This window comes from Lysobacterales bacterium, assembly GCA_014946745.1.
Taxonomy (GTDB): domain Bacteria; phylum Pseudomonadota; class Gammaproteobacteria; order Xanthomonadales; family Xanthomonadaceae; genus Aquimonas.
Map to the genome: position 1 here is coordinate 1,088,284 of JADCRD010000001.1, position 57,671 is coordinate 1,145,954.

43 protein-coding genes (1 of these 43 running past the window's edge) are annotated in these 57,671 nt (G+C 70.5%); 17 read left to right on the plus strand and 26 right to left on the minus strand.

Going from position 1 to position 57,671, the window contains the following annotated elements; translation table 11 throughout:
- The 9 genes from pstC to H4O13_04510 all read right to left on the minus strand — a co-directional run.
- Positions 1-484: the 5' end (the start) of a phosphate ABC transporter permease subunit PstC gene (gene pstC / locus H4O13_04470; protein ID MBE5314639.1), read on the minus strand. It extends 494 nt beyond the left edge of the window; the window shows 484 of its 978 coding nt (coding positions 1-484); it begins with the start codon at positions 482-484; its stop codon lies off the left edge, out of view.
- Between the two features lie 23 nt (positions 485-507).
- Positions 508-1,617: a phosphate ABC transporter substrate-binding protein PstS gene (gene pstS / locus H4O13_04475; protein MBE5314640.1), complete on the minus strand. Its 1,110-nt coding sequence runs from the start codon at positions 1,615-1,617 to the stop codon at positions 508-510.
- 161 nt (positions 1,618-1,778) lie between these two features.
- Positions 1,779-2,426 (minus strand): endonuclease III, encoded by a 648-nt coding sequence (gene nth, locus H4O13_04480; protein ID MBE5314641.1) that lies wholly within the window; start codon positions 2,424-2,426, stop codon positions 1,779-1,781.
- Positions 2,427-2,624: 198 nt separating this feature from the next.
- Positions 2,625-3,326, minus strand: a complete 702-nt coding sequence (rsxE, locus tag H4O13_04485; protein MBE5314642.1) for an electron transport complex subunit RsxE — start codon at positions 3,324-3,326, stop codon at positions 2,625-2,627.
- 103 nt (positions 3,327-3,429) lie between these two features.
- Positions 3,430-4,092, minus strand: coding sequence for an electron transport complex subunit RsxG (rsxG, locus tag H4O13_04490; GenBank protein ID MBE5314643.1), 663 nt, complete (start codon positions 4,090-4,092; stop codon positions 3,430-3,432).
- A complete protein-coding gene (locus tag H4O13_04495; protein MBE5314644.1) occupies positions 4,089-5,120 on the minus strand; it encodes an RnfABCDGE type electron transport complex subunit D in 1,032 nt (343 codons plus the stop codon). The genes rsxG and H4O13_04495 overlap by 4 nt, the downstream gene beginning before the upstream one ends.
- A complete protein-coding gene (rsxC, locus tag H4O13_04500; protein ID MBE5314645.1) occupies positions 5,117-6,646 on the minus strand; it encodes an electron transport complex subunit RsxC in 1,530 nt (509 codons plus the stop codon). Before rsxC ends, H4O13_04495 begins: the two co-directional genes overlap by 4 nt.
- Before the next feature lie 3 nt (positions 6,647-6,649).
- Positions 6,650-7,498 (minus strand): phosphatidylserine decarboxylase, encoded by an 849-nt coding sequence (psd, locus tag H4O13_04505; protein ID MBE5314646.1) that lies wholly within the window; start codon positions 7,496-7,498, stop codon positions 6,650-6,652.
- A gap of 4 nt (positions 7,499-7,502) precedes the next feature.
- Complete coding sequence (locus H4O13_04510) at positions 7,503-8,033, minus strand: SCO family protein (GenBank protein ID MBE5314647.1); 531 nt, start codon at positions 8,031-8,033, stop codon at positions 7,503-7,505.
- Positions 8,034-8,350: 317 nt separating this feature from the next.
- Between H4O13_04510 and H4O13_04515 the strand changes: the two genes are divergently transcribed.
- Both H4O13_04515 and H4O13_04520 read left to right on the plus strand, forming a co-directional pair.
- A complete protein-coding gene (locus tag H4O13_04515) occupies positions 8,351-11,038 on the plus strand; it encodes a hypothetical protein (protein ID MBE5314648.1) in 2,688 nt (895 codons plus the stop codon).
- 86 nt (positions 11,039-11,124) lie between these two features.
- Positions 11,125-11,763, plus strand: a complete 639-nt coding sequence (locus tag H4O13_04520) for a hypothetical protein (protein MBE5314649.1) — start codon at positions 11,125-11,127, stop codon at positions 11,761-11,763.
- 214 nt (positions 11,764-11,977) lie between these two features.
- On the opposite strand, the gene H4O13_04525 is transcribed toward H4O13_04520, so the two are convergent.
- The 3 genes from H4O13_04525 to H4O13_04535 are packed head-to-tail and all read right to left on the minus strand — an operon-like array spanning position 11,978 to position 16,240.
- A complete protein-coding gene (locus H4O13_04525) occupies positions 11,978-15,055 on the minus strand; it encodes a CHAT domain-containing protein (protein MBE5314650.1) in 3,078 nt (1,025 codons plus the stop codon).
- Complete coding sequence (locus H4O13_04530) at positions 15,052-15,699, minus strand: hypothetical protein (protein MBE5314651.1); 648 nt, start codon at positions 15,697-15,699, stop codon at positions 15,052-15,054. The genes H4O13_04525 and H4O13_04530 overlap by 4 nt, the downstream gene beginning before the upstream one ends.
- A gap of 4 nt (positions 15,700-15,703) precedes the next feature.
- Positions 15,704-16,240 (minus strand): RNA polymerase sigma factor, encoded by a 537-nt coding sequence (locus tag H4O13_04535; protein ID MBE5314652.1) that lies wholly within the window; start codon positions 16,238-16,240, stop codon positions 15,704-15,706.
- Between the two features lie 182 nt (positions 16,241-16,422).
- Here H4O13_04535 and H4O13_04540 point away from each other — a divergent pair, with 182 nt between their 5' ends.
- The 13 genes from H4O13_04540 (at position 16,423) to H4O13_04600 (ending at position 35,156) form a co-directional block, all read left to right on the plus strand.
- Positions 16,423-19,353 carry a hypothetical protein gene (locus H4O13_04540; GenBank protein MBE5314653.1) on the plus strand — a complete coding sequence of 977 codons (2,931 nt, stop codon included), beginning with the start codon at positions 16,423-16,425 and terminating at the stop codon, positions 19,351-19,353.
- 95 nt (positions 19,354-19,448) lie between these two features.
- A complete protein-coding gene (locus H4O13_04545) occupies positions 19,449-20,462 on the plus strand; it encodes an alpha/beta hydrolase (protein MBE5314654.1) in 1,014 nt (337 codons plus the stop codon).
- A 51-nt stretch (positions 20,463-20,513) separates the two neighbouring features.
- Complete coding sequence (gene prmB / locus H4O13_04550) at positions 20,514-21,431, plus strand: 50S ribosomal protein L3 N(5)-glutamine methyltransferase (GenBank protein ID MBE5314655.1); 918 nt, start codon at positions 20,514-20,516, stop codon at positions 21,429-21,431.
- Positions 21,432-21,746: 315 nt separating this feature from the next.
- Positions 21,747-22,847 (plus strand): chorismate synthase, encoded by a 1,101-nt coding sequence (gene aroC / locus H4O13_04555; protein ID MBE5314656.1) that lies wholly within the window; start codon positions 21,747-21,749, stop codon positions 22,845-22,847.
- A 147-nt stretch (positions 22,848-22,994) separates the two neighbouring features.
- Positions 22,995-24,023, plus strand: coding sequence for an aspartate-semialdehyde dehydrogenase (locus H4O13_04560; protein MBE5314657.1), 1,029 nt, complete (start codon positions 22,995-22,997; stop codon positions 24,021-24,023).
- Between the two features lie 295 nt (positions 24,024-24,318).
- Positions 24,319-26,676, plus strand: coding sequence for a hypothetical protein (locus H4O13_04565; protein MBE5314658.1), 2,358 nt, complete (start codon positions 24,319-24,321; stop codon positions 26,674-26,676).
- A gap of 145 nt (positions 26,677-26,821) precedes the next feature.
- A complete protein-coding gene (gene truA, locus H4O13_04570) occupies positions 26,822-27,628 on the plus strand; it encodes a tRNA pseudouridine(38-40) synthase TruA (GenBank protein ID MBE5314659.1) in 807 nt (268 codons plus the stop codon).
- A 63-nt stretch (positions 27,629-27,691) separates the two neighbouring features.
- Positions 27,692-28,345, plus strand: a complete 654-nt coding sequence (locus H4O13_04575; protein ID MBE5314660.1) for a phosphoribosylanthranilate isomerase — start codon at positions 27,692-27,694, stop codon at positions 28,343-28,345.
- Positions 28,242-29,558, plus strand: a complete 1,317-nt coding sequence (gene trpB / locus H4O13_04580) for a tryptophan synthase subunit beta (protein ID MBE5314661.1) — start codon at positions 28,242-28,244, stop codon at positions 29,556-29,558. The genes H4O13_04575 and trpB overlap by 104 nt, the downstream gene beginning before the upstream one ends.
- Before the next feature lie 334 nt (positions 29,559-29,892).
- The gene (locus tag H4O13_04585; protein ID MBE5314662.1) at positions 29,893-30,693 is read left to right on the plus strand and encodes a tryptophan synthase subunit alpha; all 801 of its coding nucleotides are present in this window, start codon (positions 29,893-29,895) and stop codon (positions 30,691-30,693) included.
- Between the two features lie 215 nt (positions 30,694-30,908).
- A complete protein-coding gene (locus tag H4O13_04590; GenBank protein ID MBE5314663.1) occupies positions 30,909-31,640 on the plus strand; it encodes an ABC transporter ATP-binding protein in 732 nt (243 codons plus the stop codon).
- Positions 31,640-34,006, plus strand: a complete 2,367-nt coding sequence (locus H4O13_04595) for an ABC transporter permease (GenBank protein ID MBE5314664.1) — start codon at positions 31,640-31,642, stop codon at positions 34,004-34,006. The genes H4O13_04590 and H4O13_04595 overlap by 1 nt, the downstream gene beginning before the upstream one ends.
- Positions 34,007-34,010: 4 nt before the next feature.
- Positions 34,011-35,156 (plus strand): efflux RND transporter periplasmic adaptor subunit, encoded by a 1,146-nt coding sequence (locus H4O13_04600; protein MBE5314665.1) that lies wholly within the window; start codon positions 34,011-34,013, stop codon positions 35,154-35,156.
- A 15-nt stretch (positions 35,157-35,171) separates the two neighbouring features.
- On the opposite strand, the gene mgtE is transcribed toward H4O13_04600, so the two are convergent.
- The 7 genes from mgtE to H4O13_04635 form a co-directional block, all read right to left on the minus strand.
- Positions 35,172-36,533, minus strand: coding sequence for a magnesium transporter (mgtE, locus tag H4O13_04605; GenBank protein ID MBE5314666.1), 1,362 nt, complete (start codon positions 36,531-36,533; stop codon positions 35,172-35,174).
- Positions 36,534-36,809: 276 nt separating this feature from the next.
- On the minus strand, positions 36,810-37,295 hold the full coding sequence (locus H4O13_04610) for an asparaginase (protein MBE5314667.1): 486 nt from the start codon (positions 37,293-37,295) through the stop codon (positions 36,810-36,812).
- A 239-nt stretch (positions 37,296-37,534) separates the two neighbouring features.
- Positions 37,535-37,981, minus strand: a complete 447-nt coding sequence (locus H4O13_04615; protein MBE5314668.1) for a DUF2069 domain-containing protein — start codon at positions 37,979-37,981, stop codon at positions 37,535-37,537.
- The gene (gene wrbA / locus H4O13_04620) at positions 37,978-38,577 is read right to left on the minus strand and encodes an NAD(P)H:quinone oxidoreductase (GenBank protein MBE5314669.1); all 600 of its coding nucleotides are present in this window, start codon (positions 38,575-38,577) and stop codon (positions 37,978-37,980) included. The genes H4O13_04615 and wrbA overlap by 4 nt, the downstream gene beginning before the upstream one ends.
- A 555-nt stretch (positions 38,578-39,132) precedes the next feature.
- A complete protein-coding gene (locus tag H4O13_04625) occupies positions 39,133-39,555 on the minus strand; it encodes a hypothetical protein (protein MBE5314670.1) in 423 nt (140 codons plus the stop codon).
- Positions 39,552-43,067, minus strand: a complete 3,516-nt coding sequence (locus H4O13_04630; GenBank protein ID MBE5314671.1) for a M36 family metallopeptidase — start codon at positions 43,065-43,067, stop codon at positions 39,552-39,554. Before H4O13_04630 ends, H4O13_04625 begins: the two co-directional genes overlap by 4 nt.
- A gap of 467 nt (positions 43,068-43,534) precedes the next feature.
- Positions 43,535-45,988, minus strand: coding sequence for a TonB-dependent receptor (locus H4O13_04635; GenBank protein ID MBE5314672.1), 2,454 nt, complete (start codon positions 45,986-45,988; stop codon positions 43,535-43,537).
- A gap of 324 nt (positions 45,989-46,312) precedes the next feature.
- On the opposite strand from H4O13_04635, the gene H4O13_04640 reads away from it, so the two are divergent.
- On the plus strand, positions 46,313-47,644 hold the full coding sequence (locus H4O13_04640) for an APC family permease (GenBank protein MBE5314673.1): 1,332 nt from the start codon (positions 46,313-46,315) through the stop codon (positions 47,642-47,644).
- Positions 47,641-48,033, plus strand: a complete 393-nt coding sequence (locus tag H4O13_04645) for a DUF3574 domain-containing protein (GenBank protein MBE5314674.1) — start codon at positions 47,641-47,643, stop codon at positions 48,031-48,033. Before H4O13_04640 ends, H4O13_04645 begins: the two co-directional genes overlap by 4 nt.
- Before the next feature lie 42 nt (positions 48,034-48,075).
- Here H4O13_04645 and H4O13_04650 read toward each other — a convergent pair whose 3' ends face one another.
- The 7 genes from H4O13_04650 to H4O13_04680 all read right to left on the minus strand — a co-directional run bounded on the left by H4O13_04650 (position 48,076) and on the right by H4O13_04680 (position 57,274).
- Positions 48,076-50,580: a TonB-dependent receptor gene (locus H4O13_04650; GenBank protein MBE5314675.1), complete on the minus strand. Its 2,505-nt coding sequence runs from the start codon at positions 50,578-50,580 to the stop codon at positions 48,076-48,078.
- A gap of 713 nt (positions 50,581-51,293) precedes the next feature.
- On the minus strand, positions 51,294-52,682 hold the full coding sequence (locus H4O13_04655) for an FAD/NAD(P)-binding protein (protein ID MBE5314676.1): 1,389 nt from the start codon (positions 52,680-52,682) through the stop codon (positions 51,294-51,296).
- 257 nt (positions 52,683-52,939) lie between these two features.
- Entirely contained in the window at positions 52,940-53,377 is a 438-nt protein-coding gene (locus tag H4O13_04660; protein ID MBE5314677.1) for an Rrf2 family transcriptional regulator, read from the minus strand.
- A gap of 92 nt (positions 53,378-53,469) precedes the next feature.
- Positions 53,470-54,528, minus strand: coding sequence for a sulfate ABC transporter ATP-binding protein (cysA, locus tag H4O13_04665; protein MBE5314678.1), 1,059 nt, complete (start codon positions 54,526-54,528; stop codon positions 53,470-53,472).
- A 23-nt stretch (positions 54,529-54,551) separates the two neighbouring features.
- The gene (gene cysW / locus H4O13_04670; GenBank protein MBE5314679.1) at positions 54,552-55,436 is read right to left on the minus strand and encodes a sulfate ABC transporter permease subunit CysW; all 885 of its coding nucleotides are present in this window, start codon (positions 55,434-55,436) and stop codon (positions 54,552-54,554) included.
- 10 nt (positions 55,437-55,446) lie between these two features.
- Positions 55,447-56,295, minus strand: coding sequence for a sulfate ABC transporter permease subunit CysT (gene cysT, locus H4O13_04675; protein MBE5314680.1), 849 nt, complete (start codon positions 56,293-56,295; stop codon positions 55,447-55,449).
- The gene (locus H4O13_04680) at positions 56,285-57,274 is read right to left on the minus strand and encodes a sulfate ABC transporter substrate-binding protein (GenBank protein ID MBE5314681.1); all 990 of its coding nucleotides are present in this window, start codon (positions 57,272-57,274) and stop codon (positions 56,285-56,287) included. The genes cysT and H4O13_04680 overlap by 11 nt, the downstream gene beginning before the upstream one ends.
- Positions 57,275-57,671: the final 397 nt, after the last annotated feature.

Consider the following 57,671-nt stretch of genomic DNA (forward strand, 5'->3'; position numbering starts at 1 on the left):
CTTCACCCAGCGTGGCATCCAGCCAGGGGTTGACGTACTTGGCCATGACCGGCACCAGCACGAACAGGCCCCACATGCCGTAGATGATCGAGGGAATGCCGGCCAGCAGTTCGATCGCGGACGACACCGGCGCGCGCAGCCAGGCCGGCGCCACCTCGGTCAGGAAGAGGGCGATGCCAAAGCTGACGGGCACCGCGATCAGGATCGCGATGCCCGAGGTCACCAGCGTGCCGTAGATCGCCACGCCAGCGCCGAACTGGCGCTCGACGGGGTTCCACTCGGTCGAGGTGAAGAAGCCCGGACCGAAGGCCTGCAGGGCGCTCATGCCGCCCCAGAGCATCGAGGCGGCGATGCCGACGAGCGCCAGCAGCACGAAGCCGCCGGCGGCCGCCACGGTCCAGCGGAACAGGCGGTCGTAGCGCGCGTCCGCTCGGGCACGGCGCTCGGCAACGTGCCCGGCGGAGGAAGCCAGTGGGGTTTGCATTGGGTGGGCTCAGGCCGCGTGTATCAGCCTTGGTTGGCCGGGGCTTCGCTGGCCGGGAACTGTGCCTTCCAGTAGGCCTTGACCTGCTCGGCCAGCGGCTGCGGCAGCGGCACGTAGTCCAGCTCGGTCGCCATCGGCTGGCCGTTGTCCAGCACCCAGCCGAAGAAGTCGAGTACGCCCTTGCGCGCTTCCGGCTTGGCGTTCTTCGGCATCAGCACGAACACCGAGGCGGCGATCGGCCACGCGGCCTCGCCCGGAGCATTGGTGATCACCAGGTTGAAGTCCTGGGCATTGGCCCAGTCGGCGCTGGCGGCGGCGGCCTGGAAGCTCTCGGCGTTGGGCTTCACGAACTGGCCGGCGGCGTTCTGCACGCTGCCGTACACGCCGCCCGTCTGCAGGGCGTAGCTCAGCTCGACGTAGCCGATCGAGTTCGGCAGCTGCTGGATGAAGGCGGCGACGCCCTCGTTGCCGCGGCCGCCCACGCCCTTCGGCCAGGACAGCGCGGTGCCCTCACCGACCTTGGCCGCCCAGTCCGGGCTGACCTTGTTGAGGAAGCTGCTGAAGTTGTAGGTGGTGCCCGAGCCGTCGCTGCGGTAGACGACCTGGATCTCGGCCTCCGGCAGGCTCAGCTCGGGGTTGATCTCGGCGATGCGCGGGTCGTTCCAATGGGTGACCGTGCCCAGGTAGATGTCGGCCAGCAGGGCGCCGGTGAACTTGATCTGGCCCGGCTGCACGCCTTCGAGGTTGACCACCGGCACCACGCCGCCGATCACCACCGGGAACTGCACCAGGTTCGACTCGGTGAGTTCGGCGGTGGCCAGGGGCTTGTCGCTGGCGCCGAAGTCGACCGTGCCGGCCTTGACCTGGGCGATGCCGCCGCCCGAGCCGATCGACTGGTAGTTGACTTGCGCGCCGGTCAGGCGGTTGTGCTCGGCCGACCAGCGCGACAGCACGGGGAATACGAAGGTCGAGCCGGCGCCGGTGATCTGCTGCGCCTGGGCTGCCGGCGCTGCCGGGGCTTCGCTGGCGGTCGGTGCGGCTGCGCTGGAGGCGGGCTGCTCGGAGCCACCGCAGGCAGTGAGCAGGGCGGCGGCGAGGGACAGGCTGAGCAGGCGGGGCAGGGCGTGGCGCATGGGCGGGGCTCGTTCAAGGGGTGGGGGAAAAATGCTGCATTTTCGTGACAGCTGTATGACAAGCGACCATCCGGGAAGGCGTGAGGCCGGTCAACCTGCCGCCGGCCGCGCAGTGTGCGCCCAGCCGGCAAGGATCGCGACCGGTCGACCCCGAGCGGGAATCACTCGCCGCCTGACAGCGCCTCCTTGTGGCGGAAACGACACAGATCCCGGACCACGCAGCGCCCGCAGTCGGGCTTCTGCGCTCTGCACACGTAGCGGCCGTGAAGGATAAGCCAGTGATGGGCATCCATGAGGAATTCCGTGGGCACCCGCTTCAACAGCGCGTCCTCGACCGCTCGCACATCCTTGCCCGGAGCGAGGCCGGTACGGTTGGCGACGCGGAAGATGTGGGTGTCGACGGCCATCGCCGGCTGCCGGAACCAGGTGTTCAACACCACGTTGGCGGTCTTGCGGCCCACGCCCGGGAGCTGTTCCAGAGCCTCGCGTTCGCCGGGCACCTCGCCGCCGTGGCGTTCCAGCAGAAGACGGCAGGTGGCGATCGTATTGGCGGCCTTGGCTTGGTACAGGCCAATCGTCGAGATCTGCTGGCGCAGGCCCTCTTCGCCCAGATCCAGCATGGCTTGGGGCGTGTTGGCGATTGCGAAGAGTTTGCGGGTGGCTTTGTTGACGCTGACGTCGGTGGCCTGGGCCGAGAGCAGCACCGCGATCAGCAGTTCGAACGCGGTGCTGTATTCAAGCTCGGTCTTCGGCTCGGGGTTCAGTTCGCGCAGGCGGCGGAAGAACTCGAAGCGTGCAGCGGGCGCCATCGGGCGGCTGGGCGGGGTCTCGGCGGTCTTGGGAAGGGCGGGCTTCTTTGCTGGCATCTTCGCCACTCGGGTCCTGCTGGGGCCGGTCGTGATTTTCTTCGCGGCTGTTGCGCGGCGCTTCGTGCTCTTGGGGCGCAGAGTCATGGGCGGTCGAGGAGTGGGGCGAGTGTGGGAGCTCAGGGTGGGCCAGGGCCCACCCTATGTGCGGTGGACTGGCGGTGAGAGCGGCCGCGTTCGTCGCTTGAGCCAGGCCTGGCGGGCAGCGATCAGCAGGCCGAGCAGGACGAAGGCGCCGGGTGGGAGTGCGGCGATCAGGAAGCGGTGTGCGCTGAACTCGAACTCCAGCCAAGACAGGCCGAGCAGGCGGCCGGCGTCGGCGAACAGGCTGCCCTGTCCGATCCCTTCGCGCAGCAGGCCGAGCAGCAGCAGCACGCCCAGAAACCCGAGCCCCATGGCGAAGCCGTCGAGGGCGGCGCGGGCGGGATCGGTGCGGCTGGCGAACGCCTCGGCGCGGCCGAGGATGGCGCAGTTGGTGACGATCAGCGGCAGGAAGATGCCCAGCACCGCATGCAGGGCCGGCAGGAAGGCATGCATGGCCAGCTCGATCGAGGTCACCACCGCGGCGATGACCATGACGAAGGCCGGGATGCGCACTTCGGCGCTCGTGAGCCGACGGATCATCGCGATCGCCGTATTGGTCGCGGTCAGCGCCAGCAGCGTGGCGAGGCCGAGGCCCAGCGCGTTGACCGCCGTACTGCTGACCGCCAGCAGCGGGCACAGGCCGAGTAACTGCACGAGGCCGACGTTCTGGCTCCACAGACCCGCTTCGAGCGTGGCGGAGACCTCGGCGCGATCGGGCAGGGTGAAGCCGGAAGGAGCAGCAGGCTCGGCGCCTGCCATCGCAGACGGCGCAGTGGCGGCTGCGGCCTGTGCGGAAGCGCCGGCCGCGGACGCCGCGCCCGCCGCTGCGATCGATGTGGCGGCGGCTGCGGCCTGTCCGGCTTCAGTCGGGCGCATCGGGGGCGTCCTCGAAGTGGAGGCGTGCGCCTGGCTCGGCCGCCCAGATCGCCTCGCCGTGGCGCTGCAGAAAGGCGAGCGTGCGGCCAAGGCCGCGGGCGACCGCGCGCGGCGTGATGGTGGCGCCGCTGAAGCTGTCGAAGTCGCCGCCCTCGCGGCGCACGGTCCAGCGCTGCTGCGGCGTGTCGGCGAGGCCGCGGCCGTTGAAGCCCTCGATCCAGTCGCTGCGCTCGCGTTCGATCGGGTCGCCCAGGCCCGGCGTCTCGGCGTGGCGGGTGACGCGCGCGGCAATCACCGTACCCGCGGTGTCCACGCCCAGCAGCAGTTCGATGGCACCGCTATAGCCTTCGGGGGCGGTGGTTTCCATCGCCAGCGCGCTGGGCGCCTCGCCAAGGCGGCCGCGCCAGATCCGCACCGGCGTGTCGCGACCCAGCCACTGCGGAGCACGCACCAGCACCGAATCCTGGAGCGGATCGTTGTTGTAGCGGGCGGGCGGCAGCACCGCCGCCAGCGCAGCACGCTCGGCGGCGGCGCGGGCTTCTTCGATGCGCTCGCGGGTCAGGCGCTCGACCACGGTGAGCGCGCCAATCGCGATCAGCGCGCAGGCGCCCAGCAGCAGGGCCGCGCGGCGCAGGCCGGCCGGGTTCATCGAGGTGCTCCGTACACCCGCGGCCGGGTGTAGCGGTCGATGAAGGGCGCGGCGCAGTTCATCAGCAGCACGGCGAATGCGATCGCATCCGGATAGCTGCCCCAGCGGCGGATGGCAAGCGTCAGCACGCCCACGCCGGCGCCGAAGATCAGCCGCCCGCGCGGGGTGCTGCAGCCCGAGACCGGGTCGGTGACGACGAAAAAGGCCGCCAGCACCAGCGCGCCCGAGAACACGTGCTGCAGCGGAAACGGATGCACGTCGGGCTCCATCGCCCAGAACGGCAGGCTGAGCAGGATCACGCTGCCCAGCGTCGCCACTGGCGTCTGCCAGGGGATCTTGCGGCGGATCAGCAGCCACAGGCCGCCGAGTGCGAAGAAGTTGGCGACCCACTCCCAGCCGCGGCCACCGAAGTCGCCGAAGCGCGGATCGCTGCGGATCTCGACGAGCGTCTGGCCCTGGGCGGTGAGCTGGCGCACGGTGTCCAGCGGCGTGGCCATGCTGATCGCGTCCCAGCCTGTGCTGGGGGCGGCGCCGGTGAGAATGATGCGAAGGCTTTCGATGAGGCCCGGCGCTTCGCTGCCCAGGCCGCGCGGCGCCAGCCACTGGCTCAGCTCCAGCGGAAAGCTGACCAGCACCACCGCATAGCCGACCATGGCCGGATTGAACAGGTTGTAGCCCAAGCCGCCGTAGGCGTGCTTGGCCAGGCCAATGCCGACCGCCATGCCCAGCGCCGACACCCACCACGGCGCCAGCGGCGGCAGGCAGAGCGCGAACAGCACGGCCGCCAGCACGGCGCTGCCGTCACCCAGCGAGGGCATCAGCCTGCGCCCGCGCAGCCTCAGGCACAGCGCTTCAACGAACAGCGCGAAGAGCACGGCCAGGGCCATCTGCACCAACAGGCCGGGGCCGAAGAAGTAGACGTAGGCCAGCACGCCGGGGACGAGCGCGGCCAGCACCTCCAGCATTAGCGCGCGCACGCTGGCGCGCGGCGGCAGGTGCGGCGCGGGTGCGGTCTCGAAGGTTCTCATGGCGCTTCGTCCTCGCGCGCGGATTCGCCCGGCTCGAGCGCAGTGCGCGCCTTGGCCTTGGCGATGGCCGTCGCGATCGCCGCGCGACTGGCGGCCTGCTTGCCGGTCTCGGCGCGGCGCGCGGCCAGGGCCTCCTTCTCGCGCTCGAGCCTGAGTGCGCGGGCTTCGTAGCGCTCGCGTGCTTCCTTGGCGTCGAGGGCCTTGCCACGGGCCACACGCAGCCGCGTCTTGCCCTCGCGGAAGCCCTGCACCAAGGGGATGTGCGAAGGACAGGCAAGGTCGCAGAGCCCGCATTCGATGCAGGCCTCAAGCGCGAGCCCCGCGGCGTCCTCGATCTCATCCGAACGCAGACTCTCATGCAGCAGCTGCGGCAGCAGGCGCGGCGGGCAGACCTCGGCGCAGTCGCCGCAGCGGATGCAGGCCAGAGCGCTCTCGACCGGTCGTGCGCTGGCCGCATCCAGCACCAGCACGCAGGTGCTGGCCTTGACGATGGGAAAGCCGTCGTCGGGCAGGCTCACGCCCATCATCCCGCCGCCCATCACCAGCCGCTGCGCGCGGTCGGTGTAGCCGCCGCTGGCCGCGATCACATCGGCAACGGGTGTTCCGAGCGCCACCCGCCAGTTGGCAGGCTCGACCACGCCGGGGCCGGTCACGCTGACGATGCGCTCGACCAGCGCTTCACCGTGCACCACCGCGCGCCAGGCGGCCGCGGCCGTGCCGACGTTGTGGACGACGATGCCGAGGTCCTGCGGCAGCCCGTCCTGCGGCACCTCGCGGCCGGTCAGCACTTCGATCAGCTGGCGCTCGCCGCCCTGCGGGTAGCGGGTCGGCACTTCGACCAGCTCCAGCACGCCCTCGTTGACCATCGCCAGGGCCGCGACAAGGGCCTCGCGCGCTGCCGTCATGCTGTCCTCGATGGCGACCCGCACGCGCTGCGCGCCGAGCACATGACGCAGCAGCAGGCCGCCGCGCAGCACGTCTTCCGCGCGCTCGGCGAGCAGGCGTTCGTCGCAGGCGATCCAGGGCTCGCACTCGGCGCCGTTCAAGATCAGCGTGTCGCAAGGCTGCAGGAGCTTGTCGGCGGTCGGAAACACCGCGCCGCCCAGACCGGCCACGCCCGCTTCGACGAGGCGTGCGCGCAGTTCGTCCGGGCTGCGCTCGGGCCAGTCTTCGATGGCGGCGAAGGGCAGGGCGTCGAGCGGGCTGTCGCTGTCCACGCGCAGCAGGATCGCGAGGTCGACCTCGCCCGGCGCATGCGGCAGTCCGCGCGCTTCGAGCGCTTCGATCACTCCGGCGGCAGGCGCGTTCAGGCAGGCGCCGCCGCTGTCCTCGGGCCGCGCCAGCACCTCGAAGCGGCGCACGCGCTGGCCGGGCACCACGCAGGGCGCAAGCCGGCCGCGCGCATGCATGCGCAGCGGCAGGCAGAGCAGCGCAGCCAAGGGGGCTGTTCGGATCGGCTCGATCGGCAGCCGGCCCTTGCGGCCGTCCAGCGGCAGCCCACCGTGGAAGCGGTAGAGCTGCGCCATGGCTCAGGCGTCGCGCGCCCAGCCCAGCCGCTGGCCGACCCGCACGGGGTTCTCGGGGAACAGGCCGTCGTCGAGTTCAAAGCCCTGCTTGGGCAGGCAGACGATCACCGTCGAGCCCATGTTGAAGCGCGCCATTTCGGCGAAGCGCTCCAGCGTGATGTTCTTCGCGCGCAGGTCGCGGCGGACGATGCCCGAGCCGTAGGGCGGAATCTCGACCCCGCCCCAGACGGTTTCCACGCCCGAGACCAGCATGGCGCCGACCATCACCACTGCCATCGGCCCGCGATCGGTCTCGAAGCGGCAGACCAGGCGCTCGTTGCGGGCGAACAGGCGCGGGATGCCGGCCACCGCGAAGGGCGCGACGCTGAACAGACGGCCGGGGATGTGGACGGTCTCGATCAGTCGCCCGGCCCACGGCATGTGCGCCCGGTGGTAATCGCGCGGCGACAGGTAGACGGTGATGAACCAGCCGTCGGCGAACGGGGCTGCGGCCTCGTCGCTGCCGAGCAATTCGGCCGCGGTGAAGCTCTGGCCCTTGGCCTGGAAGATGCGCCCACGCTCGATCCGGCCGAGCTGGCTGATGCGGCCGTCGGCGGGCATCAGCAGAGTGTCGGCGGCGGGATCGGGCTGGCGCGCGCCGTCTTTCAGGCGGCGGGTGAAGAAGGCGTTGAAATGCGGGTAGTCGTCGAGCCTGGACGACTCGGCCTCTTCCCAGTTGACCGCGAAGCGCGTGCTGATCTGGCGGATCAGAAAGTTCTTCCAGGCGCGCACGCGCAGGCGAGTCGCCCACATCACCAGACGCGACAGAAAGCGATGGGGCAGCAGGTACTGCAGCAGCAGCGAGGGTGACATCCGCTCAGCTCTCCGCGACGCGGTGGGCGGCCAGCGCGCGCAGGTCGGCGGCGATCTTGGCGGGATCGAGCGGCGGCCGCACCAGGCCGACCTGCAGACCCTCGGGGTTGATGATCGCCACCGAAGCGCTGTGGTCGACCGTGTAGCCGCCGCCGTCCTGCGGGCTCTGCATGTAGACCATGCCGAGGCTGCGGGTGAAGGGCTGCAGGGCGCTGTGGTCGCCGGTGACGCCGCGCGCGGTCGCGTCGAAGTACTTGGCGTAGTCGCCGGCCAGCTTGGGGCTGTCGCGCTCGGGGTCGACGCTGACGAAAACGATCTGCGGGCGGTCGATCTCGGGCAGGTCCTCCATCGCCTTGCGCGCCTTGGCCAGGTCGGCAAGGGTCATGGGGCAGATGTCCGGGCAATGCGTGAAGCCGACGAACACGAGGCTCCAGCGGCCCTTCAAGTCAGCCTGGGTGAAGGCGCGGCCGTCCTCGGCGGTCAGGCTGAAGTCCGGGATCTGCTTGAACTGCGGATACAGCAGGCTGTTCTGCATCGGCGGCAGGTCGGCCGGCGCGAAGAAGCGCTGGCCAGCGTAGAGGCCGACGCCGGCGGCGAGCGCGGCGATCAGCACGGCGATGACGGGCAGCTTGCCGCTGCTGGCGGGGGCGGGGCGGGAGAGGGGGTATCCATGGCGGCGAAGTATACGGCGGCGGTGGGTAGGAGCCCTTTGGCGCTGACCGCGCAGCGTGTTCGGGTGAGAGAACTCTCGCCCCTCATCCGTCTTCACTCTGCAAACGGGAAGCTGGGCCCCGTGGAGACAGAGCAATGCCGGCAAGGCGGTGGCGGTGGATCGGTGGATGCGCGCTGGCCGTGGCGGTCGCGTGGCCAGGCCCGGGCGCGGCTTGGCCGATCGAGATCCAGGTGCACGGCGGTGTTCCTGAGCCTGGCATGGCGGCGCTGGGCAGCGGCGGCGTGCCGCTTGCGCGTGCGCAGCAGGTGTTCGAGCCGGGCGAACTCGAACTCGTCGACGCCGCCGGCGTCGCCGTGCCGATGCAGGCGCGCGTGCTGGCACGCTGGATGGCCGGGCGCACCGATTCGACCGCACCGATCCAGTGGCTGCACGTGCAGGCCGAGCCGCGCGGCGCCCAGCGGCTGTGGCTGCGACGCCGGGCCACGCCGGGGGAGTCGCCGCCGCCTACGCAGCGCCTGCGCGTCGTCGAGCAGGGCGGCGCCTATCTGGTCAGCACCGGTGCGGCTGAGTTCCTGGTCGATCCGGCGCAGGCAGCGCTGTTCAGCGAGGTGCGCAGCGCGCAGGGTGAAGTGCTGGCGCGCGGTCGACCCAGCGCGATCGAACTTGCGGCCCCGGCAGGCCGCTATTCGCCGCAGTCGCTGCGCTTCGCCCGCATCGAGAGCGCCGGGCCGCTGGCGGTTTCGCTGCTGACCGAACAGCGGCTGGCCGTGCCGCCCCAAGGGGGCGGCGCACTCGTGCTGCGCCGCCACTACCGCTTCGAGGCCGGCTCGCCCACCGCGCGCGTCAACCTCGCGCTGGCCTGGGAGGGCAGCCTGTGCGGGCGGGCGGATGAACTGGCCTGCAGTGCGGGCGTGAACGGACTGCGTGTGCTGGCGGCGCACGAGGGGCTGGTCGTCGAGCCCGCCGCGCAGCGCGTGCTGACCCAGGCCAGACGGGGTGACGCGGTGCATTCGAGTCGCGCGGACCAGGCCACCCGGCTGCTGCAGCGGCGGCGCGAGCAGCGCCTGCAGCCGAAGCGCTTCGCGCTCAGCGTGGACGGCAGCGAGGTGCAGAGCGGCACGGCGGCCGATGCGGCGGCCATGGCGGTGGTTTTCGCGCAGGCTTCGCTGGGCGCTGGCATCGAGCGCATCGACCTCAACGAGCCGCAGGGCCTGCAGTTCGATCCATCCGCGGGCGAGCTGCGTCTCGACTGGGTCGCCGCGCCGGGCGTGTGGCTGGGCAACCGCCAGGGCCTGCATGCGCAGGTGGCGGTGGCGGTGTTGCCCGGCGCCGGGGCGGCCGCCGCAGTGCAGGAGGCCGCGCTCGGCGCGCGCGTATCCGCTGCGCTGTCCGAGCCTGTGCTGCTGTGGCCTTCGGCCGCGCAGTTCGCCGCTTCGGGCGCGGTGCCGGAGTTTCCACTCGGCGCGCTGCCGCCTGCCTTCTCGGGCTTCGATGCCGCCGTCGATGCCGTCCTTGACCACACCCTGGCGCGGGTCGAGGCCGAGGGCCTGCACGGGCTGATGACGCATGGCCTGTGGCCGGGCTACTGGGGCACGCCGGCCGATCCGCCGATCGCTTGCGGCGGCGCCGACCCGACGCCTGCGGAGGCCTGGGACGACAGCTACTGGTGCGCCAGCTGGACCGACTACCACAACGTCGCCATCGTCCCTGCGCTGGCGGCGTTCCGGGCCGGGAATCCGGAGCGCTGGCGAACCTTTGCCGTGCCGGCGGCACGGCGGATGCTGCATACCCAGATCCTGCAGTGCGCCCCGGATGACCCGTGGTTCTACTGCGGGCAGGCGCCCTCGGGGGGCGGTGGCTACCGCGCGCACTTCAACAGCTCGCACGCCTACTTCGAGAACCTGCTGCTCTATTACTTCCTGAGCGCCGACCCCTGGGTGCCCGAGCGCCTGCTGCAGGGTGCCCGCCGCATGCGCGGCTATCTGTGCCCCGCGCGCTTCGGGTCTTCGCCTGGGCCGATGTGCGGGCCGAGCGAGCCTGGCACGGATGCCTGGGTCCAGCTCAGCGATCGCGCCGCCAGCCAGTGGTACGAAGTGTTCCGCGTACTCGGTCAGAGCGTGGACCCGAGCTTTCTCGACGACTGGCGCGGCGGCCTCGCGCGCTGGCTGAGCCTGCACTACGCGCAGGGCCTTGACCCGCGCGGGGACACGCTCGGCGTGCTCGCGCCCTCGGGCGTCGGTGCGGGGCTGTCGATCCTCGCGCCCGGCCGCTACAGCAGTGCGCAGCTGTGGATGGCCTCTGGCTATGACTTTGAACAGCTCGCGCGCTTCGCCACGTCCGCGCCGGGAGTCGGCTTGGGTCAGCCTGCGCTGATGCCCGAGCAGGTGATCGAGGCCTGGGGGCGCACGCTCGCGCTGGCATCGCGCGTGGCGCCCGGTGGCGATGGCAGCGCCTCTGGCGTCTGGCCCAACGCGATCGCGTTCGAGTGGACCGGTGCCCGCATCGGCGGCCAGCTGCGCAGCCTTGCACCGTTCTGGCATCCGGCATCGATGCCGCAGCCGTGTCTGGACGACTGCCTGTATCCCACCGGCAAGGCCTTCCTGAGCGCAGCGCTGGCGCGCGCGGCGCCCCTCTCCGGCGATCCCGCCCTGCATGCGCTGGCGCAGTCCCTGGTCGTGCACAGCCTCGATGCACTGGCAGCGCGCCCGCAGGTGCTCGGCAAGGAGACCGGTCTGCTGCTGACCCGTCTGCCGGCGGCCATCGCCGCCCTGCAGCCGCCGCGGCCCCCGCCTCCGCTGTTCGCCAGCGGCTTCGAGTCCGCGCTTGCCACCGCCGCGCCCGCCCTGCGCGCGCGCTCGAACCCGTGAGTCGATTCCGCCCGTCCCACGGGCAAGCACCGTCGGCGGCGCGTTGCGCTGCCGGCCTTCAACCCCGAGCCCCGAAGGAGTGTCCCATGCCCGTTCCCGCCTACCGCAAAGCGAACCCGCTCGGCGCCCTGCAGGGCGCCGCCTCGCGTTCCCCATCACGAGCGCAGCGCGGCTGCGCACTCTTGCTGGGTCTGCTGCTGTGCACCGTGGCGTGGTCACGCACGCTGTCCGAGGTCTGGGTGAACGACGTGGTTCTGCCGGAGACGGTGCTGGTGAGCTTTCAGCAGCAGTTCGGCTATCGCCCAGCCGCGGGGCGCTACTGGTATGACCGCGCCACCGGCGCGTGGGGGCTCAGCGGACAGGGCACGGCGGGTTTCATCCCGCCGGGTCTCCCGCTCGGCGGCGCGCTCAGGGCCGATGCCTCCAACGGCAACACCGGCATCTTCATCAACGGTCGCGAGCTTGCGCAGAGCGACGTGCAGGCCTTCGCGTCGATCGGCATCGCCGCGCAGCCGGGCCGCTGGTGGGTGGATGCGTACGGCAACGCGGGCGCCGAGGGCGGCCCCGCCCTGTTCAACGTGTACGCGCTCGCGCGCCAAAGCGGCGGCGACAGCCTGTACCGGAAGTCCGGTGACGGCAGCTCGCTGTGGCTGGGGTCCGACGGCTCGCTGTCCTACCACGGCAAGGTCGGCGACCGTTCGTTCGACTACCACATTGGCGACTGAGCGCCGGCGCAACAGCCATCCGCCGGCCGGGGCCGCCGCTGCTCGCTCGTGGCGGCGGCGCGACGGCGTCAGCAGGCTTCAGCTGCGACGAGCCATGCGCCGCGCCGCCACGCAAGGCCGCGCGTGGCGGCGCGGGTGCTGTCATCGGCTGCACTGGCGCCGGAACGCGTGGCACCGAAGCGTCGAGAGCGCATCGCGCGAGTCTGCCGCCGCGTCAGCGCGCGTGAGCGCGTGATTCGAGTGCGAAGCCGGCCCAGTAGAAGGGCTGTCCGGCCTGCTCGGGCAGGGCCGAGGCGAAGCCGAGCCAGCGCGCGAGCGACTCCATCCAGCCTGCCTGGCGCGCGCGCTGCAGCCACGCGCGCTGCGCCTGGGCCATGGCCTCTTCGCTGGAATCGCCGTGCAGGCGTCGCTCGTGGAAGTGCCGCATCAGCTGCGCGGTGGGGCGGTCGGCGACTCGCCAGAGCGTGCCCATCACCTCCTCGGCGCCTGCGGCATGAAAGGCGCGCATCAGGCCCAGCAGCCCCTCGCCGCCGGCGTCGCCGCCCAAGGCGCTGTCGCAGGCGCTCAAGACCACCAGGCCCCCGCCCAAGCGCAGCTCGGCGGCGATCTCGCGTGCGCTGAGCGCGCCGTCGTCCGTGCTGGGCGCAGACGCCCCTGCGGGGATTGCCAGCTGCAGGTACGAGGCCATCGGGTCATGCGCCACGCGTTCGCCGTGCACCGCCAGATGCAGGGTGTTGACGGCCTGCTGCTGCAGGGCGCGACGCAGTTCCGCCTCGGTGGCGCGCTGGTCCAGTAGCAGGGTCGCGCGGGCGCCGTACAGATCCGCCAGCGCCAGCACTTCATCGCGTGCGCCCGGCAGCACAGGCGGCGGCGTCGAGCCAGCGGCACGCACCGTGCCCCCCAGGCTCGCCGCCAGGCCGATGACGGCGTCCCCATCGGAGGTTTTCTCCACCTCCGCATGCGCGAGTGCGTAGGCTTCGGGCGAAACCGTCTGCGACAGGCTGACCCGCTCGATCAGCCACGTGGGCTCTGTGGCGTCCGCAGTGGCAAGCGCCGCCCACGGCAGCGAGCGCAGCACATCGTCAGGGCTGATCAGCCAGCGCGTGCTGCCCTGCAGCGCCGGCTGCAGCGGGGCCAGCAGGTCGCGATACAGGGCGTGCGACTGGGCGACGAAGGCGCGCAGTCCGGCTGCGCCGAGATCGCCGCGCGAGGCCAGCACGCGCAGCGCTTCGATGCGTTCCGCAAGCGCGCCGCGCGCGATGGGAATGAACTGCAGCGAAGGTGCAGCGTGCCCGGCCCGATGCACCCAGGCGACCACGCCGGTGTCGGCGACCACGAAGGACAGCAGGGCCTGCTCGGGGGCAAGTCGATCCGCCGGCCGCGGGCCGGGTGCCGACGCGGCAGGCGTGGGCGCTTCTGCGGCGGGTGTCTGCGCGAACCGCCGCAGCGCCGCCTGCCGATAGCGCCGCTCGGCTTCCAGCGCCGCCCCGGCCTCGCCCTGCTGCACGTGCAGCAGCAGGGGTTCGACATAGATTGCGCGGTACTGGGCCGCCCAGCGGGCGCGGACGTCTTCGTCGCCGCCCACCCGCGCCCGGTGGGCTTCAAGCGCTTGCTGCGCCTGGGCGTAGGCGGACAGCGCCGCGTCGCGCTCGCCCGCGGCGGCGTGCAGGCGGGCGCGCAGCAGCTGGGCGATTGCCAGCGCTTGACCGTCGACCTGGGCCTCGCGATAGAGCGCGAGGACCGCGTCCGCCTCGCGCGCCGCGGCCAAGGGGCGACCAGCGGCACGCTCCGCTTCGGCCAGCGCCACGCGGGCCTCGGCGATGGCCAGGGCGTTGCCGCGCTGGAGCCGGAATTCCAGCGCCCGCGCGGCATCGCTGCGGGCGTCGTCCAGCCGCCCCACGAGGCGCAGGCTGCCGCTGCGGAACAGGCGGGCATCCGCCTCCAGCTGGGTCGAGCGCAGCGGGTGCGCGTCGGGCAGGGCGGCGTAGCGAGTCAGCACTGTGTCGGCGTCCTCGATGGCGGCCGCCGGCAGGCCCAGCCGCTCCTTGGCGAGGGCCCGCTGCAGACGGGTGCTCAGGGCCTCATAGCTGGTGGCGTCAATGGCCTCGGCGGTGCGCAGGGCCGCCTCGAACACCGCCAGGGCTTCCGCGCTGGCGCCCCGGCGCAGCAGCACTTCGCCGAGCCCGGTCTGTGCCTGCTGCAGGGCGAGCGTGCCGGGCGCGGACGCGGTCAAGGCCCGCTCGGACGTGCGTGCGAAGGCTTCGGCGCGGGCGTAGTCGCGCCGGGTGAAGGCGATCAGGTGGGCATTGAAGGCCGCCCCGCCCAGCAGGCTGCTGCCGGGCGCGCGGCGCTCCAGCGCGGCGATCAGCTGCTCGAACCCCGGCAGCGCTTCGGGCCGCCCTTCGATGCCGTCCAGGGTCAGGCGGCGCAGGTGGGCTTCGGCCCAGTCCGCGGTGTCGGCGGCCACGCTCAGCAGCGTGGCTTCGGCGCCCTCGAGCAGACGCCGCGCCTCCGCGCGCTGGCCCTGCCGCAGCGCGATCAGGCCGGACAGGCTCTGCGCCTGCGCGATGAGGCGCGCCGACGGCGCCAGCGCCCGCAACTCGGCAAGGTCCGCTTCAGCCCCGGGGTGATCGCGCAGCGCCGCGCGCACCCGCGCCCGCAGCAGCAGGGCCTGCGCGCGCAGCGCCGGCGGCGCCCCGGCCTGCGCTGCCAGCAGACGCTCAGCGAACGCGCGGGCGATCTGCCGGTCCGGCCAGCGCTCGAACTGCTGCAGATGGGTCTGCAGCAGCGGCCCTGCCAGGGCGGGCGCGGCTGCCAGCGCCTGCTGCAGATCGGCCTGTGCGTCGGCAAAACGCTGCGACTTCAGCGCGTGACGCGCTTTCAGTGCCAGCGCTTCAGCGCGCACTGCCTCACTGGTCGTGGCAGCGACCAGTTCGGAGAGCGCGGCTTCGGCCGCCGGGCCCTCGCCCAGCAGCGCGTCCAGCGAGGCGTGCTGCAGCGCGCTGACAGGCAGAGTGATCAGCCCGGGCGTGAGCGCAGCGGCCGGCAGCGTGGCGCTCTCGCCGTCGCGAAGGCGGGTCAGCGGGACTGCGACGTTCGCGGCCTCGGCGGATGCGCGCAGCAGTGCGTCGAGGGATTCACTGCCGTCCGCGAGCTGCAGGCGATCGCCTCGCGCAAGGTCGATGCCAGGGGGCAGCGCCCCCGGCGGCAGCTCGATGACGATGCGGTCCGCATGGCAGACCCCGCTCAGTGCGAGCGCAAGCCAAAGCAGGCGGCGCGCCGGGCGCTTCATTCGATGTGCAGCTGGAAGGGCCCCGCCACCAGCCGGCCGTCGGGCGTGCGCACCTGCCACAGCCAGGTGCCGGTTCCGAGCGTCGGCGCGGACGGCAGATCGATGCTGCAGGTCTCGCTGTAGCCCTGCCAGATCAAGGCAGCGCCTTCGTCGCGAAGCTCGACACGCACGGGCTGCGGCGAATCGCAGCGCCAGGCCAGCTGGGCCGGGGCCGCGGACAGGCGCGCGCCGTCCAGCGGCTGCAAGGCCTCACCCGGCTGGCCGCGCAGCACGTCTTCGGCAGGTGGACGCAGGATGACGAGGCCCAGCCCCACGGAGACGAGCAGACTTGCGGCCATGGCCAAGCCGCGCAGCCCGCGTGTGCGTCGAACGATGCGGGTGTGCACGGGCGCATTCGCTTCGGCCGCGCTGCCGGCCAGCGGCTTAAGCGATGCCGCCAGCGACTCCGCCAGCGATTCGGCGTCGATCGCGAACTGCAGCGCGCGCGCGCAGTCGCCGCAGCGGGCGACCTCGGCCAGCGCCTCGTCCCGGCGCGCGGCATCGAGCTCGCCCCGGGCCAGGGCGACCAGCGTTTCCGAGTCGAGGCAGGCGTGTGCGCCGCGGGCGCTGAGCAGCGCGGCGGCTTCGGCGGGAAGCTCGGGCATGGCCTCAGTCATCGCGCAGGGCCTCGTCGGCCGCAGCCGCCAGCTGGATCTTGAGATCCTCGACGCCACGGTAGGCCAGGTTGCGCGCGGTGGCTTCGGTGATCTGCATGAGGCGCGAAATCTCCACGGTGGAAAACCCCTGCAGCAGGAGCAGGGTGGGCTGGCGTCGACGTTCGGGAAGGGCCGCCAGCGCCTGACGCAGGCGCTGCGCCCGTTCGGCCTGGGCTGCCGCGTGTTCCGGCGCCTCCGATGTGGGCGCAGGGGATTGCTCCAGCTCGGGCTCGGCGCTGTCCTCCGGCCGCGCGGCGCGTCGGCGCAGCGCGTCGATGAACACCGACGTCACGATCTTCTGCAGATAGGACGCAAGCGAGTCGATGTTTTTCTCGCCGTCCAGCGCCTTCCACAGGCGGATCCGCGCCTCCTGCACCAGTTCGTCGACGTCGAGCCCGGGCTCGCGCGCGGCGTGTCGCTGGAACAGCGCGCGCAGCCTCGGCTCGGCGGCCGCAAGCGCGCGCTCGATGGAGGAGGGCAGGGCAGGCATAGCGCCGAGTCTGCCCAATCCGGTGGTGGACGCGCCAGCCACTGCGGTGGCCCTCGCATTGCAGTGCAAGCGAGCGGGCGGCTCGCCGGCCGACGCCCTCGGTCGCGCCACGGCGGTGAGAAAACCCCGATGGCGGCTGCGTCTGTTGTGGCACGCACGCAGACCTCGAGGCCACGCTCCGCATGTCCAGTTCACGCTTGAAATCCGCCTGCACGTCGGCGCCTTCCGCAGGGGCCGCCCTCGCCGCGCTCTGGGCGCTGTCGATCGGCCTGGTCCTGTCACCCTTCCTGCGAGCGGCAGAACCACCCGTCGCGCCTGTGTCCTGGGTGCCCGAGCCGGTGGCCGATGCCGGCCTGCTCGGCCTGCAGGTGGCCGCCGAATTCGGTCCCGGAGGCCAGCTGCATGCCCTCTACCTCGATGAGACGCGCCGGCCCGCAGGCCCTTACCGGCTGGTGTACGCGCGGCGCGGTCTGCTGGCCTGGCACAAGGAAACCGTCGCCGAGCTGCAGGCGCTGCCAAGCGATGGTCGCAAGGCGCTGGCGCTGGCGGTGGATGCGCAGAGGCGTCCGCACGTGGTCTGGGTCGATGCGGGCAGTTCCTTTGCGGGCGTGGCCGACGATGTGCTCGTGCATGCCGTGCGCGAGGTCTCGGGCCAGTGGACCCGGAGCGAAGTCGCGCAGGCAGCGGATGCGCCGGCGCTGGCCATCGCGCCCGATGGACGCCCGCAGATCGCCTGGCGCGACGCGCAGACACGGGCGGTGATGCTGGCGCAGCTCTCTGCCTCGGGCTGGCAGTCCGAGGCGACTTCGGCGAGCACGCCCAGGCCCTGGCTCGGTCTCGCGATCGATGTGTCCGGCCAGCCCCGCATTTTCTTCACGGAGGGCCAGAACCCCGAGCGCGTGCAGCGCGCGCGTCGTTCGACGGCGGGGGCGTGGTCCTTCAGTCAGGTCAGTGAAGGCCTCACCGGCACCGCCATCGGCTCACTTGCTCTGGCTCAAACCGGCGGTGGTTCGCATGCCCTGGTCTACACCGAGGCGCCCGCCAACACCGCCAGCGCGGCGGTGCGGCGCCTGCTGGCGGTGCGCTATGACGTCGCCGGCGCGACCGAGTCGCGCTCGGTGCTCGAAACCTTGGCGCTGCCGGCGGGCCGATTCGACAGCTTGAACGTGGACGCCGCGGCGCTGGAGAACGATGGGCGTCTGCACGTGCTGCGCTTCCGCTACGACGCGCAGGCCAGCACCACGCGGGTGGATCTGCTGAGCCAAGGGGTGTCGGGCGCGATCAGCAGTCAGAACTACCTGCCCAACAACGCGCCCAACGGACCCAAGGCGCTGGCGGTGATGCCGACCGGCGCGCAGCTGCGGGTGCTGCAGACGCGTGTGGAAACGGGTGATATCGATGAAGTGCGTTTTGGCCCCCGCTGGCAGAGCTTCGACGCAGGGTCGCTCGACGGTTCCCCCGCTGACGGCAATGGCATCGCGATGACCACGGATGGGCGCGGCGAACCCGAAGTGGCCTTCGTTGACAACGGTGTGCTGTGGCTGCGCCGCTGGAGCGACGGCCAGCCGGTCGATCTCGATCTGGCCGGCGTGGTGCGCGTGCCGGACATGTCGCTGGGCGCCGGGCCGGATGTGCAGCGCACGCTCGCCTATCTCGAGGATGCGCCGGCCCAGCCAAGCCGCCTGCATCTGCTGACCCGCGAGCAGCCCGGCCAATGGCAGACGCTGGCGCTGGGCGAGGCGGCGCATCCGCGCGCCTTCCATTTCCAGAACAATGCCCGGCTCGTGCTGTTCCGCAGTTTGGTCTCGGGCCGCATTCGCGCCTGGAGCCGGACTCCGGACGGAGCGACCCAGCTGCTCGATCATCCGGGCGGCAGCTTCGGGCCAGGGACGGGCATCGGCCTGTCCGCGGAGGCCTGGCATGACCCGCAATCCGGCGACACCCTCGTCTACATCGGCTATTTCGATCCGGGCCAAGGCGCGCTGCGCGTGGTGCGCCTGCGCAGCGAGGGCGGCGCCTGGCGATTCGAGCGCGATGAAATCGCGGTCGACGGTGCATTGCAGCCCAGCCCCGTGTCGGACATTGCGATCGACCTGCGCGCCGAGCCCCAGCTGCAGTGGACGCATGCGGTGGCCGGTGGCACCCAGCTGCGGCGCAGCGCCCTGCGCGGGCAGGCCTGGACCGAAGTCAACAACGACCTGTTCACGGTGTCCGCCGAGGTCGTCGAGCTTGAGCTCGGCTTTCGCGACGGCTTGAGCTCGCAGGCGCGGCTGGTGTGGATCGAGCGCCGCCCGAACGCAGAGGAACACCTGCGCGTGCGCACCCGCAACGATCTCGTCTCCTCACCGGTGGTCGAGGGGTTCGGCGCGCTGCCTTCGGGCGGCTGCCTTGCCTGCAATCCGCCGCAGCAGCGCCGCTTCGCCTACTCGGCTCTCGGCGACGAGCGCCTGCTGTGGCGGGACGCCGGGTCGGAGGGGCGCGGCTTGCGCATGGCGCGACTCTTCAGCACGGGCTTATCGACGCCGCCGCCGATCGACTCGCCGATCCGGGATATGCAAGCGGATCCTCGGGGTAACCGGTTCGCCGCGCTATGGCAGAGCATTTTGTGTTGTCGCTGCAATCCCTGGGGCTGCGAAGGCGAAAACGGGTGGTGCCAGCGAAACGGCGGGGGCTTGGGGACGCGCGGTAGCGAGACCCCGCTCAACGATCGGTTGCGCAACCACTTCGCTCAGTCGGAAGCCGGTCGCTACTACCTCGATCTCTGGCGCCTGCATGGGCCCGAGGTCATCGCGCTGACCCTGCGCAGCCCGCAGCGCATGTACCAGCGCATGCGCACCTACAATGACTTTCTCCCCGGACTGCAAGCTCTGGTCGAAGGACGTGGTCACGAATACCGCATGGACACGCGCATGGTCACTGCCGCGCGTGAGGTCTGGCTGGGCTGGGCCGAAGACGGTAGCCCCGCCCTGCGTCAGCGGGTGCAGAGTGAACTGGTGCGGCTCAACCAGATGAACGGCTTCATTGGCCGCGACTTTGCAAGCTGGTTCGACAGTTTGACGCCGGGGCCCGAGGTGCCGTTGTTCATGGATGGTTTCGAGGATCTGCCGCGATGAGAGAGGGAACCCGTGAAACCGGCCGAGGGGCGCAAAGCCTTCAACCGTGTGGCGGAACCATCGCTTCGGCCGCGCCGGCGCGGAACGCGCTGACGATGATGCTTGGCGTTCTGCTGTGGCTGTGGGCCGCCGTGGTTCCGGCACAGACCACCGCCTTGGGCCTCGAGTACGCACAGGTCGACGGCATCTCGCTGCGGCTTGATCTGTTTCGACCGGCTGACGCGCCGGCCGCCGGCGCCCCGGTCGTGCTGTGGGTGCATGGCGGCGGCTGGTGTTCGGGTGCGCGCGCGCCCTTGCCCGACTATGCCGGAGCGCTGGTGGCGCAGGGTTTCGCGGTCGCTGCGGCTTCCTATCGACTGACCTCGACCACGCCGAACTGCGCCAACGCGGCCGGCGTCGACTGGCCGCTGCCGCTGCACGATCTGAAGGCCGCGGTGCGCTGGCTCCGGGCGAACTCGGCCGCGCTGGCGCTCGATCCCTCGCGGCTTGGCATCTGGGGCCAGAGCGCCGGCGCACACCTGGCCCTGGCGCTGGCGTACACCGCCGGCCAAAGCGCCTACGAAGGCACCGTCGGCAGCTATCTTGGCGTGTCGAGCGCAGTGCAGGCGGTGCTTGGCTACTTTCCGCCCAGCGACCTGATCGAGCTGGGGCCCGACTTCGCGCGCACGCCGCCCGGGCGACCCGATCTGGTCGCCGTGGTGGACGGGCCGGGACAGCCGCATGCCCACCTGATCGGGTTCGGCGCTGCCGGCGAGGGCATGGGGCTGATCCGTCAGAACCTCACCAACGCCGTCGCCCCGTGGCCCGCGCGCGTGGCTGCGGCGCGCTCGGCCAGTCCGCTGCATGCGCTGAGCGCGGCCGCACCGCCCACCTACCTGCTGCATGGCGCCGCCGACCTGGTGGTGCCGGTGCAGCAGTCGCGGCGCCTGGCGAGTGCGCTCGCCGCGACGGGCGTGCAGCATCAGTACATCGAAGTCGCCGGCCTCGGCCATGTGCCGCCCTCGGCCGACGACAGCGCGGCGGCCCGGCTGTGGATCGCGGGCGTCCTGCGTTATGCGGTGTTCGCCGATGGCTTCGAAGCGCCTGCCCTGGTGTCCGCGCCGAGGTGAGCCGGAGGCAGCGGCTATACTCCGCGGCCGTTTCCAAGCGCCCCGCACGCCATGCCCGCCGAACTTCGCAGCCTTATCGACTTCATCCGCTACGGCGCGACGCGCTTCGGCCAGGCCGGCCTGACTTTCGGGCACAGCTACGACAACGCCTTGGACGAGGCCACCCAGCTGGTGCTGCACGCCCTGCATCTGCCGCACGACCTGTCGCCGACCTATGGCTCAGCGCGCCTGACCGCCGAGGAGCGCGAGCTGGTGCTGAGCCTGTTCGAGCGACGCATTCGCGAGCGCATCCCGGCCTGCTACATCACCGGCGAGGCCTGGTTTGCGCAGCTGGCCTTCAAGACCGATCCGCGCGCCCTGGTGCCGCGCTCGCCGATTGCCGAGTTGATCGAATTGGGCTTCGAGCCTTGGCTGGGAGGACGCTGGGTGCAGCGCGCGCTCGACCTCTGCACGGGCTCGGGCTGCATCGGCATCGCCACCGCTGTGCACAACCCGGATTGGCAGGTCGATCTGGTCGACATCAGCGAGGACGCGCTGGATCTGGCCCGCGAGAACATCGCCCGCTTCGAAGTCGGCGAGCGCGTGCGCGCGCTCCGCAGCGACCTGTTTGCCGGGCTGGCAGGTGAGCAGTACGACCTGATCGTCAGCAACCCGCCGTATGTCACCCACGCCGAGGTCGACGCGCTGCCGGCCGAGTACGCGCACGAGCCCGAGCTGGGTCTGCGTGCCGGTGACGATGGCCTCGACCTCGCGCTGAAGATCCTGCGCGACGCGCCCGAGCACCTGAGCGAGAACGGCCTGCTGATCGTCGAAGTTGGCGAGAGTGAGCGCGCGCTGGTGCGACTGCTGCCCGAAGTGCCTTTCGCCTGGGTCGAGTTCAAGGTAGGACAGATGGGCGTTTTCGTCGTCGAGCGCGGCGACCTCGTGGCCCACGCCGCTACGATCCGGGCGCTGGCGGACGCGCGCTGAAGCGCGGGCGCGGAAAGCCCATAGGGTGGGTCTTGACCCACCGGAGCCCCATCCCGCTTCGGTGCTTGCGATCCTGGCGTTCGGCGGCACGACTCCGCGTCGCTGCAGGTGCTCCCGGCGTTCGGTTGTGGCAGCCACCGGGTCTGAAGTTGCCGTGGATGAGCAGTCTTGCTGTCCATCGGAGACACCGGCGTTCTGGCTCTTCGCTTCACCGGGGCAGGATCGCGGCCACGGTGGGCCAGGGCCCACCCTATCCACACGCGATGACTGCGAAGCACACAAATCGTGGGTCAACACCCACCTGACGGGGTAGCAATGTCGCACAACACCTTCGGCCACCTGCTGCGCGTCACCACCTTCGGCGAAAGCCACGGCCCCGCCATCGGCTGCGTGATCGATGGCCTGCCGCCGGGCATCGCGATCGCGCCTGAGGACTTCCGCCACGACATCGAGCGCCGCGCCACCGGCAAGTCGCGCCACACCTCGCAGCGCCGCGAGGCCGACGAAGTCGAGATCCTGTCCGGCGTGTTCGAAGGGGTCACCACCGGAACCTCGCTGGCGCTGCTGATCCGCAACGTCGATGCGCGCAGCAAGGACTACGGCAATCTGGTCGACGTGTTCCGTCCGGCGCACGCCGACTACACCTATCTGCAGAAGTACGGCATTCGCGATCACCGTGGCGGCGGGCGCTCGTCCGCGCGCGAGACTACGGTGCGCGTGGCGGCCGGGGTGATCGCCAAGAGGTGGCTGGCGGATCGCTTCGGCGTGCGCGTGCGCGGCTATGTCTCGAAGCTGGGGCCGCACGAGCCTGCGCGACTCGACTGGGATGCGGTCGAAGACAATCCCTTCTTCTGGCCCGACGCCGCGTTCGTCCCGGAGCTGGAGGCCTACATGGACGCCCTGCGCAAGGCCGGCGATTCGGTCGGCGCACGCGTCACCGTGGTCGCCGAGGGCGTGCCGCCCGGCTGGGGCGCGCCCCTGTACGCGAAGCTCGACGCCGAGCTGGCCTCGGCGTTGATGGGCATCAATGCGGTCAAGGGCGTGGAGATCGGCGACGGGATGGCCGCGGCCGGCCAGCGTGGCACCGAGCATCGCGACGAGATGACGCCCGAGGGTTTTCTGAGCAATCACGCCGGCGGCGTGCTCGGCGGCATCAGCACGGGCCAGGACCTGATCTGCCATCTGGCCCTCAAGCCCACTTCCAGCCTGCGCCTGCCGGGTCGCAGTGTGGATCGACACGGCAAGGCTGCTGAGGTCGTGACCCACGGGCGCCACGATCCCTGCGTGGGCATCCGCGCCACCCCGATCGCCGAGGCCATGGTGGCGCTGGTGCTGATGGACCAGGCGCTGCTGCATCGTGCGCAGTGCGGCGACGTGGTCGCGCCGCCGCGGGTGCCCGGACGCGTTGTCGAGTAGCCGCCGGAGCGCGCCTCAGGCGCCCGCATTTGCCCGGGATTCGTCAGCCGGCCACATGAACATCTGGCAGCGCGGCGCCTGCCGCGTTGAATCGCATGTCGCGCGCGCTAGAGTGCGCGGCCTGCACCACCACACCTCCCCCATGGAATGCCCTCGATGTCCAAGCCCTTGAAGATCGCAATGGTCGGCGCTACCGGTGCCGTAGGTGAGACCCTTCTGGAGATCCTGGCCGAGCGCAAATTCCCGTTCACCGAGCTGATCCCGCTGGCTTCGGAGCGCTCGGCCGGTGATCTGGTCCGCTGCGGCGAACGCAGCTACACGGTGCGCGACCTTGCGAGCTTCGATTTTGCCGGCGTCGACATCGCCTTCTTCTCGGCCGGCGGCAGCGTCTCCGCCGAACACGCGCCGCGCGCGGCCGCAGCCGGCGCCGTGGTGATCGACAACACCTCGCACTTCCGTCGCGAAGCCGATGTGCCTCTGGTGGTGAGCGAGGTCAATCCCGAGGCGATCGCCAACCGCCCGCGCGGCATCATCGCCAACCCCAACTGCTCGACCATGCAGATGCTGGTGGCGCTGGCGCCCATCCACCGCGCCTACGGCATCACCCGCATCAACGTCGCGACCTATCAGTCGGTCTCGGGCGCAGGCCGCTCGGCGCTGGAAGAGCTGGGCAAGCAGACCGCGGCCATGCTCGCGTTCCAGGACCCGAATCCGCAGCGCTTCCCGGTGCAGATCGCCTTCAACCTGATTCCGCACATCGACGACTTCCTGGACAACGGCTACACCAAGGAAGAAATGAAGCTGGTCTGGGAGACGCGGAAGATCCTCGGCGACGACAGCATCGAGGTGAACCCGACGGCGGTGCGGGTGCCGGTGTTCTTCGGTCATTCCGAGGCGGTGCACATCGAGACCCGCGAAAAGGTCACGGCCGAGGCCGCCCGCGCCCTGCTGGAGCAGAGCCCCGGCGTGGTGGTGGTCGACGAGCGCGCCAAGGGCGGCTACCCGACGCCCGTGACCCATGCCGCCGGCAAGGACCCTGTTTTCGTCGGCCGAATCCGAGAGGACATCAGCCATCCGCGCGGTCTGAACCTGTGGATCGTCGCCGACAACATCCGCAAGGGCGCGGCGCTGAATGCGGTGCAGATCGCCGAGCTGCTGCTGGCTGAACGCGGCTGATCGAGGGGCGCGAGGCTCGCGTCGAAGCCTCTCGGCTGAACCGATGTCAAGAAATGTGATTGCGCTCACCCTCAGGTCCGCGCTGGTGCCCTGCCAGCGCGGCCTTAATTGTTGGTGAAATGTCACCGTTGACCTATAGTTAGCGCGCCGTTGTCATGTCGTTTCTAGGATTGGTCCGTTGAGCCGTGGTACAGGCGGGGCGGACCAGGGCCGTGCGGAGGGGTTGCACACGCAGCCGGCGCACGGCCAAAAGCGGCCATCACCAGACATCCGCCGCGGATGGGGGACAGAGTTAATGAACAAGATGCTCAGACTGCCGGTTGCGCTTGCTTTCGCCCTCGGTGCCTCCAATGCCTTCGCCCTTGGCCTGGGCCAAGTGCAGGTCAAGTCCAGCCTGAATCAGCCGCTGCTGGCGGAGATTCCCGTCCTGGAGAACGCTCCCGGCGAAGCCGCGGACCTTCAGATCCGTCTCGCATCCTCCGAAGCCTTCGCGCGTATCGGTCTTGAACGACCGAGCGCCTCGCTGCTGACCTCGCTCACTTTCGAGGTCGTGCAGGGCGACGGCGGTAAGCCGATCGTCCGCATCACTTCTCCGAATCGGGTCACCGATCCCTTCGTGAGCCTGCTGATCGAGGCGGAATGGGCGCGCGGCAAGCTGCTGCGTGAATACACCCTGCTGCTGGATCCGCCGGTCGCAGTGCCCTCGCGCGCAACGCCCTCCGAAACCCAGGCCCTGCCGCAAGGGGATGTGCGCCCGGCGCCGTCCGAATCGCTGGCGACGCCGCCGCCGATGGCCACTCCGCGCCCAGCGGCTGCTGCCGCGGCGCCGACCTACGCTCCGGGTGAGAGTTACGGGCCGGTCAATTCAGGCGACTCGCTGTGGAAGATCGCCAGCCAGTCGATCCCCGACAGTTCGGTCAACATCAACCAGATGATGGTGGCCATCCAGCGCGCCAACCCGGATGCCTTTGTCGGCGGCAACATCAATCGCCTGCGAACGGGTGCGGTGCTGCGCATCCCCTCGCGTGAGGAGATCAGCGCGATCGGCGCCCGCGAGGCCGCGCAGCTGGTCCGCGATCAGACCTCGGACGAGACGGCCCTGCAGCCGATCGAAACCGACAGCAGCCCCATCGCCTCGCCGGCGGCGCCCGCTGCATCCGCCGACTCGCGCCTGGCGATCGTGCCGCCGCGCGGCGAGCAGCCTGCGGCCGCCGCGCAGACCGGCGCCGTGGCCGGCGGTGACGGCGCGGAGCTGCGTGCCGATCTGGCCCGCGCGCGCGAGCAGGGCGAGGCCTTGAGCCAGGAGAACACCGAGCTCAAGGCCCGCGTGCAGGAGTTGGAGAAGATCCGCGGCGACAGCGAGCGTCTTCTCGAGCTTCGCAACAGCGAACTGCAGGCGCTCCAGCAGCGTCTGGCGGAAATCGAAGCGCAGCAGGCGGCTGCGGCGACGGCGGCGAGCGCCACCTCGGAGGCTGGCGCTCCAACGCCCGAAGTCGAGGCGCCGGCAGCGTCAGCGGAGGACCCCGCAGCGCCGGTCGTCGATCCTGCGGCCGCGCCCGAAGCACCCACCAGCGAGACGCCGCCCGCGGACACCGCGGAAGCGCCTGCCGAGACGCCTGCGCCGGCAGAACCGACGGAGGAGGCCGCGTCCTCGGCTGCCGCGTCTGAGCCTGCGGTGCCCGCGACCACTGAGGCGCCCGCCGAGACGAGCAGCAGCGAGAACCTGCCGCCGCGTCCGCCGCGCCAGGAGTGGTATCAGAACCCCCTGCTGCTCGGCGGCGGTGGCGCACTGCTCATCGGTCTGCTGGCCCTGCTCGGTCTGCGCGGACGCGGCAAGAAGAAGGCCGCAGCGGTGGCAGCGGCGGCGCCGTCGCGCTTTGACGGGGCCGACTTCGGCGTGCCGGCTGCGAGCAGCAGCGCCGCCTCCGGCTTCGACGAGCACGAAGATGCCGAAGAGCGCGAGCTGCTGGACCGCGTTGCCGAGCAGCCCGACGATCTCGAGCGCCATATCGATCTCGTTCGCCATTACTTCGGCATCAACGATCCCGCGCGCTTCGAGGGTGCGGTAGAGGCCATGTACGCCCAGGTCTATGACCCCGACGATGCCAACTGGCAGCAGGCGCTGCAGATGGGTCGGGAGCTGCTGCCCGACCACCCGCTGTTCATGGATCTGCCCGCGCAGGATGCGCCGGTCAGCGCCTGGGAGCCGGCCGCTCCGGCTGCCGCGCCGACGCCGAGCTTCCAGACGCCGAGCTACCGCGTGGACAGCGGGTTCGCGACTCCGGCGCGTACGGTCGACGAGGAGCCCGAGTTCCGCATCGATCTTTCGGAGCCCGAACTGGTGGTGCCGGAGATCGAACGCCTCGGCGCGGCCCAGAGTCAGGAGCCCCTGCAGTCCTTCGAGTTCAACCTTGAGCCGACGCCGGCCAAGGCGGCCAACGCAGCTGCAGCGCCGCAGTCCTCTTCGGCGCAGGATGATGCCCAGCTCAGCGCCGACGCCATCGAAGCCGCCGCGACCAAGCTCGAGCTGGCTCGCGCTTACCTCGACATGGGCGACGTCGAAGGTGCGCGCGGCATGCTGGAGGAAGTCACCCAGGAAGGCACCGCCGATCAGCGCCAGGACGCCCGTCGCCTGCTCGACGAGATTCGCTGATCGCTCCAAGGCAGCGATTGAACAGGGGCCGGCTTGCCGGCCCTTGTTCGTTTTCGGGCGCGGAACTGCGCGGACGTCGCCCCAGCCCTTACCCTGTGCGCGCCCTGTGTTCCCGAGCCCACCGGCTTTGAATCCCCAATCCCCAATCCCCAATCCCGAAGCGCCGCCCAGCACCCGCTACGCCGCCGCGGTGGAATACGACGGCGGCGCTTTCCTCGGCTGGCAGCGGCTGTCGCACGGGCGCACCGTGCAGGCCTCGGTTGAAGAGGCGCTGAGCTATGTCTGCGACACGCCGGTGGAAGTCACCTGCGCCGGCCGTACCGACAGCGGCGTCCACGGCCGCGGCCAGATCATCCACTTCGACATCGCCGTCGAGCGCAGCGCGCGCGCGCTGATGATGGGCACGACCTCACGCTTGCCCTCGGCCGCGGCCCTGCTGTGGGTGCAGCCGGTGGCGGCTGACTTCCACGCCCGCTACTCGGCGCTGGCGCGACGCTACCGCTACCGCATCCTCAATAGGCCGGTGCGGCCGGCGCTGGATCGCCAGCAGGCCGCCTGGGAGCGGCTGCCGCTCGATGCGGAGGCCATGCATCGCGCCGCCCAGGCCCTGGTTGGCGAGCACGACTTCAGCGCCTTCCGCACTGTCGCCTGCCAGGCCAAGCACCCGAACCGCCATCTGCACCGCATCGAAGTCACGCGCGCAGGCCCGTGGGTGGAGATCCGCGTGCAGGCCAATGCCTTTCTGCACCACATGGTGCGCAACATCGTCGGCAGCCTGCTGCCGATCGGCCGCGGCGAGAAGCCCGAGGCCTGGCTGGCCGAGCTGCTCGCCGGTCGCGATCGCAGCGTGGCCGGGCCGACAGCGGTGCCGCAGGGCCTGGTGTTCGAGGGTCCGCTCTACCCCGCGCGCTTCGCGCTACCGCCAGAATTCACATGGTCGGATCTGTCCTGACAGACAGCTTCGATGCGCGCTCTTGACGTGTCAGCGCGCGCGATGCTCCACACTACGCGCCTGATGACCGCATCGATCCGACAGCGCACGCGCATCAAGTTCTGCGGCATGAAACGGGCCGACGACATCCGTGCCGCCGTGCAGCTCGGGGTGGATGCGGTGGGCCTGATTGTTGTGCCGGGTACGAAGCGCGGCCTCGCCATCGAAGAGGCTGTGGCCCTGCGTCGCGAAGTGCCTGCGCTGGCGACGGCTGTGCTGCTGTTGATGGATGCCGAGCCCGACTTCGCGCGCGCTGCTGTCGAGGCGGTCCAGCCCGATTTATTGCAGTTCCACGGCGGCGAGGATCCGGCGCTCTGCGCCAGCCTCGGGCGGCCGTGGATCAAGGCGGTGCCGATGGGCAGTGTCGACGATCCGCTGGCGTACCAGCGCCGCTATGCAGGCGCTGCTGGCTTCGTGTTCGACAGCCACGGCGCGGGCGGGCAGGGCGGCAGCGGCCATGCCTTCGATTGGGCGCGGCTGCCGGCAGAGCGGCTGGCACCGCTGCTGCTGGCGGGCGGACTGACGCCGGACAACGTGTTCGAGGCCGTGTGCGCGGTGCGCCCGCATGCGGTGGATGTATCCAGTGGTATCGAGGCTGCGCCGGGCGAGAAGAGCCTCGCGCGCATGCAGGCATTTGTCAGCGAGGTGGAACGTGCAGACCGCGGCCAAGCGAATTGAACCCATCGAAGTCAGCGACTTCTCCCAGTACCCCGACTCCCGCGGCCATTTCGGCCAGTTCGGCGGCAGCTTCGTCAGCGAGACCCTGATCGAACCTCTGCGCGAGCTGGAAGCCGCCTACGAGCGTTACCGCAAGGATCCGCAGTTCATCGCCGAGCTCGAGTACGACCTCAAGCACTACGTCGGCCGGCCGTCGCCGATCTACTTTGCCGAGCGCCTGACCGCGCATGTCGGCGGAGCGAAGATCCTGCTGAAGCGCGAAGACCTGAACCATACCGGCGCGCACAAGATCAACAACACCATCGGCCAGGCCATGCTGGCCAAGCGCATGGGCAAGACCCGCATCATCGCCGAGACCGGCGCTGGCCAGCACGGCGTGGCCTCGGCGACGGTGGCCGCGCGGCTGGGGCTGAAGTGCGTGGTCTACATGGGCGCCACCGACATCGAGCGCCAGGCCATCAACGTGTTCCGTATGAAGCTGCTGGGCGCCGAAGTGGTCGGTGTGACCTCGGGCTCCAAGACCCTGAAGGACGCGCTCAACGAGGCCATGCGCGACTGGGTCAGCAACGTGCACGACACTTTCTACATCATCGGCACGGTGGCGGGCCCAAGCCCGTATCCGCGCATGGTCCGCGACTTCAACGCCGTGGTCGGCCGCGAGTCGCGCGCGCAGATGCTGGAGCAGTACGGCCGCCTGCCGGATGCGCTGGTCGCCTGCGTCGGCGGCGGCAGCAATGCGATCGGCCTGTTTCATCCCTTCCTGAACGATCGCGAGGTGCGGATCTTCGGCGCCGAAGCCGCGGGTGACGGCATCGAGACCGGTCGCCACTCCGCCTCACTGGCTGCGGGCCGCCCCGGCGTGCTGCACGGCAACCGCACGTATCTGCTGTGCGACGACGACGGCCAGATCATCGAGACCCACTCGATCTCGGCCGGCCTCGACTACCCCGGCGTCGGCCCTGAGCACGCCTTCCTCAAGGACAGTCAGCGCGCCGAGTACGAGGGCATCACCGACACCGAGTGCATGGAGGCCTTCCATCTGTTGGCCCGCACCGAGGGCATCCTCGCAGCGCTGGAGTCCAGCCACGCGATCGCACTGGCGATCAAGAAGGCGAAGCAGATGCCGAAGGACGCCCTGATCCTCTGCAACCTCTCGGGTCGCGGCGACAAGGACATGTACACGATCGCCAAGCGGGAAGGCATCAGCCTGTAGGGCCGGGATTGGGGATTCGGGATTGGGGATTGGTTAGAGCAGGACCCCTTGCACCCTTTCCCTGAGGGCAGGGCTCGAACCAGAGCGAAGCTTTTCACCCCTCTCCCCTGCAGGGAGAGGGGCGGGGGAGAAGGGGGAACGCTCGCGCAAGCCTTCCGCCCTCTTTGCACTCCAGGCTAGGGCGCCCAACTCAGCCTGCAGAGCTTCGGTCGAGAGTGTTCCCCGCGCCAACGAGTCGCCCAACTGAAGATCGAGACGCCTGCTCTTTAACGAATCCCGTGTCCCCAATCCCGGCTCCAATCCACTCGCCCTCTCACTGAACCCGACAGAACACATGGCCAACCGCATCGACACCCGCCTCGACAAGCTCGCCGCCGCCAAGCGCACCGGCCTGATCCCCTTCATCACGGCCGGTGATCCTTCCGATGCCGCCACCGTGCCGGTGATGCACGCGCTGGTGCGCGCGGGCGCCGATGTGATCGAGCTGGGCGTGCCCTTTTCAGACCCCATGGCCGACGGCCCGGTGATCCAGCAGAGCAGCGAGCGCGCGCTGGCGCGCAAGGTCGGTCTGCGGCGGGTGCTGGCGATGGTGGCCGAGTTCCGCCAGCAGGATGCGGACACGCCCATCGTGCTCATGGGTTACCTCAACCCGGTCGAGATGTTCGGGCTTGAAGCCTTCTCAAAGGCGGCCCGCGAGGCCGGGGTCGACGGCGTGCTGCTGGTGGATTGCCCGCCCGAAGAGTCGGCGCCGGTGCGTGCGGCCCTGAACGCCGAGCAGCTTGCACTCGTGCCGCTGGCCGCGCCGACCAGTGCCGGCGACCGCCTCGCCACGCTGGCGCAGAGCGCGCAGGGCTATCTGTACTACGTGTCCTTTGCCGGTGTGACCGGTGCCGGCAAGCTCGACACGGCCGAGGTCAAACACAAGGTCGCCGCGATTCGCGCGCTCACCAGCAACCGCATCGCAGTGGGCTTCGGCGTGCGCGATGCCGACAGCGCGCGCGCCATCGCCGAATTCGCGGATGCCGTCGTGATCGGCAGCGCCCTGGTCAGCACGCTCGCCGGCGCCACCGATACCGCCGACGCCTGCGCGCGCGCCGAGGCCTTCCTCAAGCCCATCCGCGCCGCACTGGGCTGACGTCGCCAAGGCGAAGCCGCTGGGCTCACCGGCGCAGGCTGCAGCCGCCACGGCTGGCGGCGCGAATTGCCTCTGCGCGACGTCGGCGGCTGCGCTGAATTCTTCAGCCTTGCCCTGTCGCCAGCGCATCGGCGTTTGATCCTGCGCATGGCGCGCATGCCTCCGGGCAGTGACACTGGGGCGACTCGGGAGTCTCCCGTCGCGCCGGGAATCGCATGTCGTCCGCCTTGGACCCGAACGCCGTCGCTCCGCTGTTCCGCCTGCGCGGAGTGGGCCGCGTCTATGGCGCGGGCGCCAGCGCCGTGCACGCCCTGCGCGGCGTGGATCTCGACCTGCACGCCGGTGAGGTGGTGGTGGTGCTGGGGCCGTCCGGCTCCGGCAAGAGCACCCTGCTGAACATTCTTGGCGGGCTGGATGCGCCCAGCAGCGGCAGTGTCGAATTTGAGGGGCAGCGGCTTGACCAGGCCGACGAGCGCGCGCTGGGCGAGTACCGCCGCCGCCACGTCGGCGTCGTGTTCCAGTTCTACAACCTGATTCCCAGCCTGACTGCGGCCGAGAACATCGAGCTGGTCACCGACATCGCCGATGACCCGATACCGGCCGAAGAGGCCCTCGCGCAGCTCGGCCTGGGCGGCCGCGGCGACAGCTTTCCCGCGCAGCTGTCCGGCGGCGAGCAGCAGCGCGTGGCGATCGCGCGTGCGCTGGCCAAGCGGCCGCGGGTGCTGCTCTGCGACGAGCCCACCGGGGCACTGGATCTCGCCACTGGCGTGCGCGTGCTCGATGCGTTGATGCAGGCCAATGCGCGCAGCGGCAGCTTGAGCCTGATCGTCACCCACAACGCCGACATGGCGCGGCTGGGCGACCGCGTGGTGCGCTTCGCCGACGGCGCGATCCGCTCGATCGAGCGCAACGCCGAGCGCGCCCAGCCCTCGGAGCTGCGCTGGTGATGCGCCGGCCGCTGCTGAACAAGCTTGGCCGCGACCTGCTGCGGCAGCGGGCGCAGGCCTCGGCGATTGCCGGCCTGCTGGCGCTGGGCGTGGCCCTGCTGGTCACTGCGATCGGCACGCGCGCGGCGCTGGAGCAGGCGCGCGACGACTACTACCTGCAGCAGGGCCTGGCCGACCTGCAGCTGATGCTGGTGCGCGCACCGCATGCGATGGCCGCGCGCGCCGCCGCACTGCCGGGCGTGCAGGCCGTTGAGGCGCGGCTGGCGGTGCCCGCCCTGCTGGTGCTGCCCAATGTGGACGGCGCGCTCAGCGCGCGCCTCTATTCGCTGGACGATCCCGAGCGCGTGCAGGTCAATCGGCCGTGGCGGGTCGACGGCCGCTGGCCGGAGCCGAATGCGCGACGCGAGGTGGCCTTGAACGAGGCCTTCGCCCAAGCGCAGGGGCTGAGCATTGGTGATGAGTTGGCGCTGACGATCCGCGGTTCGCGCGAGCGATTGCGGATCGTCGGTATCGCCAACTCGCCGGAGTTCGTGTTCGTGAGCCCGCCCGGCGAACTGCTGCCCCAGCCCGAGCGCCACGCCGTGCTGTGGATGCCGAGGCGGGCCCTGGAGCAGGCGGCCGGCCTCAAAGGTGCCTTCAACGAGCTGCTGCTGCGGCTGGGCGATGGGGTGTCCGCGGACGCTGTGGCCGCACAGCTGGAACCGCTGTTCGCGCGCTATGGGGCAGGCAGGGCCCAGGACCGCAGCCGCATTCCGTCCGCGCGCCTGCTGGATGACGAGCTTGAGCAGCTCGGCACCATGGCGCGCATCCTGCCGCCGGCCTTCCTCGCGGTCGCGGCCTTCCTGCTGAACCTCAACCTCACCCGGCTGGTGGAGGCCGAACGCAGCACGCTGGGCTTGATGAAAGCCTTCGGCCTGCGCCCGCGCGAAGTGGTGGGCGGCTATCTCGGATTCGCGCTCGTGGTCAGTCTCGTCGGCGTGCTGTTTGGGCTGGCGCTGGGCCGCGCCTTGGGCGAGCTGATGTGCGGCCTGTATCTGGAGTTCTATCGGCTGCCCGCGCTGCAGTACCGGCTGCAGCCCGGTCTGGTCGCCGCCGCGTTCGCGGTCGGTATCGGCGCCGCATTCGCCGGCAGCAGCCTGGCTCTGCGTCGCGTGCTTGCACTACGACCTTCGGAAGCCCTGGCGCCACCGTCGCCGCCCAGCTTCCGGCACGGCAGCGGGCCGCTGAAGGCGCTGGCCGCGCGCTTCGATCCGCTGACCCGCGTCGCCTTGCGCCGGGTGCTGGGCTTTCCGCGCCGCAGCCTGATCACCGTCGCCGGCTTTTGCGCGGCGCTGATCCTGCTGGTGCTGTCGATGCAGGCACCGCTGGCCATCGAGCGCCTGCTCGACATCAGCTTCGGCGCGGCCAAGCGCCAGCAGATCACGCTCAGCCTCGCCGAGAACGCCGGGGCGGATGCTTTCCGCGCACTGTCCCGGCTGCCCGGGGTCGAGAGTGCTGAACCCTTCCTTGCGCTTGATGCTGTGTTCACCGCTGCCGACCGTTCGGTCAACGAACCGCTGCTGGGCTTGCTGGCCTCGCCGCAGCTTGAGCGGCTGGTCGATGCCCAGGGCCAGCCGCGCCTGCTGCGCGATGACGGCCTGCTGCTCAGCGGCTCATTGGCCCGCCAACTCGGTGTGGTCGCTGGCGATGCGGTCGAAGTGCAGCTCACCGGCGGCCTGCGCAGGCGTTTCGAGTTGTCCGTCGCCGAAGTGGTCGAAGTCACCATCGGCAGCGGCGCCTGGCTGGAGATCGACACGCTGGCTCGCTACGCGGCACAGCCGGGCCGCATCAGCGGCGCCCATCTGCGCCTGCGCGCCGATCAGCGCCCGGCCTTCGATGCCGCCGTGCGCGCCACCCCGATGATCGCCGCCAGCAGCGATGTCGAAGCCGCCTGGGGCGCGATGCGGCGCATGTTCGAGCAGGGCAGCGGCACCATGACCACCCTGTTCACCGGCTTCGCGGTGCTGATGGCGGTGGGCATCGCCTACGCCACCAGCACGGTGGTGCTCGGCGAGCAGCGCCGCGACCTCGCCACGCTTTGCGTGCTGGGCTACGGCCGCCGCGAGGCCAGCTATGTGCTGCTGGCCGAGCTCGCCCTGCTGTGCCTGATCGCCCTGCCGCTGGGCCTGGTGCTGGGCCACTACGCGGCGCAGGCCTTCCTGCGCGCGATGGCCACCGATGTGTTCCAGTTCCCCAGCCTGTTCGAGCCCAGCCTGCACTTGCGGGCGGGACTGATCCTGCTGGTTTCGGTCATCGCTACCGCGCTGTGGGTGCGTCGCGGGGTCGATCGGATTGGTCTTGTCGAAAGCCTGAAAGTCCGGGAGTAGCCGCATGACGATGAGTGCATCCCGCCGCCGCACCCGTCTCGCCTGGGGCGCGCTGCTGCTGGTCCTGCTGCTGGCTGCGTTGGCCGCGCTGTGGCCGCGCGCGCGCGCGTTCGAGCTGGTCGAAGTCGGCACCGGCACCCTGCGCGTCGAGCGCAGCGACCGCGGCGTCACCCGCATGCGCGAGCTGCATCCGCTGGCCGCACCGACCGCGGGCGTGCTCGAACGCATCCGCCTGGAGCCCGGCGATGCGGTGGACGCGGGCCAGGTGCTGGCGCGCCTGCGGCCGCTGCAGTCGATGCCCTTGGACGCACGCAGCGCAGCGAGCGCGCGCGCCGAGCTGGCCGCCGCCGAAGCGGGATTGCGCCAGGCCGAAGCGCATGCCGCGTCCGCCCGCGATGCGCGGCAGCGGCTGGAGGCCTCCGGCCAGCGCGGTCTGGTCAGCGCGCGCGAGCTGATGGCCGCGCGCGCGCTGGATCGCGAAGCCGCAGCGGCGGTGGGCGCGGCGCGCGCGGCGATCGAGCAGGCGCGCAGTCGTCTCGCGCTCACGCTGCCCGACGCCGAGGGTCGCATCGAACTGCGCGCGCCGGTGGCCGGTGTGCTGCTGAAGCGCCATCTGCAGGGCGAGCAGCCGGTGGCTGCCGGCCAGCTGCTGCTGGAGATCGGTGCGCCGGACTCGATCGAGGTGGTCGCCGATTTCCTCTCGCAGGATGCCGTGCTGTTCGCGCCCGGCGCGCCCGCGCGCATCGAGGGCTGGGGTGGCGCCTCGCTGCCGGCGCGGGTCGAGCGCGTCGAGCCGCTGGGCGAGCTCAAGGTCTCGGCGCTGGGCGTCGAGGAGCAGCGCGTGCACGTCATCCTGCAGCTCGACGCCGTGCCGCCGGGCCTGGGCCACGGCTACCAGGTCGAGGCCTTCGTACAGGTGCGCGAGGCGCGCGACGTGCTCGTCGTGCCGATCGAGGCCCTGCGCCGCGAGCACGCCGGCTGGCGGGTCTGGCGCGTCGAGGACGGCCGCCTGCGCGCGCGTGCGGTCGAGGTCGGCGACAGCGACGGTCGCCAGCGCGAGATCGTCACCGGGCTTGAGCGCGGTGATCGCGTGCTGCGCTTCCCGCCGCCGGGCGATCTGGAAGGACAGCGCGTGCGCATCACGCCCTGACGTATACGCCGGCCTTCAGACCAGCAGCAGGGTGCCGAGGCCGAGGAAGGCGAAGAAGCCGAACACGTCGGTGACCGTGGTCAGGAAGATGCTGCTGGCCAGCGCAGGATCGAAGCCCATGCGCTTCAAGGTCAGCGGCACGGCGACGCCGGCCAGGCTGGCCGCGGTCAGGTTGATCACCAGCGCCGCGAAAATCACGCCCGACAGCGCCGGGTCGCCGAACCACAGCCAGACCGCGCCGCCGAGCACGAGGCCCAGGCCGAGGCCGTTCAGCAGGGCCACGCGCACTTCCTTCCAGACCAGGGTCCAGACGTTGCTGGCGCCGACCTGGCCCAGCGCCAGACCGCGGATCATCAGCGCCAGCACCTGGGTGCCGGCATTGCCGCCCATGCCGGCGACGATCGGCATCAGCACCGCCAGCGCCACGACCTTCTCGATGGTCTCTTCGAAGCGGCCGACCACGCTGGCCGCCAGAAACGCCGTCAGCAGATTGATGCCCAGCCAGATCATGCGCCGCGGCGCTGCGCGCAGCACCGGGCTGAACATGTCCTCGTCCTCATCGAGGCCGGCCGCCGACAGCACCTGGTGCTCGGCCTGCTCGCGGATGATGTCGACCACGTCGTCGATGGTGATGCGGCCGACCAGGATGTTGTTCTCGTCGACCACCGGCGCCGACACCCAGTCGTGGTCCTCGAACTGCCGCGCGACCTCGGCGGTGAGCGTGTCGACCGGAATCGCCGGGTGATCCTCCTCGTCCATCAGCTGGTTGATCGGCCGCGAGGGCTCGGACAGCAGCAGGGCGGTCAGCGGGATGCGGCCGAGGTACTGATGGCGGCGGCTGACCACGTAGAGGTGGTCGGTGTTGTCCGGCATCTCGCCGCGCAGGCGCAGGTAGCGCAGCACCACGTCGACCGTGACGTCGGCGCGCACGGTGATGACGTCGGGGTTCATCAGGCGGCCGGCGCTGTCCTCAGGATACGAGAGCACCTGCTCCAGACGCTCGCGGTTCTCCCGGTCCATCGACTTCAGCACCTCGTCGATGACCTGGTCGGGCAGGTCCGCCATCAGATCGGCGAGGTCGTCGATGTCCAGCGATTCGGCAGCGGCGACGATCTCGTCGGGGTCCATCGCCGCGAGCAGGCTTTCGCGCACCTCGTCGCCGACGTGGACCAGCACTTCGCCGTCGTCCTCGGCGTCGACCAGGCCCCAGACGATCACGCGCTGGTCGTGCGGCAGCGACTCCAGCAGGTTGCCGATCTCGGCTGGGCTGAGCGTGTTGACCATGCGCCGCACCGGCCCCAGGCGGCCGGAGTCGAGCGCTTCCGAAAGCAGCCTCAGCTGGCGTGCGGCTTTGTCCTGGCGGCTGATCTCGGCCATGGCAGGCTCTCGGCTTCAGTGGGGCGGGCGCGCTGCAGGGCAGGGCGCGGCGATGGGGGTAATGCCGATGATGCGTTGGCAGAGCGCGTCAGCCGGCAAATCGAAACCTCAAGCGCATCGGAACCCGCGGAACACGCTCAGGTGCAGCAAGGAAAGCCAGGATCGACGACAAGAACGAGGGCCGCACATCCGCGGGCGAGCCCGCCCCTCCACTCGTTCCTCTTTCCTCTCCACTCGTTCCTCGATTGTCTCTACGCGTTCCTCGCCGCAAGGCCCTCAAGCCGCCTCGAAGCGATTCGCCGCGACGTTCTTGCGCACCTTCGCCGGGTCCCAGATGCGCCCGTTCATGGCGATGTAGACGCCCGGCGGCAAGCACTGCACGGCGCCGACGGCGGTGCCGATGTTGAACTCCGCGTCCGAGCCGCGGAAGCGCGCCGGGTTCAGCGCGCCGGTCATGACGATGGTCTTGTCGGCGACGTCGGCCAGCACGCGGCCGGTCTCGACCATGCTGTCGGTGCCGTGGGTCACCAGCACGTGCCTCGCCGGCTGCGCGAGGATGGTCTGCTTGATCAGCGCGCGGTCGGCGTCGGTGAGGTGCAGGCTGTCCTTGCGCAGGATCGGAATCACCGTGAAGCGGAAAGCGACGCCCAGCTCCTCAAGGATGCGGCCGATCTGCGGGTCGCCGATCTGGTAGTCGGACTTGTCGTCGAAGTAGATCTTGTCGATCGTGCCGCCGGTGGTGACGATGCAGAGCTGGTCCATGGCGAGGCCGTTTGACGCGGGAAGGCCGCGAATTATACGGGCTGGGCCTGGGGCAACACTGATCACGTCCCTCCTGGCCTTGATCAGTGGTCGCGAGTCCGGCACCTGTCCGGACTCGTTCGGCCGCTAAGCGGCGACGCCTTCGCTTCGCTCGGTCACGCCGGATCAAGCACCTGCGTGCTCGATCCGCGGGCGCGCCCTTCATGGCGCGCGACAACGCTGAATTCTTCAGCGTTGTCTCAGCCCCCGGCCTCTTCGGCAGCGGCCGTGACCAGCTTGCGCCAGTAGATGCGGCGCGACAGCCCGTGCCAGGCCGCGGCACAGCACACGCCGGCCGCGAGCGCCGCTTCAATCAGCCCGGGCCACAGGGCCGCCGGCACCGTCCAGGCCTCCATCACCCCGTGGGTGAAGTGGAACATGGCGATGAAGCCGGCCCAGAACAGCGCCTTCTTCATGTTCGCCAGCGCGCACAGCGCCGGGATCAGTAGCGGCAGGCCGAGAACGCCCAGCGGCACCCAGGGGCTGACCCGCGCCGGCGGCAGCAGCACGAGGTACCAGGCCAGCTGCAGCGCGATCAGCGCCCACAGCAGCACCACGCCGATGCGCCAGGCGCGGCGGCCCACATGCTCGGGCACCGGGCTCGCGTTTTCGTCGAACAGATTGGGATTGGCGGATTCGAGACTCATGCGCCGGCTCCGAGCTTCTGTGCGATCACAGCCACGCGCCGGCCCAGCGCACGCGCGAGCTGGCGCTCGTCCTCGCTGGGATGGGTGTGGCCCTCATGCCCGGTCCAGTGGCTGGCGCCGTAGGGCGTGCCGCCGGTGGTGGTGGTGCTGAGCGCGGCTTCGGTGAAGGGGATGCCGGTGATCAGCATGCCGTGGTGCAGCAGCGGCAGCAGCATGGTCAGCAGGGTCGACTCCTGACCGCCGTGCATCGAGGCCGTCGAGGTGAACACCGCTGCCGGTTTGCCGGCCAAGGTGCCCGAGGCCCATTCGGCGCCCAGCGAATCGAGGAAGTGCTTGAGCGGTGCGGCCATGTTGCCGAAGCGGGTCGGGCTGCCGAGGATCAGGCCCGCGCACTCGGCAAGGTCGGCCCGCTCGACGTAGGGCGCGCCGTCCTCGGGTTCAGGCGGGGCGGCCGTCTGGGTGATGGGCGCGACCGGCGGCACCGTGCGCAGCCGCGCCGCCATGCCCGGCACTTCATCGACGCCACGCGCAATCTGTCGCGCCAGCTGGGCCACGCTGCCGCTGCGGCTGTAGTAGAGGATCAGGATGTCGGGCATGGGCAGTGACTTGGGGTCGATAGGGCGGGTCTCGACCCACCGGGCCTCGCATCTTGCGGCACGCATCATCAATGCGGAGCGAGCGTTGCGGGCGAGGCGGCGCGCAGGGTGATTCGAGCATCCAGTTCCGTTGGGTCAAGTCCCACCACAGGCTGGCTTGATCGGGTGGGTCCAGACCCACCCTGTGTTGGCTTGATCGGGTGGGTCGAAACCCCGCCGACGCCCACCCCACCGTTTGCTTGTCGCGTCACCCCATAGGGTGGGTCTTGACCCACCGGCTTTATCCACCGCGTGTCCTGCGCGGCGAATGCAAAGCGCTTGGTGTCTGGCACAACGCAGGGTGGGGCGTGGGTCGAGGTCCGGTGGGTCAACACCCACCCTATGCTCGGTTCGCGAGGGTGTGCCAAAACCCAACACATCCTGGCTTGATCGGGTGGGTCGAGACCCCCTCATGCTGGATTGATCGGGTGGGTCGAGACCCACCTCATGCTGGATTGATCGGGTGGGTCGAGACCCAACCTATGCTCGGTCAAACAGGGTGGGACGAGACCCGCGCTAGGCCTCGTCGCTCCGCCCCGGCAGCAGCGCTGCCGCCGCCACCGCGCTCGCGCTGATCGCCATCAGCACGCTGCCGAGAAAGGGGCCGACAAAGTAGAAGAGCAGGGCGGTGTCGAGCCCCAGCCATACCACCAGGGCCATGCGCAGGCCGCGGCCGAACAGGCGCGGGGCCACGGCGCAGGCGGCGCAGAGCAGCGAGGCGATCAGCAGGTGCACCGCGTACAGGATCCACGCGCCGCGCAGCACATCGAAACTGGGCAGCGGCTGCTCGGCGCCGACCGCGGCGAGATCCAGCAGGCCTTGATCCAATCGCGGGTAGGCCAGCAGATGGAAACTCGCCTGCGCCGCCAGCAGCACGCAGGCCACGGCCAGCAGCCAGAGTTCGGGGCGCAGTCGGCGGGTCTTCGGGGTCGGGCTCATTGCGTCAGGGTCTCGAAGCCATCGCGGAAGCGGCCGCTCAGGGTACACGCGGCGGCGTTCGGCACGCGCTGCGGGAACGGCGAGTTGTCGATGCCGACGGCGCGCAGCGCATCGATCTCCCAGCCCGGGGCGGTCACGGCCGCATCGGTGGCGATGAGGAAGCGCAGGCGCACGCGCTGCCCGGCGAGACTGCGGCCGAAGTCGATGCGGTGCGGCACAAAGGCCTCGGGCCAGCCGGCGCTGCGGCCGACGAAGGCGGCGCGCCCTTCCAGCGGGTTGTCGCAGCAGTCGGACAGCACGCCGCCATAGGCCGGGCTGAGCTGGCCGAGTTCGCTGGCGTCGCGCCAGCTCTGGCCCTCGTCCACGCTGAATTCGACGAGGCCGCCGTCGTAGAAGGTGCTGCTGCTCGCCTCGAAGCTGTAGCGCGCGTCGAACTCGACGCGGAAGTCGGCGTCGGCGCTCACCTGCAGCGCCGGCGATTCGATCCAGGCCTGACCCTCGGTGCCGAAGTCGGGCCCATACAGCACCCAGCGCAGCGGATCGAGCGCGCGCCGGCGCCAGCCCACCAGCTCGGGCTCCAGGCCCTCGTCCTGGGCGGCTGTCCAGACCAGACGCGGGCTGTCGAAGCCATCGCTGCGGCTCACTGCATCGACGAGGTCGAAGTCGACCGCGAAGGCCTCAGCGCCGACTTCGCCGGCGGCAAAGCCGATCGCCGGATCGTCTGGCGTGGCCGTGACCGTGATCGCCTGCAGGCCAGCGCCGGCGTAGAGCGCCACCGGCAGCTCCAGCGTGTGCTGCTGCTGCGGCGCCAGCGCCGGCAGCGTGCGCCCGCTGCCCTCGGCGAAGGCGAGGCGGTCGCTGGAGCTGCGCAGATCGACGCGGCTGTCGGCCAGCGCCTGCGTGCCGGAGTTGCGTACGCTGAGGCGCAGGCGGCCGGTTTCGCCGCGGTCGAGGATGCCGTCGGCATCGCAGCCGGCGTCCTCGATCAGCTCGATGCTGTCCACGCGCAGATCGCCACCGTCGACCAGGCTCGGCTGCACGCCCTGCAGGGTCAGGCTGCCGCGGCTCGGCGCGCGCGCGCGCAGGCCGGCGCCGCGCGCGGCAAAGGCCGAGCCGCAGAGGCGCAGGTCTTCGGTATCGCTGACCGCCATCGCCAGCAGCAGGGCGTCGCGGGCCTCGGTATAGGTCGGCGCATTCGGGGTCAGCTTGTAGGCGGCCACCAGATACTCGCTCATGCGCCGCTGCGCCTCGTCGAAGCTGTAGCGCGGGGTGGGCGGCAGGGTCTCGCGCAGCAGGCTGGCGTAGCAGTCCCACAGCAGGCTGCCCCAGACTTCGCCGGCGTTGTGCACGGCCGAGTTGTCGGCCGACAGGCTGGCCGGGGTGCGCGGGGCCGCGTCCGGAATCTGCGAGCCGCTGGCGATGTGCTGGAACTCGAGCGGATTGATCTCGCGCCGGGTCGAGTAGGGGTAGCGGCGGATGCCGAAGTAGCTCGCGTTGGGGCTGAAGCTCGGCATGCGGCCGGCGCTGACGTAGTTCATCACCCCGTAGCTGCCGCTGAAGCCGGCGCCCTCGGGCTTGAGCGCGTCCTGCTCGCGCACGAGCAGCAGCAGGGCGTGGAAGTCGGCCCAGCCTTCGCCCATGGCGCGGCTCTGGTGGGTGCTGAGGCCGGTGGCGTTGCCGATCAGCCGGTTGCTGATGTAGTGGCCCCATTCGTGGGCGACGATCGCTGCATCCATGGCGGCGTCGCGGTCGGCGCCGCGCTCGGCGCGCAGCTCGACGCTGAGCGGCGCCTGCGCCAGCCGCTCGCGCAGCCACAGGCCATCGCTGCGCAGCACGCTCTGGGTCGGCAGGACGAGCTCGGGCGCATCACCGACGAGCAGCGGCCAGCCTTCAGCCTGCAGGCCCATGATCACGAGGCCCGCCGCGCCCGCCGACTGCGCGTGGCGCGCCTTGTCGAGCGCGTCGCAGCCGCCGTCTTCGGCCAGCACGATGCGGCCGCTGAACGCAGCGGGCAGCGCTTCGCAGGCGTCCGCGGTAGTGCCGACGCCATCGCTCGCCAGCGCCAGGGCTGCGCTCAGCCGGTAGCTGCCGGGCCCGAACTCGGCCACGCGCGCCCGCAGCGGCGGCCCGGCCGCGCCCGGATCCAGCGCGCCCACGCGCGGGCCGCGAAAGCGGAACAGCTGCATGCGCGGCGGCGCGCCGTCCGCCGGCGTGGACATGTTGGCGTTGTCGAAGCCCGAATGGTCGAGCGTCTCCACGCGCAGCTCGTCGAACTCTTCGCCGCCGCGGTCGAAGTTCGACATCTGCGCATTGCCTGCGGCCTCGTCGAAGCCGGCGGCATGGAACCAGTCGTGCAGGTAGTTGGTGATGTAGAAGGCATTGACCACGCCCGCCTCGATCTGCCGCTTGTCGACGTCCGGCGGCAGCAGGGGCGCGTAGCCGGGCACGAAGGCCAGCGGGCCGCTGAGCTGGGCCCGCACGTCGCCTGCGCTGAAGCCATCCGGCTCGGCCAGGTCGGCGTAGGCATCGACGTTGTTGCCGCGGGTTTCGGCATCGCGGACGCGCAGCCAGGGGTCGCTGAAACCGCTGCCGGGCCAGGCGAAGCCGAGCGGCGCGAAGGCGAGCGGGATCTGCTGCGGCGGGCGGAGCGCTGGACGGAAGCCATCGGGCTGTGCGGTGGGATGCGGCATGTCGGCGCGGCCCTGCGGGCCGGGCTCAGGCCGGTGCGTGGCCGCGGTTTCCGCATAGGCCTGCCAGAGAAAGCTGGCGTGCGCGGACAGGTCCTGCCGCCGCTGCAGTCGGCCGTCGAGCGCATCGATCAGGCTCGCCTGCAGGCGGCTGCTGCGCGGCCCCTGCGCCGGCAGCACCTGGGTCTCGACGTACCAGGCCGGGCGCAGCTGGCCGCGATGGCGATACCACACTGGCGCGCCGCGCACCGGCCCGCTCAGCGTCGCACCGCTGGCCGCGCGGCTCAGCAGTACGGCCAGCTGCAGCTGGCGGTAGGGCGTCTGCGCGCGCGCGCGCGCAGCGTCGGTCCAGGCGCCGCGCAGATTCGCGGGCTCGAAGCCCCAGGGCGCCAGCGCCGCCGCCGCGGCGTCCTCCAGCCGCAGCCGCCAGACGCGCGCATCGCTTGCGACCTGCGCGGCGCCGCGTCCGCCGCCGCTGCTGGCGCGCACGCGGCCCTGCGCATCCAGCAGCAGGCTGATCCGCTCGCCGAAAATCTCGATGCCCTCGCGCTCGGCGGCAAAGCGCAGCAGCCTCGCGCCGCCGCGCAGGCGCTGCTGATCGATCAGGCGCAGAGCATCCGCCCCCGGCGACGCGCTGCGCGCCGCCGTCGACTGCAGGTGCGCCCGCGCGAGACGCAGCGCCTCGTCCGCCTCGGGCGGTGCGGGCGTCGCGGTCTCCGCGCGCCAAGGCAGCACATGCAGGCGCCGGTCCTCGTCGGCCTGGGGGGCGGTGTCGGGCTTGTTGGCCGCCCGCGTGGCGAGGCTTGCCAGCGCGAGCAGGAGCATCGCCGCCGCGAGCAGCAGCGCGCGCCGTCTCCGCGGAGTCAGGCCGGTCAGAGACGATCCGCAGTGACGATGGGGGGCGAAATCGCGCATGGCGCAGCCAGCATGCCGCCGAATCGCGGCGCTCGCCATCCTCGCGATGCCGATGTCCGCGGCACGTCACGGACATCGGCGGCGCGCCGGCGTCTGCCGGCTGCGCTCTCAGGCTGTCGAAGAACAGCCTGCCAGCCCGGCCTGGGTTGGCCGGGACGACGAAGCAAGCGCGTGAGCGATGGAGGTGTCGCGGGCCGGTATGGACCTGCGCCGGACCGCCGACTTGAAAAACTCCCCGGGAGGAAGTTCTTCAACAAGCTGCCATGCGCGCCGCTCAGCGACCGCGCGCTGCCGTGTCTCACCGAGCGAAGCGCAGGCTCAGGCCGAAGGCGCGCGGCGTGCCCGATCCCCACCGTCCGTGCGCGATCGGCGTGGGATCAGAACCTGTACTCGATACCGGCCTGGTAGAAGGCGCCATTCATGCCGATGCCGGACAGCACGTCGTAGGGGAAATTGCCGAAGTAGTTGATGTCCGCGCTGCTGCGGTCGGGATAGCGATCGGTGAGGTTGTAGGCGCCTGCAGACAGTTCAAGCGCGGTACTGAGCCGATAACGCAGCTCGGCATCGAGCTGCCACACCGCGCCATAGGTCTGCTCGGGCTCGAACCCGCCGCCGAAGTTGAAGACCCGCGTGGTGCTGCCGTGGCGGATGCCGCGCAGAAGCGCAGAGGTCCGCTCGCCCTCCCAGTTGGCGCTGAGCACCGCGCGCTGACGCGGCGCTGCGCCGATCAGGGTGTTGCGTTCCTCCACGCCCAGCAGCAGGTTGTCGGCGCCCAGGGCGACGATCTGACTGGGCGTCGCGTCGACGGCGCGGATGCGGTTCCGCGCATAGCTGTAGGCCGCGCTGAAGTCGATCGCGCTGCCGGCCAAGGGCAGGCGATAGCGGCTGACAATCTCGGCGCCATCGGTCCGGGTGTCGACCGCATTGGTGAAAAAGTTGATCGAGCTGATGTCGCTCACGCCGAAGCGCTGCCGGATGAAGGCCGCAAGCTCAGGCCCTCCGATCCGTTCCGACAGCGTGACGCGGTCGTCCACATCGATCCGGAAGGTGTCCAGCGTGAGCGCGAAGTCGCCGACCTGCACGGCCAAGCCCAGGCTGAAGTTGGTCGAGGTTTCCGCTTCGAGCGGCTGGACACCCAGCGCCGCTGCGATCGGGTCATCGCCACGCAGCAAGCGCACCCGCGTCAATTGACCGCCGTCACCAAAACTGGTGGTGGTGTAGCTGAAGCCGCGCTGCGACAGCGAAGGCGCGCGGTAGTTAGTCGACGCCGCGGCGCGCAGGGCGAACGCATCGCCGAGCGCCCAGCGCGCGGCCAGCTTGCCGGTGGCTTCCGCGCCGAAGTCGCTGTAGTCCTCGAAGCGACCTGCTGCGCTGACGAACACCCGCTCGCCCAGATCGCCCGAGAGTTCGCCCCAGAGGCCATTGACCCGGCGGTCGATGTCAACCGCGTCGCGCGCACTCAATCCGGGGCCTGCCTGGGCGCCGGGCGGACGCGTCGTGAGCGGGCCCGCGGCTGTGCTGGCGGGGTCTCCGGCACGGGTGCGGAAGTTCTCGCGGCGGTGCTCAAGCCCCAGCGCGAGCGTGCTCGCGCGGCCGAAGTCGTAGCTGCCGTCCAGGTTCAGGCTGGTCTGGCCGAAGCGATAGCGCCCAAGGTCGAAGGCGGTGGGGCTTGCACTGCCCAGCGAGGCGTTGAGTGAGTTGCGCAAGCCGTAGTCGAAGCGATTGAAGCCGTGGCCGAGGCTGGTCTCCACGCGCCAGTCGCCGAGCGTGCCGCGCACGCCAGCGAACGCTCCCAGATCTGCACTGTCGCCGAGCGTGTCGGGCCGAAAGCCGTTGGGGTACACCTCGCGTACGTTGGCGCTGCTGTCGGGGTAGCGGAAGAAGGCGGCGCCCACCGACTCGCGCTGGCTGTAGGTGGCGAAAGCAAAGGCTTCAAGATCACCGACGGGCACGCTGCCGTTCAGCCACAGCTGGCGATCGCGTGCGTCCGCATCGCCGGGCTTGTAGTTGCGCTGGCCGGCGAAGGCGAGGTTGGCGGGCGTTTGCGCCTCGAAGAACGGAATCTGGTCGAGGCCGGCGCGATTGACCGCGTTGCGGTTGCGGTAGTCGACGCCGACGCGCAGGCGGCCCTCGGCGCCGAGCTTGATGCCGGTGTCGGCGGCGGCGCGGAGGGTCTGCCCATCGGTCAAAGATTCACCGCTGGGTTCGAAGTCGGTGCGATGCGCGCCATAGCTGAGCGCCAGGCTGCTGCCTTCGCTGCCTCCCTTGAGGATCACGTTGACGACGCCGGCGATCGCATCCGAGCCGTACTGCGCGCCGGCACCATCGCGCAAGACCTCGATGCGCTCGATCGCCGACAGCGGAATGGCGTTGAAGTCGACCGGCGTCGTGCCGCGGCCGTTCTTGGACTCCAGGTTGACGACCGCCGAGGTGTGGCGACGCTTGCCGTTGACCAGCACCAGCACTTGATCCGGGCTCAGGCCGCGCAGCTGCGCGGCGCGCACATGGTCTGCGCCGCCCGAGTTGGATTGCCGTGGAAAATTGAGTGAAGGCAGCAGCGTCGCCAGCGCCTGCCCGAGCTCGCCGCCGAGCCCATTGGCGCGCTGCAGATCGTCCTGGGTGAACACGTCGATGGCGACCGGCGTGTTGGCTTCGGTGCGGACCGCGCCGCGCGTGCCGGTGACGACGACCGCATCGAGCTCGGTGGCGCGATCCTGCTGGGCGAACGCCAAGCCTGATGCACTGAGGCCCGGCAGTGCCAGCGCTGTGGCCAGGGCTTGAGCGAGGCGGGATCGGCGCTTGAAGAGGCCGCCTGGGGGCTTGAGCGACATGAGGTGGTGCCTTGGGAAGGGCGGGCCAAGATCGCCTTCAGGTCAATTCCTGTCAATCCATCCGGATGAAGAGATATATGGCCTTTTTGACCACGTTGCGACCTCGCGTCGCAAGCGGCCACGGGTGCCCCGCCGAGGCAACACGGATCAAGTCCCTCCTGGCCTTGATCCGTGCTCGCGAGTCCGGCACAGGTCCGGACGCGCTTGCGCGGGATCAAGCACGTGCGTGCTTGCTCCGCGGGCGCGCCTCCGTGGCGCGCGGCAACGCTGAATTCTTCAGCATTGCCCTAAGCTGCAGCACTGTTGCCCCATCGAGTCCACGCAATGTCTGTGAATGCGTCAGAGGTCCGCCCCCGCCTGCACGTGGGCCATGCGGTCGCGGTCTGCGTGGGGATGGTGGTCGGTGCAGGCATCTTCCGCACCTCGCCCGAGGTGGCGGCGGCGCTCGACTCGGAGACAGCCCTGCTTCTGGCCTGGCTGCTCGGCGGCGTGCTGTCGGTGATCGGCGGGCTGTGCTTCGCCGAGCTCGCTGCGGCGTATCCCGATCAGGGCGGTGACTACAGCTTCCTGCGTCGAGCCTATGGCCCAGGCTTGGGTTTCCTGTTCGCCTGGTCGCGCTTCACCGTGATCCACAGCGGCTCGGTCGCCCTGTTGGCCTTTGTGTTCGGTGACTATCTCAATCAGCTGCTGCCACTGGGGCCGGGTGGCAGCGCCGCGTTTGGCGCGAGCCTGATCGTGCTGCTGGTGGCGCTGAATCTGCGGGGCGTGAGAGTCGGCGTCGGCACCCAACTGGGCCTGATGCTCATCGTCATGGCGGGACTGCTGGCCGTGGGCGCTGCGGGCCTGGTGCAGCAGATCCAGGGGGTGCCGCCTGCGGATCCGGTCGCGCCCGCGGCTGCGCTGGGGTTTGCGGCGTTCGGACAGGCGATGATCTTCGTGCTGCTGGCCTACGGCGGCTGGAGTGATGCCGCCACCCTGTCCGCTGAAGTCGCCGACCCGAAGCGCGACATGCCGCTTGCGCTGGGCATCGGCCTGGGTCTGGTGCTCGCGCTCTATCTGCTGGTCAACTGGGCCTACCTGCGCGGTCTGGGGCTGGGGGGTCTGGCGGCAAGCGAAGCGCCTGCAGCAGATTTGATGCGTCTGGCCTTCGGGCGCACGGGCGAAGTGCTGATCGTCGCCGTGGTGGCGGTCACGGCGATCACGGTGATGAACGCCATCCTGATTGCCGGCGCGCGCACGACCTTTGCCGCCGCGCGCGATCTCGGTTTCGAGGGGCTTGGCGCCTGGGATGCGACGCGCGGTGTGCCGCGCGGCGCGCTGTTCGGTCTCGCCGGAGTGTCCCTGGCCTTGGTCGCGCTCGGTCTCCTCACTCGCGGCGGTTTCTCCACCCTCGTCGATTACCTGTCGCCGGTGTATTGGGGCTTCCTGATGCTGAGTGGCGTCGCGGTGATCCTGCTGCGGCGTCGCGACCCGGGCCGTCCCCGCGCCTTTCGCGTGCCGCTGTATCCGCTGCTGCCCCTGCTTTTTTCGGCGAGCTGCGCCTACCTGCTGTATTCCAGCCTGGTGTACGTGCGGGAGGGCGCGCTGGTCGCGGTCGCCGTGCTGTTTCTCGGCGCACTGCTGTGGCTTCCGCTGCGCAAGCGGGCGCAGGCATGAGCCGGCTGCCCGCGGGCCTGGCAGCAGCGCTGCTCAGCCTGGCGCTCGCCGCCTGCACTCTGAGCGCTGAGCGATCCTGGGTGCGCACCGAACTGTTCTTCGGGCTGGGCGACGGCGTGGACGAGAACAGCGCGGCCTTCCGTCGCTACCTGGACGAGGCGGTGACCCGCGCCTTCCCGGCGGGCTTCACCGTTCTCGAAGCGCAAGGCCAGTGGCAGCCCGAGGACGGTGGCCCTCCCCGGAGGCTGCACTCGCGCGTGCTGGTGATCCTGCATCCGGGCGATGCGGCCTCCGACGATCGCATCGAAGCCCTGCGTTCGCAGTGGATCCAGCGCACTGGCCAGGAGTCGGTGCTGCGCGTCGATGTTCCGGCCAGCGCAGCGTTCTGAGGCCGACAGCGCGTCCGTGCGCGATCCGCCAGGTTCGCGCGCTCAGTAGGCGAAGCGCAGGCTCAGGCCGAAGGACCGCGGGTCGCCCAGCTGTGCTCCGTAGTGGCCCGCGCCCTGTCCTGCAGGCGCGGCCTGCAGCAGTTCGATGTAGTCGCGGTCCAGCGCGTTGCGCGCCCACAGGAAGGCCGACCAGCCGCTGTCCGCCTCGAACCCGATGCGCAGGTTGAGCAGGCCGTAGCCCGACACGTTGAGGAACTCCGAGGGCGTGGCGCTGGAGGAGAAATCACTGCGGGCGAACAGATCGGCTCCGGTGAACCACTGGCCCGATTCGCCAAGGAAGCGACCCGCACCGCGGTACTCGCCGCCCAGCGAGCCGGACCACTGGGAGATGCCCGGCAGACGCAGGCCCGAGACGTCGACCTGCGGCAGGCCCGACGGCCCGGTGTAGCCCGTCAGCTCCAGCGGCAGGGGCGCATTGGGAAACGCGATGTAGCGGCCGTCGGTGTAGGCCACGGCGGTGTACAGCGACAGCGCTTCGCTGATCTCCCAGCTGCCGTCGAACTCGACGCCGCGCACGCGCACCTTCTCGGCGCTGGCAATCACCGGCCGCGGGTTGCCCACCACCAGCACCTGGGTCTGGTAGTTCTCGATGTCGGTGTTGAAGGCGCTCAGGTTCGCGCGCACGCCCGGCAGCGGGCTGCTCTTCAGGCCGATCTCGATGTGGCGCACGTCTTCGGGCGGAATCTCGATCGCCGGACCGCCGCCGAGGTTGATGCCGATCGACTTGAAGGCGGTGGCGACGCTCGCGTAGTAGTTGAGCGATTCACTGGCGCGGTAGGCCAGGGTCAGCTGGCCGGAGACATTGGTGTCGTCGTCCTCGCGCTGTGCGGTCTGGTTGCTGTAGGCCGGCGCGGGAGGCGTCGGCGCGCCCGCGGGCAAGGTCGGAATGTTGAGCGCGCGCTGGACGAAGTCGACCTCCTTCCGGTCGTAGTTGAGACGCAGGCCGGGCAGCAGATGCAGGCGCTCGCTCACGGCCCAGTCGAGCTGTCCGAACAGCGCTGCGCTGACGGTGTCGAGCTGGGAGGTGATCTCGCTGCGTTGGCCGGCGAAGTAGTTGCCCGCCACCGAGCCGTTCGGCCCCCACAGCGCGATGTTGGGGCTGCCGTTGGGGCCGGGCGAGGGGTTCCAGATGAAGCGGAAATAGTCAGCCCCGACTTCTTCGGTGTGCACCGGGTCGGTGTTGAGCTTCTGGGCGAAGCCGTAGGCGCCGAACACCGCGCTGAGCCCGCTGGCGAGATCACCGGCCCAGCGCAGCTCCTGGGTCCACTGGGCGTGCTTGGACGGCGCCTGCGACAGCGTGCCCACGCGCAGGGCGGTGTAGTCGCGATCGTTCGAGGGGTCCCAGTTCCAGAAACGCCAGGCGGTGGTCGAGGTCAGCGTGCCCGAGCCGATCTTGCTGTCGATGTTCAGCGAGACGCCGCCGATTTCGTTGCCCGAGCGCCAGGGCGTGCCGGTGTCGATCACGCGGTCGAAGGGGCGCACCTCGCGGGTGGCCGGGTTGACGTTGGGCGGCACATAGCCGAGGTCGGAGATGATTCCCCAGAAGTGCCGGCGCGGATTGGCATTCGGGTTGGCGGCGATGCCGTACAGCGACGAGGCATAGCCCGGCGTGCCGCGATAGGTCGGGGCCACCCCGGCCAGCACCTGCGCATAGCCTTCGGGGCGCTGGCGGGTGAAGTCGAAGGCGAGCAGCGCCTCGGTGGTGTCGTTGGGCAGGAACAGCAGCTGGCCGCGCCCGCCGATGTTGTTCAACTCGTTCAAGGCGCGCTGCGTGCTCGTGTTGTAGAGGACGCCGTCGCGCTGGGTGCCAGAGAACGACAGGCGCCCGGCGAGGCTGTCGCCCAGAGGGCCGGTGAGCGAGGCTTTGCTCTGCAGGAAGCCATCGTTGCCGATGCCCAGCTCGACGTCGATCTCGCGCGTGAAGCTGGGCTTGCGGGTGGTCACCAGAATCGCGCCGGCGGTGGTGTTCTTGCCGAACAGCGTGCCCTGCGGCCCGCGCAGCACCTCGATGCGCTCAACGTCGATGAAGTCCAGCGTGGTCGAGGCCGGTCGCGCGTACAGCACGCCGTCCACATAGAAGCCGACGCCCGATTCGATGCCGTCGTTGGTGAGGCCGTAGGGCTGGCCGAGGCCGCGGATGTTGACCGCCGTGTTGCGCGGGTTGCTTGAGTAAAACTGCAGGGTGGGCACGATGTTCTGCAGTCGGTTGACGTTGAAAGCGCCGCTGCGGTTGAGCGTGTCGCCGTCGAGTACGGTCAGCGGGATCGGCACGTCCTGGGCCGCCTCTTCGCGACGCCGCGCACCGGTGACGGCGACGGCATCCAAGGTCGTGGCGCTGGCCGCGGCATCGGCAGAGGTCGAGGCCGAGAGCGCCAGCGCGGGTTCAAGCGCGTCGGGCGCTGCCAGAGCTGTGGTGGCGGTGGACGTCAGCAGGGCGCTGGCAAGAACCGCGTGGATCGAACGGGCGAGAGGCTTGATGCGAGTCATGGGAGTCCGCGTACGCAGGGAGGTGTCGGGTCTGTGCGGGCCCTTCGCCGGATCGGTGAGAACCTGGCTGGGAGCCCGCGCGTTTGAAGCCTGCCTGCGCACCGGTCGACACTCGAACGGCCTTTGGTTGTGCCATTGGAATTTCAGGACAAAGCCACGACGCGGTGCGGATCGCAGACGCGCAGGGCGTGCTGGAGTGCGTGTCGATCGCCTGCGTACACGGGCTGGAAACGCCCGGTCACACCGGCGCGGACGCGCGCTTTGCGCGGCGAAGCCGCACGCCGTCGGCCGATGCCGTGCGGGAGCGCATGCCCAGACTTGAGCCCGCGCCGCCAATCGCATGAATCCAAACGCGCAGCCGGGCTCGGGGCGCCACGCGCACGACGGCAAGCGCGGGTCAGCGCTCGGGCGTTTGTCTCTGCTTGCACGCATGCACGCATGCACGCTGCGCAGGCGCAGGCGCAGGCGCAGCGTTCCGTGCACGGCCGACGCCGCTTCGAGCGCGAAGACGAGATTGTCCGCGCAGCGCAGCGCAGCAAGGCCGAACCCTGTGCTCCTGGTCCTCGATGCGTGTTCGCGAGACGGGTGTGGTGGGACGCGCCAGCGCGCGCTGCGGTGCTGCAATCGCGAGCGCAGCGCGCGCGAGGGCGCCGAGGCCTTGAGCGATGCCGCAGCGCCGCAGCGACCTTGAGCTCAGCGTCGGCGGGGTCGGGTCAGATGGCGTGCAGCAGCGGCCGCAGACGTGAGGATTCTTCGTGCGCGGCCGCTGTCAGTTCGATTGCCAGCGCTTTGGCGGCTGCGCGCAGCTCGGGCACCGCGGTCATTTCCCAGTACTCGCCGCGCAGCAGCGGCCCCAGCGCATACAGACCCTCGGCGCGGCGATTGAGCCGGTTGAGCAGGCCGTAACCGCCGTCGCACTTGAAGCCGAGCCCCAGCGGGTCGGCGCTCAGCCAGCCGTCAGTGTGCAGCTGTCGAACCAAGGGCTCGGGCGTGTTGGCAACGTCGGTGTCGAGGCCGGTGGCGCGGATCAGCACGTCGCAGACATGCGGCGATGCGTCCTGGGCGCCGCGCGCGCGCAGCTGCGCATGCACGCGTCCGGACTTCAGTTCGGCGGTTTCCAATCGCGCCGCTTCCACGCGCAGCCAGCCGCTGCGCTGCCACTCCTGCAGCTGGGTGTGACTCTGCAGCGGCAGCCGGTGGCGATGCACTTCCCAGTAGCTGCGCAGGTGGCGCATGAAGCGCGCGCGTTCGCCTTGACCCAGGCCGCGCCACAGGCGCGTGAGGTGCGGGCGCAGTCCGTCGAGCACCGGTCGCCAGTCGCTGGCTTCGGCGCAGGCGCTGCGCAGCGCGTGCAGCAGCTCACGCAGCACCGGCTGGTGGATCTGCGCCTGCAGCGCCGGGCCGAGCACAGCGGGTGCCGCGCGGCGCAGGGTCTGCGGCTGCGGCAGCAGACCGTGCCGGCTGATCGCCCGCACCCGTCCGTGGTGTCCGCGGGCATGAAGTGTCTGCAGGAGATCGAAGCAGGTCAGGCCGGTGCCGACGATCAGCACCTCGGCTTCGGCCGGCAGCGCATCCAGCGCCTGCGGCGACCAGGGGTCCTCGACGTAGGCTGCGCTGCGGCGCAGGGCAGCGGCGAGACCTGGCAGCGGCTGCGGCGGCAGGCTGCCCAGCGCCAGCACGACCCGGTCGGCGTGCAGGCGGCGCTCGTCGTCCATGGTGATGCGGTAGCCGGCGCCGGTCGGTGTGAGGGTAAGCGCCGTGCCGCGCACGCGCTCGATCACGAAGGGCGCGCGGGTGGCCGCCTCCTGGATGCGCTGCTGCAGGTAGTCACCGAACAGGCTGCGCGGCAGAAAGGCATCGCGGTTGCTTGCGCCGAGTTCCAGCCAGTCGGCGAAGTCGCCGGCAGCGTCCGACGACAGCCCCATGTCCGCAGCGCGTACGTTCAGCAGGTGAATGTCATTGGCGCTGGCGTAGGCGCGGCCGCGGCCGAAGTCTGCCTGCGTGCCGATCAGGCTGAGGCGGCTGAGCGGCGCGCGCTGCTCGATCAGCTGGTAGAGCAGGGCGATACCTGAGAAGCCGGCGCCGACGATTGCGAGATGCATGGGCGGATCCTGCGGTGGCAAGGGGAACAGTGCGCCCTGAGCCGTGGGCGCGGTCTGCGTGCGGGGCCGGTTCGCCGGGAGTCGATCCGGAGGCTGCTGCGTTGGGTGTTACCCGGCTGTTGGATGGTCGTTAAAAATCTATTCGATTAATAGGAATTGACTGCGAACTTATGTGTCCTGCCGGCGCTACGCCCCCTTTACAAGCGGTGTCGCTCTGCGTCCTCAGTGCGGCGGGCGGGGGATGGTCTCGGAGGTGCTCAGCAGAGCGCGCGCAGGGCCTCGCCTTCGCGAGCGCTGAGTTCCTCAAGGGTGCGGTGATCGAGCACCTGCGACATCGCATTGCGCACGTCCGACATCAGCGCGCGAATGGCGCAGTGTTCGGGGTCGCGGCAGTCCTCGCAGACGGCGAAGGCGGTGACGCTGGCACAGCGGATCGGCGCCAGCGGCCCATCGATGCAGCGGATCACATCGCCCAATCGGATTTCGGACGCGGGCCGCGCGAGGCTGTGGCCGCCGAGCAGGCCGCGTCGGCTCTGCACGAAGCCGGCGTGGCGCAGCTCGACCAGGATGGCTTCGAGAAACTTCTCAGGCACTTCCGCATCGGCGGCCAGCACTCGCGCCGTGGTCAGATCGCGACCGGGCTGCGCCAGCACCATCAGCGCGCGCAGGGCGTACTTGGCCTTCATGGTCAGCATGCGTCAGCCCTGGCGCGAAAGGCGGTGGCGCCGCGCGGCCGCGAGCGCGTGCGTGCCGCACGCTGCTCGCGGTGCAGTGCAGGCGTGCGACATCAGCCGAACACCTGCCACTGGGTGCAGCGCAGGTGCAGGGCGCTGCCTGTGGGCGGCAGCTCTCCGGCGGGCAGATCCAGCTCCAGCACCTGGCCGCTGCGCGCAAGCTTGAGGCGCAGGCGGTTGCGCGGCCCGCTGCTGTGCCGTTCGATCAGCTCCACCGGCACGGCGTCGCTGGCGGGGCTCGGCTGCAGCTGCAGGTGCTCGGGCCGCAGGTGCAGCTGCACCTCGCCGTGGGCCGCGGCGTCAGCCGCGCCGATGTCGATGCCGTCCAGCAGCAGCCGGCCGGCGTGAGCCTGCGCCTGCAGGCGCGCGCCCTCGCCGAGGAACTCGAAGACGAAAGGCGTGGCGGGCGCGCCATAGGCGCGCTCGGGCGTGTCAACCTGCTCGATGCGGCCGCCCTGCATCAGCACCACGCGATCGGCGAGCTCAAGCGCTTCGTCCTGGTCGTGGGTGACGAAGACTGTGGTGACGCCGGTCTCGCGATGCAGCTCGCGCAGCCAGCGCCGCAGATCCTTGCGCACGCGCGCATCGAGCGCGCCGAAGGGTTCATCGAGCAGCAGCACGCGCGGCTCGATGGCCAGCGCACGCGCCAGCGCCACGCGCTGGCGCTGGCCGCCCGACAGTTGGCTGGGGTAACGATCGCCCAGGCCGGGCAGCTGGACCAGCTCCAGCAGGTGCTCGACGCGCGCGCGGATGGCCGCCGCCGCCGGCCGCTCGCTGCGCGGCCGCACGCTCAGCCCGAAGGCGATGTTGTCGGCGACGCGCATGTGCTTGAACAGAGCGTAGTGCTGGAACACGAAGCCGACGCGACGCGCCTGCACGCTCAGGTGCGAGGCATCGCGCTCGCCGAACTTGAGCCGCCCGCGGTCGGCCTGTTCCAGGCCGGCGATGATCCGCAGCAGGCTGGTCTTGCCGGAGCCGGACGGCCCGAGCAGGGCCACCAGCTCGCCGGGCTCGATGCGCAGGTGGATGTCGCTGAGCGCCTGGAAATCACCGAAGCGCTTGCTGATGCCTTCAAGGCTCAGGGCTTCGCCGCGCGCGGAGTGGGTGGTCATGGCAGGGGGGAATCCGGAAAGGGTCAGTGCCGGCGGTTCGCGGCCAGCTCGTCGCCGTGCCGCCATTCGAGGAAGGTCTTGACGGCGAGCGTCAGCAGGGCCAGCAGGGCCAGCACCGCCGCCAGTGCGAAGGAGGCGCTGAAGGCGTACTCGTTGTAGAGAATCTCGACCTGCAGGGGCAGGGTGTTGGTCTCGCCGCGGATGTGGCCCGAGACCACGCTGACCGCGCCGAACTCGCCCATCGCCCGCGCATTGCACAGCAGCACGCCGTAGAGCAGGGCCCAGCGGACGTTCGGCAGGGTGACTTTCCAGAAGGTCTGCCAGCCGCTGGCGCCCAGGCTGAGCGCGGCCTCTTCGGCGTCCTTGCCCTGCTCCTCCATCAGCGGGATGAGTTCCCGCGCCACGAAGGGAAAGGTCACGAAGACGGTCGCCAGCACCAGGCCGGGCAGCGAAAACAGCACCTGGATGCCGAAGTCGGCCAGCCAGGGCCCCAAGCCCCAGCCCTGCGCGCCGAAGATCAGCACGAACACGAGACCGGCGACCACCGGCGAGACCGAGAACGGCAGATCGATCAGGCTCTGCAGCAGACTGCGCCCGCGAAAGCGGTGCTTGGCGATCAGCCAGGCCGCGGCCAGGCCGAACACCGTGTTGAGCGGCACCGCGATGGCAGCCACCGTGAGCGTGAGGCGGATCGCATGCCAGGCGTCGGGGTCCTCGAAGCTGGCGAGAAAGGTCGGCAGGCCGTGGCGCAGCGCTTCGGCGAAGACCGCGATGAGGGGCAGCAGAATCAGTCCGACCAGCAGCAGCAGGGCGAGCCCGATCAGCAGCACGCGCACGAGGCGGGCGCCGATGTCACGCGGCTTGTGTGCGCGGCGGGTGTCGCTGAGCAGGGCGGCGGGCGGATGCATCAGGGCGGTCTCAGCGTCCACGGCGGCTCACCCGAGTCTGCAGCAGATTGACGATCAAGAGGATGGCGAAGCTCATCAGCAGCATCGCGCAGGCGATGGCGGCAGCACCGGCGTAGTCGAATTCCTCCAGCCGGATCACGATCAGGAGCGGCGCGATCTCGGACACCTTCGGCAGGTTGCCGGCGATGAAGATGACCGAGCCGTACTCGCCGACGCCGCGCGCGAACGCCAGCGCGAAGCCGCCGATGGCCGCGGGCAGCACGCTCGGCAGAATCACTTTCACCGCGGTCTGCCAGGCGTTTGCGCCCAGCGTGGCGGCGGCTTCTTCAAGTTCCCGTTCGGCCTCGGCCAGCACCGGCTGCACCGTGCGCACCACAAAGGGCAGGCCGACGAAGACCAGGGCCAGCAGGATCCCCAGCGGCGTGTAGGCGACCTGGATGCCCAGCGGCTGCAGCCACTGGCCGATCCAGCCGTTGGGCGCGTACAGCGCGGTCAGGGCAATGCCCGCCACGGCGGTAGGCAGGGCGAAGGGCAGATCGACCAGCGCATCGAAGAAGCGCCGGCCGGGAAAGCGATAGCGCTCCAGCACCCAGGCGATGAGCAAGCCGGCCACCGTGCTGATCGCAGCCGCCAGCAGGGCCGTGCCGAAGCTGAGCTTGAGCGCGGCCAGCGTGCGCGCATCCGACAGCTTGTCGACGAAGCCTTCGAGCCCGAGGCCGGCGGCCTTCAGAAACACCGCCGACAGCGGGATCAGCACGATCAGGCTGAGCCAGACCGTGGTGTACCCGAGGCTCAGGCCAAAGCCGGGCAGGGCCCGACGCGGCTTGAGCGGCGGCAGGCTCAGGGCCTCACTGGCCATAGAGCTGGTCGAACACGCCGCCCTCGGCGAAGTGGGTGGCCTGGGCCTTCTGCCAGCCGCCGAACTCGGCCTCGATGGTGACCAGTTCGGTCTGCACGAAGCGGGCGAGGTCTTCGGCGGCCGCGTGCTCGGGCAGACGCGGACGGTAGTAGTGCTTGGCCGCCAGCGCCTGCGCGGTGGGCGAGTACAGGTGCTGCAGATAGGCTTCGGCGACGGCGCGGGTGCCGCGGCGATCGACGTTGCGATCGACGACGGCGACGGGCGGCTCGGCCAGGATCGACAGGCTGGGCGCGATGATCTCAAGCCCGGCGTTGGGGAACTCGCGCAGGGCCAGGAAGGCCTCGTTCTCCCAGGTCAGCAGCACGTCGCCGATGCCGCGCTGGGCGAAGGTGGTGACCGAGCCGCGGGCGCCGGTGTCCAGCACCGGCACGTTCTTGAACAGTCGGCTGATGTAGTCGCGGGTTTTCGCCTCATCGCCGCCGTACTGGCGCTGCGCCCAGGCCCAGGCGGCCAGGTAGTTCCAGCGCGCACCGCCCGAGGTCTTGGGATTGGGCGTGATGACGCCGAGGCCCTCCTGCACCAGATCGCCCCAGTCGCGGATGCCCTTGGGGTTGCCACGGCGGACCAGGAATACGATCGTCGAGGTATAGGGCGCGCTGTTGTGCGGCAGGCGCTGCTGCCAATCGGGCGCGAGCAGCTGGCCGTGCTCGACCAGCGCGTCAATGTCATAGGCCAGGGCCAGGGTGACCAAATCGGCCTCGAGCCCGTCGATGACCGAGCGCGCCTGTTTGCCCGAGCCGCCGTGGCTGGTCTGGATGCGCGGCGCAGTGTGGCCCTGCGCCTCCCAGTGGCGAGTGAACTCGGCGTTGTAGTCGCGATAGAACTCGCGGGTCGGGTCGTAGGAGACGTTGAGCAGGCTCTGCGCCCAACTGCTTGCGGCTAACAGCAGCAGGAGGGCTGCAACAAGGAGGCGATGCATGGCGTTCACCGTGGACGAAAGGCAGGGCACGTAGGGCACGGGCCGAAGGGTCGGGCCTCGCACCCGTCCGGAGGAAACGGCTTTCTCGCTCGCGATAGGTCCCAAAGCTCATAAGCCTACCCTCACGATAGGAGTTCGGCAGGGGCCTGTACAGAAAGACGGCCTGGGTCTGGGGCGAATTGCCGCAGCTGAGCCGCGCGTGATTGCGGCCGACAGCCCACCGTCAGCGGTCGAAGCCCCGGTGCCAGCGACGCGAGCCGGCAGCCGCAGCGTGCGCGGCCGGGTGCGCCGCGCACAGCGCAGTGCCGGGGCTCAAGGCGCTCTGGTGAGCGGGGCCAAAGCCACTCCCGCACGCCAAGCGACGGCGCGCACGCGGATCGAGCATGCACGCGCTGAA

Coding starts and splice junctions, on each gene's coding strand:
- H4O13_04680 (MBE5314681.1), bottom strand. CDS start 57,274: ATGCATCGCCTCCTTGTTGCAGCCCTCCTGCTGCTGTTAGCCGCAAGC.
- H4O13_04635 (MBE5314672.1), bottom strand. CDS start 45,988: ATGTCGCTCAAGCCCCCAGGCGGCCTCTTCAAGCGCCGATCCCGCCTC.
- H4O13_04660 (MBE5314677.1), bottom strand. CDS start 53,377: ATGCTGACCATGAAGGCCAAGTACGCCCTGCGCGCGCTGATGGTGCTG.
- H4O13_04595 (MBE5314664.1), top strand. CDS start 31,640: ATGCGCCGGCCGCTGCTGAACAAGCTTGGCCGCGACCTGCTGCGGCAG.
- trpB (MBE5314661.1), top strand. CDS start 28,242: ATGTATCCAGTGGTATCGAGGCTGCGCCGGGCGAGAAGAGCCTCGCGC.
- cysW (MBE5314679.1), bottom strand. CDS start 55,436: ATGCATCCGCCCGCCGCCCTGCTCAGCGACACCCGCCGCGCACACAAG.
- nth (MBE5314641.1), bottom strand. CDS start 2,426: ATGGCGCCCGCTGCACGCTTCGAGTTCTTCCGCCGCCTGCGCGAACTG.
- H4O13_04655 (MBE5314676.1), bottom strand. CDS start 52,682: ATGCATCTCGCAATCGTCGGCGCCGGCTTCTCAGGTATCGCCCTGCTC.
- rsxC (MBE5314645.1), bottom strand. CDS start 6,646: ATGGCGCAGCTCTACCGCTTCCACGGTGGGCTGCCGCTGGACGGCCGC.
- mgtE (MBE5314666.1), bottom strand. CDS start 36,533: ATGGCCGAGATCAGCCGCCAGGACAAAGCCGCACGCCAGCTGAGGCTG.
- H4O13_04645 (MBE5314674.1), top strand. CDS start 47,641: ATGAGCCGGCTGCCCGCGGGCCTGGCAGCAGCGCTGCTCAGCCTGGCG.
- H4O13_04640 (MBE5314673.1), top strand. CDS start 46,313: ATGTCTGTGAATGCGTCAGAGGTCCGCCCCCGCCTGCACGTGGGCCAT.
- H4O13_04630 (MBE5314671.1), bottom strand. CDS start 43,067: ATGCTCCTGCTCGCGCTGGCAAGCCTCGCCACGCGGGCGGCCAACAAG.
- H4O13_04610 (MBE5314667.1), bottom strand. CDS start 37,295: ATGGACCAGCTCTGCATCGTCACCACCGGCGGCACGATCGACAAGATC.
- H4O13_04650 (MBE5314675.1), bottom strand. CDS start 50,580: ATGACTCGCATCAAGCCTCTCGCCCGTTCGATCCACGCGGTTCTTGCC.
- pstS (MBE5314640.1), bottom strand. CDS start 1,617: ATGCGCCACGCCCTGCCCCGCCTGCTCAGCCTGTCCCTCGCCGCCGCC.
- H4O13_04615 (MBE5314668.1), bottom strand. CDS start 37,981: ATGAGTCTCGAATCCGCCAATCCCAATCTGTTCGACGAAAACGCGAGC.
- H4O13_04525 (MBE5314650.1), bottom strand. CDS start 15,055: ATGAAGCGCCCGGCGCGCCGCCTGCTTTGGCTTGCGCTCGCACTGAGC.
- prmB (MBE5314655.1), top strand. CDS start 20,514: ATGCCCGCCGAACTTCGCAGCCTTATCGACTTCATCCGCTACGGCGCG.
- rsxE (MBE5314642.1), bottom strand. CDS start 3,326: ATGGCAGGCGCCGAGCCTGCTGCTCCTTCCGGCTTCACCCTGCCCGAT.
- wrbA (MBE5314669.1), bottom strand. CDS start 38,577: ATGCCCGACATCCTGATCCTCTACTACAGCCGCAGCGGCAGCGTGGCC.
- H4O13_04600 (MBE5314665.1), top strand. CDS start 34,011: ATGACGATGAGTGCATCCCGCCGCCGCACCCGTCTCGCCTGGGGCGCG.
- aroC (MBE5314656.1), top strand. CDS start 21,747: ATGTCGCACAACACCTTCGGCCACCTGCTGCGCGTCACCACCTTCGGC.
- H4O13_04585 (MBE5314662.1), top strand. CDS start 29,893: ATGGCCAACCGCATCGACACCCGCCTCGACAAGCTCGCCGCCGCCAAG.
- H4O13_04540 (MBE5314653.1), top strand. CDS start 16,423: ATGTCCAGTTCACGCTTGAAATCCGCCTGCACGTCGGCGCCTTCCGCA.
- rsxG (MBE5314643.1), bottom strand. CDS start 4,092: ATGAACCCGGCCGGCCTGCGCCGCGCGGCCCTGCTGCTGGGCGCCTGC.
- cysA (MBE5314678.1), bottom strand. CDS start 54,528: ATGACCACCCACTCCGCGCGCGGCGAAGCCCTGAGCCTTGAAGGCATC.
- H4O13_04560 (MBE5314657.1), top strand. CDS start 22,995: ATGCCCTCGATGTCCAAGCCCTTGAAGATCGCAATGGTCGGCGCTACC.
- cysT (MBE5314680.1), bottom strand. CDS start 56,295: ATGGCCAGTGAGGCCCTGAGCCTGCCGCCGCTCAAGCCGCGTCGGGCC.
- psd (MBE5314646.1), bottom strand. CDS start 7,498: ATGTCACCCTCGCTGCTGCTGCAGTACCTGCTGCCCCATCGCTTTCTG.
- H4O13_04535 (MBE5314652.1), bottom strand. CDS start 16,240: ATGCCTGCCCTGCCCTCCTCCATCGAGCGCGCGCTTGCGGCCGCCGAG.
- H4O13_04545 (MBE5314654.1), top strand. CDS start 19,449: ATGATGCTTGGCGTTCTGCTGTGGCTGTGGGCCGCCGTGGTTCCGGCA.
- H4O13_04625 (MBE5314670.1), bottom strand. CDS start 39,555: ATGAGCCCGACCCCGAAGACCCGCCGACTGCGCCCCGAACTCTGGCTG.
- H4O13_04575 (MBE5314660.1), top strand. CDS start 27,692: ATGACCGCATCGATCCGACAGCGCACGCGCATCAAGTTCTGCGGCATG.
- H4O13_04565 (MBE5314658.1), top strand. CDS start 24,319: ATGAACAAGATGCTCAGACTGCCGGTTGCGCTTGCTTTCGCCCTCGGT.
- H4O13_04520 (MBE5314649.1), top strand. CDS start 11,125: ATGCCCGTTCCCGCCTACCGCAAAGCGAACCCGCTCGGCGCCCTGCAG.
- H4O13_04495 (MBE5314644.1), bottom strand. CDS start 5,120: ATGAGAACCTTCGAGACCGCACCCGCGCCGCACCTGCCGCCGCGCGCC.
- H4O13_04590 (MBE5314663.1), top strand. CDS start 30,909: ATGTCGTCCGCCTTGGACCCGAACGCCGTCGCTCCGCTGTTCCGCCTG.
- H4O13_04530 (MBE5314651.1), bottom strand. CDS start 15,699: ATGCCCGAGCTTCCCGCCGAAGCCGCCGCGCTGCTCAGCGCCCGCGGC.
- H4O13_04510 (MBE5314647.1), bottom strand. CDS start 8,033: ATGCAGAACAGCCTGCTGTATCCGCAGTTCAAGCAGATCCCGGACTTC.